Below are 57,671 nucleotides of genomic sequence, written 5' to 3'. Positions count from 1 at the left end.
CGATAAGGCCGCTCGGGTCGTCTGTGGCGTGTATGCGTTTTTCGATATGGCTGAGTTTGTGATGCGCGGCCGTCAGTCTTGCTTCCCAATCCACCCCGCCACTGCGGATCGACATTGCGGTACCTTCGGCCTCCAACAAAACTCGGACATGTGTCAATTCGATAAGCTTCTGCGGCGAACGCATTGGCACGCGGAATCCTTTTTGTTCCTGAAAGTCCACCAACCCTACAGCGGACAATCGAAAAAGGACTTCGCGAACTGCACTCGCAGAACAGCCATACTCTTTACGTAACTCTTCGGCCCGCACCTTTGCTCCATGCTCGAATCCATTCGAGATGAGGCGCATCTTAAGGTCCTGATAAATATCGACTTCTTCTTTCATCCCGGTATGCGCCTTCAATTTTTGCCCAAGTAGGTTCCTAAGCCTATTTTCGAGTTTACGCAAGAATCTCGAAATTTTTAGAAATTTCAAATTCTTCTTGTTGCATTCGATTCGTCGGCTTAACGTTTATCTGCGTGACGGCAAAGGAGGCGGCAAGATCTCCCACTCCGCGCAACGCTCAACGTCTGGGAGGACAATATGAAAATAGTCAAGACAGCGGCCGTGGCGGCCGTAGCCACGACAATGGCAGCTGGTTTCGCGATGGCTGAAACCACGAAGCTTAGAATTCAAACCCATTTTTCGCCCGAAACTCTGTCTGGCCAGATGGCTGCAAAATTCGTTGAAGACATTCAGGAGATGTCCAACGGCGAAATCGAAGTTGAAATGTTCTATTCCTCTTCGGTGGTCAAATCAGTTGAAACCTTCGATGCCGCAGCTACGGGAATTCTAGATTGCGACATGACGGGCGGCGGCTACCAGACCGGTAAAAATCCGGCCTTCCAGTTTGCGGGCGATCTGCTCGGCGGGTATCAGAACCCCTATCAGCAAATGGCCTGGCTTCTTCATGGCGGCGGAAGAGAAGCTGTAAATGATCTGTACAACGGTTACGACATGGAATTCATCGGATGGTGGATTCCCGGGCCAGAGTCGCTGTCTTCGACCAAGCCGATTGCAAAAGTGGAAGACTTCAAAGATTGGAAGTTCCGCTCGCCTCCAGGCCTTGCAACCAAGGTGTTCGCGGAACTTGGTGCTTCTCCGATCGTGATGGACTTCAACGAAATCTTCACGGCGTTGGAAACCGGCATCATTGATGGTGCGGATGCTGCGAACCTGACGAACAACGTGGGTCTGGGTCTGTACGAGATCGCAGGTCACACAAACTATCCCGGTTTCCACTCCATGCCCGCAGATCACCTGGCATGTCGCAAAGACGTTTGGGAAGCGATGCCTGCGCACCATAAGAAGATCATGGAAGTCGCAATGGATAGCCTGGCATTGCACAATGCGACCATCAACGAAGTGCAGAACGCTCAGACAGCAAAAGACCTGAAAGCAAAAGGTGTTCAGTTGTACGAATGGACGCCTGAAGATCTGGCAGCCTATCGCGCGGCCGTTCAGGTCGGTTGGACTGAGTTCGCAACGACCCCTGAAGCACAGGCGCTGCTGGAAAGCCACATCAACTTCCTGCGTGACCTGGGCGCAATGCAGTAGTCAGGCTGCGACCGACTTACGACACACGGAGAGGCCGCACTAGCGGCCTCTCCGGATCGGTGCCGGGATCCAGAACTTCATGAAAATCAACAGAATAATAAGTCACGTACTGCAGTACGACATGCCGGAAGTTCTGGGCTACTCGCAACAGTATTATGACAAACGCACAACCCATCTGGTCGAGGTTCAGACAGATGAAGGGGTAACTGGTTGGGGGGAGTGCTTTGGTCCCGGAAAAGTAGCCATTGCCAACAAATCCATCGTGGAAAAGGTCATCCAGCCAATGGTCCTTGGCATGGACCCTTTGGACAAAGACGTGATCTGGCACAAGGTGTACAACCTTTTGCGAGACCATGGCCAAAGCGGAATGCCAATACAGGCTTTGTCCGGTGTGGACATCGCACTTTGGGACATCACCGGCAAAATTTCTGGCCTCCCCCTCCATAAACTTGTCGGCGGCGCGCATCGTACAAGCGTTCCTTGCTACGGCTACGGCATGATGCTTCGGGATGAACCGATTTCCAATTTGGCCAGCCGTTTTGAGGAGGAAGCCGCAAAGATCAAGGAGATGGGATTTACCGCCACCAAAATGAAAACGGGCTTTGGCCCGAAGCCTGATGTGAAGCTGTGCGAAGCAGTTCGATGCGGAGTTGGTGATAACTTTCCATTTATGGTCGATGCAAACCATGCCTATACGACTTCGGACGCATTTTTTGTCGGTCGGGCGCTGGAAGAATTGGACGCATATTGGTTCGAAGAACCGGTCGCGCCGGAAGACATTGACGGATACCGCGAATTGCGCGCTTCGCTGAAAGTCAACATCTCGGGCGGAGAAGCGGTATTCAATCGTTGGGCTTGGCGCAGTCTTCTTGAAAATCGCGGAATAGACATAGCGCAGCCAGAAGTATGCGCTTTGGGCGGTGTTTCAGAGTATCTCAGGGTACTGGCCCTATGCCACGCCCATTTCACTCCGGTCGTAAATCACGTCTGGGGTAGCGCAATCGCTGTCGCAACTAATCTGCATTTACTGGCGGCCATGCCCCCGATTCCAGGCGGCTTGCATCCATGGGAGCCGATGCTGGAATTCGACACAACGGACAACAAGTTTCGGGACGATCTGCTGACCGTTCCGCTAGAAATTCAAAATCAGGTCAAGGCCAACAACGGCCGTGTCACGATCCCGACTGGCCCCGGACTGGGTGTCGAGCCGGATCGAGACTTTATCGATCACTACAGGATCGAAGGATAGGGACGAGGGTTACGCGATGCACAAGAATTCAGGCGGACCAATTGAATGGCTCATACCGTTAGCCTTCGTCGCGACGGCCAGTTGGCTTGTTTGGCATCTCCCTGCATTCCTATTGGATTGGCTGCCTTACACCTCTGAATCCCTCAAAAGTCAGGTAACGGAAATATATCTGCGCAGCGACATCACGCCCGAATTGTCTGGCGTGTTCGGGGGGTATGTCGACATCATCGACGTAGCCGCGCTCGTCCTTCTCCCGTTTCTTGCAGTGATTGGTACCAAGACCGTGCGCCCAGCGACGATGGAGTTCGAAGGCACGACGGTTATGGATCGTTTCGCCCTGTTCATAGGCCGAGTGACGATGATGATGATCGCAATCATGACTGTCGTCATGCTCTACGAAGTCTTCATGCGCTATATCCTGGAAAAGCCGACCGAGTGGGCCAACGAAATGACACTCTGGTTCGCCAGCTTTGTGTTTTTGATGTCTGGCTACTACGCCATGCAGCAACGCAGTCACATTCGAATATTCCTGCTATACGACGCAGTTCCACGATGGCTTCAACGCGTTTTTGATACGGTTTCGACAATACTGATCGTGCTGTTTGCCTTCTTTTTGGTCTACGGCAGCTACAAGCAGGTGTTCGTCAACAAGCTCTATAAATGGGAGCTTTATGGCTCTGCCTTCAATCCTCCGATCCCGGCGACTTTGCAGCCAATGGTGCTGATCGTCATTACGCTCGTCGCAATGCAAGCAATTTTGAACTTGATCGCGGATTGGAACAAAGAACCGGAAATCCACACAGATGAACCGGACGAAGACGAAATTGAAATGATCAAACGAGCGGTGGGACAAGACTGATGGATATTGGAACAATCTCACTCATCCTGATGGTTGCCCTGATCGTGCTTTTGGCGATCGGGATGCCCTTGGGTCTGGCCTCGGCTTCCCTAGCGGTTCTGGTTCTTGTCCTGAAGTTCGAACCGACACTGCTTTTGAACCCGTTTTCATTTGGCGACGGGGTTCTCACCGGTCGGCCAGGTACTGGACCGCTCTATATCCTGGCGCAGAAGATATACGGGCTCTTAACGGACTACGTGCTCATATCAGTGCCATTGTTTATCTTTATGGCGTCGCTGTTAGAGCGATCCGGGATCGCGCGTGACATGTATTCATCGCTGAATGTCTGGCTGTCCAGAACACGTGGCGGCATCGCAATCGTGACCTCGATCATGGCGGTGATCATGGCGGCCATGTCCGGTATCATCGGCGGTGAGGTTGTCCTTCTGGGCCTGATCGCCCTACCCCAAATGCTGCGCCTTGGCTATGATCAGAATCTCGCCATCGGCGTCATCTGCGCCTCGGGGTCGCTGGGGACCATGATCCCGCCCTCGATCGTTCTGATCATCTATGGGCTGATCACCGAAACCTCGATCAAGTCGCTGTTCACAGCGTCTTTCATACCCGGCTTCATGCTGGCCTCGATGATCATCCTGTACATCATCATCCGCACGCAGTTGAATCCTCATCACGCTCCGCTGCCGGAACCGGATCCGAACGACCCCGAACCGTCCGAAAAACGCAAATTGTTTGGGGCCTTCATGAGCATCGTCGTCGCCGGGTTTTCCACCGTTCTGTTTATCCGGGCCGCGTTCTTCGAGCTCTCAGGCTCGAACGCTGCCAGCCAGGGCGAGCCCGCGAGGCTGGGAACAGCTGACTACCTGCCCTGGTTTGCCGGCATTACAATCGTTGCCCTTCTGCTGATCTTCTTCGTCTTTGGCAGAGAGCGCGCCAAAATCGGGTGGGAAATGGGCAAAGGCCTCGTTGCGCCGCTGGTCGTCATCGGCGTCGTTCTCGGCTCAATCTACGGCGGGATCACAGGCATCACCGAGGCTGCTGGTATGGGCGCCTTCGCCGTCCTGATCATCGCCATCCTACGGGGCGAAGGATCGTTTGAGCTGGTTTGGGACAGCTTGATGCGGACGCTCAAATCCACAGGAACCATCATCTGGGTTACGATCGGGGCCGCCGCGCTGGCGGGTGCCTACACAATTGCTGGCGGACCCCAATACGTGGCCGACCTTATCGTCGGCCAGGAGCTGCCGACCATGCTGGTCATTCTGGTGATGATGCTGATCTTGCTGTTCATGGGCGCATTCATGGATTGGGTCGGCATCGTGCTGTTGATCATTCCGGTCTTTCTGCCGATCGTCCTACGCCTTCCTATCGAAGAAATCGGAGTCTTTGGCCAGCTAGAGCCGAGTCATGTCGCCATCTGGTTTGGCGTCGTGTTCTGTATGAACATGCAGGTCAGCTTCCTTTCGCCCCCTTTTGGCCCGGCCGCGTTCTACCTGAAGTCGGTAGCACCGCCGCATATCAGCCTGACGGATATTTTCCGCGGCTTCCTGCCATTCATCGGGATCCAGTTGCTGGCGCTTTCCGTCCTTCTGATCTGGCCTGGCATCATCGCGCTACTGTTGTGAGGTCGCACCCATGCTGACACAAGATCAGATTGGCAAGTTCCAGACGGACGGATACCTCGTGGTCGAGGATGTAATTCCCAGCGATGTGCTGGATCGGGTACAGACTGAATACTCGGATGTCCTGAACCGGCTCTATGACGGTTGGTACGAAAAAGGACTGGTCAAGGACGAACCGTCAGGAATGACCTTCTGGGACAAACTTCTGTCCGCCTATCAGGCCGGTTGCGACTATTTCCAGCCGCTGGACATCTCGTTGCCTGGCGATCGGATCATGGCGGACACACCGTTCCATATTGGGCCCGCGGTGTTCGACTTGCTGACGGCCCGGCCCATGCTAGACATTGTCGAGCAGTTGATCGGGCCAGAGCTGGTTAGCAATCCGATCCAGCACGTTCGGTTGAAGCCCCCTGCTCTCAAGCTGTCCAAGGACGAGGTTCGCGCACACATCACCGCAACGGACTGGCATCAGGACCGGGCGGTTGCGTTGGAGGATGCGGACCAGACCGACATGGTCACGGTGTGGATTGCCGTCAACGATGCAACGGTCAAAAACGGCTGCCTGCAAGTGTTGCCAAAGGCACAGGACCAATCCATTCTACCACATTGTGCGCGAACGCAGACAGGCATTGCTGACGGCTTCATTGACGAAGGCCGAGCTGTGCCTCTGCCAGTCAAAGCAGGCGGGATCATCCTGTTTCACCCTCTGACGCCACATGCTTCGCTGGTCAATGAAACGGACCGGTTCCGCTGGTCTTTCGACATCCGCTTTAGTGCGGTGGGCCAGCCCACTGGTCGAGACCATTTCCCCAGCTTCGTCGCAAGGTCCAGATCGCGCCCCGAAACCGAGCTACGAGATTGGCGTGTCTGCAAATCCAATTGGGAGGCGGCGCGAGCAAGGCTGTCTGGACAGCCGCATATAGATATTCACCGGTGGACATCGGACTCGCCGTTCTGCGCCTAGCTGCCGCCCCCAGGAAAGCTGACTATGACTTTTGTACGTTTAGATCGAACGGATAGCGTGGTGGTTGCAACTCGGCCCCTGGAGGTCGGCAATATGGTCGAGGATGTCACGACCAATGCGCGCATCCCCTCGGGACACAAGGTCGCCACGCGGGTTCTTGCACCCGGCGATCCGGTCAGAAAGTACTCGCAGATCATCGGTTACGCCACCCAACCGATCGAACCCGGCGACCATGTGCACACCCACAATATCGAGTTCCGCAACACCAGCGTGGACTACGAGTTTGCGACGGATCACAGGCCTACGAAACCCGCCACTTCGGTCGATACTTTCATGGGCTACCACCGGGACAGCGGTCGGGTCGGTACGCGCAATTACATCGCGGTTCTAACCACCGTGAACTGTTCAGCGACTGCGGCCCGGATGATCGCCAACCACTTCACGCCGGATAAGCTGGCCGAGTTTCCGAACGTCGACGGCGTGGTGGCCTTTGTCCACGGAACGGGCTGCGGAATGGCCGATTCCGGCGACGGTTTCGAAGCTCTTCAACGGGTCATGTGGGGCTTTGCGAAACATCCCAACCACGCTGCCGTTCTGATGGTCGGTCTGGGCTGCGAGATGAACCAGATCGACTGGCTACTGGACGCGTATGGGCTGAAGCAGAGCCCCACCTTCCAAACGATGAACATCCAGAACGTCGCGGGATTGCGCCGGACCGTGGAAATGGGCATCAGCAAGATCAACCAGATGCTACCCATTGCCAATGAGGCGCGGCGCAGCGAAGCCCCTGCTTCCGAACTGATGGTTGCGTTGCAATGCGGTGGATCGGACGCTTGGTCCGGTGTGACCGCAAACCCAGCGCTCGGGCATGCCTGCGACCTGTTGGTCGCCCAAGGAGGCACAGGAGTCCTTGCGGAAACGCCCGAAATCTACGGAGCCGAACACCTTTTGACTCGCCGCGCCCTTGGTCGCGCAACTGGGGAGAAACTGATCGGCCTGATCGATTGGTGGCAGGACTATACCGCCCGCAATCACGGTTCGATGGACAACAACCCAAGCCCCGGCAACAAGCAAGGCGGTCTGACGACCATCCTTGAGAAATCGCTGGGGGCAGCGGCGAAGGGCGGAACCACCCCATTGACCGGTGTATTCAAATACGCCGAACCCATCACCGCCAAAGGCTTCACCTTCATGGACAGCCCCGGCTATGACCCGGCCTCGGTGACCGGGCAGATCGCGGCCGGCTGCAACCTAGTGTGCTTCACCACGGGGCGCGGCTCTGCCTTTGGGTCCAAACCGGCGCCGACGCTGAAAATCGCTACCAACTCAGAGTTGGCAGCGCGCATGCCGGAAGACATGGACGTGGATGCGGGCGACATTCTGACCAAAGGTGCCAGCGTCGAAGAGAAAGGACAGGAAATATACCGACGGTTGCTCCAAGTCGCCTCGGGCACACGGACCAAGTCCGAGGCGCAGGGCCTGGGTGACTACGAATTCGTTCCCTGGCAAATCGGAGCGGTGATGTGAAACGGATCCTTGTAGCCGGCGGCGGATTGATCGGTATCCGCCACGTGCGCGCCGTGATCGAGCACCCCGGCTGCGTGTTGGTCGGGTTGGCCGATCCAGATGGCTCGATCCAGATCGACGCGCCGCGTTTTGCCAGTATGGACGAGGTGAAGGGCCCGGTGGATGGCGTCATCATCGCGACGCCGACCCGCCTGCATGCCGAACATGGCATTCTGGCCGCATCCCGCGGTTGGCACATGCTGATCGAAAAGCCGGTTGCCGCATCGGTCGATGATTCCCAGCGCCTTAGGGCGGCCGTTCGCAAGGCCGATGTCCGCAGCCTTGTAGGCCACCATAGGCGGTATCACACAACCTTGCAGCACCTGAAAGAAGTGATCAAGCAAGGTACGATCGGACAAGTCATCAACGTCTCGTTGCTGTGGGCCATGCGTAAACCCGAGAGCTATTTTGAACAGAACTGGCGGACGTCTGATGGTAGTCCAGTCATGATCAATCTGGTGCATGATATCGATGTCTTGCGCTTTGTGATCGGGGAAATCTCAGATGTCGTCGCACTGCCCGGCGCGTCAATCCGCGGATCGGATAGGATAGAAAGCGGGGCTGTTGCGATCGCGTTCGAAAACGGCGCGACGGGGACTATCAGCTTTGCCGACACCGCACCTAGCCCTTGGGGGTTTGAGGCCGGAACCGGCGAAAACCCGAATATCGGCACGACCCACCAGGACATGATGTGGATCACGGGAACCAGCGGCGCTGTCAGTTTTCCCTCCATGACCCTTTGGCGTGGAAAGGATTGGGGCACTGCGGCCCAGAAAGACCAACTTACACGACTGGAACAACAACGCGCACCGCTTGAAGCGCAACTGGATCACTTCCTTGACGTAATCGACGGCGCCCCTCCACTAATCGACGTCGAGGATGCAGCCCGGACGCTTGAGGTCACATCATGGATCGAACAGAGGCTCAAGGCGCGAACAGCTCGAGCGCGGGCACCGGCCTGATGGCCATGCGGTCCGGCAAATTTCCGGACCACTCAAAAATCAATGATTATCCGCCGGGCATTGTGAGCATTCAAACTGCAAAGCCGCCCGCGCCAGACACAAGAATGAAAACCAGACACATTCACGGAAAGGGAAACCAATGAGCAAACCATCAATCGGGTTTATCGGCTTGGGACTAATGGGCGGAGCCATGGTGAGCCGACTGTTGGACCAGGGATACTCGGTCGCTGTATTGGGAAACCGCGACCGCACATACCTGGACGCCGCGATAGACCGGGGCGCCCACGAAATGCGAAACGCCCAAGAGCTGGCTGACGCCAGCGACATCGTGATGTTGTGCATGGGCACCTCGGAACAGGTCGAGGGCCGTATGCGCGGCGCAAATGGAGTGATCGCGGGATTGAAACCCGAGGCAATCGTCATCGACTTTGGCACCTCGCTTCCAGGCAGCACACGCGCCTTGGCCGAGGAGGTTGCCGCAGCTGGCGGAAGCTACCTGGATGCGCCGCTTGGTCGGACGCCTTCGCACGCGCTAGAAGGCAAGCTCAACATTATGACGTCCGGCAACAAGGCTGCCTTTGACAAGGCCGAGCCGACACTGAAGGATTTGGGCGAAAACGTTTTCTACCTTGGTCCCGTTGGATCTGGACACACGATCAAGCTGATCAACAACTTCTTCGGAATGACCGTCGCAAACGCGATGGCCGAAGCCTTCGCTATGGCAGATATCACCGGAGTTGACCGCAAGCAGGTGTATGACGTTATGGCCGCTGGGCCGCTGCATTCCGGAATGATGGATTTCGTCAAAGCCTACGGCGTCGAGAAAGATCCAAACCAGCTGGCCTTTGCCATCAAGAACGCGGCAAAAGACCTCGGGTATTATGACCGTATGGCACGCGATGCAGGCGTCACTAGCGTGATGTCGCAGTGCGCGCTCTCGGCGCTGAATGACGCGCGCGACCACGGTCAGGCGGATGACATGGTCAGCCAGATGGTTGACTACTACGTCAAGCGTTTCAACACCTGATCGATGGCCGTCACCGCCAACCCCAATGCGGACCTGCCGCGCCTTGGCATCGTGCTGATGCTGACGGCGTGGCTGTTCTTTTCGCTGGTTGACCTTGGGGCCAAGTGGTTGGCGTTGGCCGGCGTGCCGGCATTTCAGTTGGCGTTCATGCGCTATGCAGGGCACTTCGTGATCTCTGTGGGCGTGATCGCCAAGGGCGGGATTGAGGCTAGCCGGTTCAAGACCGACCATCCATGGCAGGTCATTAGCCGGGCCTTACTGCTGATCTCAGCAACCGTTTTCAATTTTTATGCCCTGCGGTTTTTGCCTCTGACCGTCGTGTCGGCAATCATGTTCTCAAGCCCGGTCATCGTGTGCTTCCTGTCCGTTTTCGTGTTGAAGGAGAGAGTGGGACCATGGCGTTGGGCGGCTATCATACTGGGCTTTCTGGGGGTGTTGGTTGTCGTGCGGCCGTTTGGTTCGGCCTTTCATCCGACCATGTTACTGATCGTCTACAACGCCACCGCTTTGGCTTTGTACTCGATCATGACGCGCAGGCTGTCCGGGGTTGTTGCCGTGGACACCATGCAATTCTACCTCGGGCTTACCGGGACGGTGGTCCTGCTGCCCTTCGCCATCTGGTTTTGGGTCCAGCCGGAAAACACCTGGAGCCTGATTGTCCTGATCAGTCTTGGCGTCTTTGGCTGGTGCGGGCATCAACTGCTGACGAACGCGCATCGGTTCGGAACGGCGAACCAGTTGATGCCATTCACCTATTCGTTCCTGATCTACGTTGCGATCTGGGGCTATCTGTTCTTTGACACGGTACCGGACGCATTCACGTTGGCGGGGGCTGCGCTGATCATGGTCGCCGGGCTCATCATCTGGAAAAGAGAAAAGAAATGACGCGAATTGCCTGCATCGGCGAAGCAATGATCGAATTGTCCATGCTGGAAACCGGCGCAAAGGTGGGCGTAGCGGGCGATACGCTGAACACGGCCATATACATGCACCGCGCCGCTCCTGATCTCCAGGTGGAGTATGTGACATGTCTGGGCGACGACCCGTTCTCAGGGCGCATCGCGGACTTTATCGCCAGCCATGGCATCGGGACATCCGGCATCCGCATCATTCCGAACGCCTCTCCGGGACTATACGCGATCACAACCTCTGCGGACGGTGAACGCAGCTTTACCTATTGGCGCAGCGAGGCGGCCGCCCGTCAGCTTTTTGCCGATCACGACTTCAGCCTTCTGAACGGTTTCGACGTGCTGTACTTGTCAGGAATTTCCGTGGCAATTCTTCCGCATTCGGTAAGGCTTGCGCTTCTGGATTGGCTCGAAGGCTCTTCAGTCCAGTTGGTCTATGACAGCAACTTTCGTCCGCGTCTTTGGGACAGCGTTGAACACGCCCAGCAGATCAACCAACGGCTTTGGCAGCGTGCGGATGTTGCGCTGCCATCCATTGACGACGAGACGGCACTGTTCGGGGAAAGCGCGGATCAGGTGGCGGCGCGTTTTGCCGATCATCAAGGTGTCGGTGCCTTGAAACGCGGAGAGCAGGGCCCTCTGTCCATAGGCCAGAGCATTGACCAAACCTATGAACCTGCCAAAAACGTAGTCGATACCACCGCCGCGGGCGACAGTTTCAACGGAGGGTACCTCGCGGCCTTGCTGACAGGAAAATCACAGGCCGAGGCCCTGATAGCCGGACACAATCTGGCGTCCACCGTTGTTCAGTTTCGCGGCGCGATCATTCCCGGATAAGTGGCGCGAGATCTTCGGCACCGACAAGACGCAACAGCGGCACTACCGGATCTGGCTGCTTGACAGCCGAGGCGATTTCCAACGCGCAAGGATCGTTCAGCGCCCTACCTTTCGCAGTTTCGGAAATGCAATAGGAGATCCAGGCCCGCATCCCCGCAATCGCCGCCTGAGATCCGGTCTCACGGAGTGTGGGAACAAACCGATACGGCAGCTTCTGGCTGCCATCCATCGCGATTTGGTCCAGACGGTGCGCCAGCTCGGGGTTTTCAAAGCGCTGCAACAGAGCCTCGGCATAATCCGTAGCTTGTGCTTGTAGTGCTGCGGGTAGCGTTGCGCCCGCATCCTTCATCAACTCGGAAACCAGCGGGCGCAGAACCGGGTCTCGAACCGCTTCGTGGACGTAGGTCAGGCCGCGCTCCAACCCGGCATAAGCCAACAGGGAATGGGCCCCGTTCAACATGCGCAGCTTTCGCATCTCGTGCGGGGCTACGTCATCGACCAGTTGCACGCCCGGCCAATCTGGGTGAGGACCGGCGAAATTGTCTTCGATCACCCACTCCGAGAACGCCTCGGTCGGAACAGCCATATGGTCTCCGCTGATTGCCCGAACGGCGTCCGTGGTGGCCGGGGTGATCCGGTCGACCATCGCGTTGGGGAAGCGTACGGCACCCCAATCCATGTCCAGACCAGCTGCTTCCGCAAAATCGGCGACTGCCATTTCGAGCGTATTGCCGTTTTCCATGCGATTGTCGCAGCTTAGCACCGTCACTGGCTTGCGCCGTTCCGCAAGGCCATAAGCCAAAAACCCGATCAGCGTCGCAGGCCCTTGCCCCGCCAAATCGGCGACAATCGCCGGGTCCTGATGGTTCAGATTGCCTGCGGCGTCCAAATGGTAGCCTTTCTCGGTGACGGTCGCCGAAATGATCTCGGCATTCGCCATCACATCGAAAATCGCTGCGCGATCCTTGGGCGCGACCAGAACGTCCCGCAGAGCTTTGATGCGCCGGACGCCCTGCCCCTGCACGCACAAATCGTACTCGAAACCTTGTCGCGCCAATCCATCCCTAACCGAGGATGAACGCAGGCTGACGCCGACAACGTCCCATCCGCCAGCTTGATCGGTGTAGTCCAGCAAATGCGCCCGGGCGAAGTTTCCAAGGCCGAAGTGAAGAATAGTACCCATCTAGCTTTGCAATCCGTAAACCTGTTTCGCCAGATCGACCGACAGCAGCCGCGCCAAATGCTCGGCACTGTCCCGACCGAAGTAACCGCGCGCAACCTGCTCGGCCAGATGAATCGCAACACCCCGTCGCCACAGGTCGTGCCGTGCTGGAATGGACAGAAAAGCCCGCGTGTCGTCATTGAATCCGGCCAGATTGTAGTATCCGGCCGTTTCAACGACCTGATCGAAATACCGCGCAATCCCGGCTGGGCTGTCGTGGAACCACCAAGGCGGCCCGATCCGAAGGCACGGCCAATGTCCCGCCATAGGGGCCAGTTCACGGGCGTAGGTGCCTTCGTCCAATGTAAAGAGTATAATGCGCAGTTCGGGCGAGTTTCCGACCCGGTTCAGCAGCGCCTCAAGGCCCGTAACCCAATCCATCGCGATTGGAATGTCGGCCCCCTTGTCACGTCCGAAGTCCCGCATTACCGCGTCGTTCGTGTTGCGCTTGCTGCCAGAATGTATCTGCATGGTCAGGCCATCATCGACAGACATCTGCGCCATTTCGATCAGCATATGACCGTAGAACCGGCGAGCATCCTGTTCAGTCCCGTCCTGCCGTCTCAGCCGTTGGTACAGCGCATCCGGGTCGTCCAGCCACTCAGTCTGCACGCGTTCGATACCGTGGTCGGTAGCCGTACAGCCGAGCTGGATGAAGTAAGCCCGCCGTATTCGGAGCGCATTGAGGTAGCCATCATAGCTGCCCAGATCGCAGCCTGTCAGCTCGGCCAACTTGTTCAGGTTTTGTACAAACTCCGGGTCCGCCCCATCCAAAACCCCGTCTGGGCGGAACGTCGGAACAACCCGCCCGCCCCAACCGCTTTCACGGATATCCCGATGCTCCGCGAGGCCGTCGAGAGCGGAATCCGTGGTGGCCAGAACCTCGATCCCAAACCTGTCGAACAAAGCCCTCGGACGAAATTCGGGTCGCGCCAGCTTTTCTGAGATCTTATCGTAAATCAGGTCTGCCGTGCGCGAAGACAACGCCTCAGACACACCCAACGTTTCATGCAACACATAGTTCATCCAGATCCGGGATGGCGTTCCCAGAAACAGATGCCAGTGCTCGGCAAAGGTGCAAAAAACGGCGCGAGGATCCTTCTTTCGCCCCTCTTCTCCAACGCCAAGTTCGGACAAGGGAACGCCCTGCGAATAGAGCATACGGAACACGTAATGGTCGGGAACCACCAGCAGCTCTGCCGGGTTGGGAAACGGCGCATCGGCTGCAAACCACCGCGGATCGCAGTGACCATGCGGAGACACGATCGGCAGGTCCTTGATGCCTAGGTACAGGTTTTCTGCCATGCCATTCAAATTGCCAGTCAATTCTGCCTCCGATACTGCTGCCCGCAATTGTTAACACAGTTTTTAATGGTTGCATCTTTCCCGTTCGAACCCGCAGACTGACCGGGTGATCCGGGGGAATGAATGAATATTGCGCTGATTGGTTTGGGGATGGTTTCGGGCACGCATGTCGCTGCCATTCAGGCATCGGAGCAAGGCCTCAATCTTGCCGGCGTCCTCGGGCGCAATCCTGAAAAAGCAGCTGAGTTCGCGCAGCGAAACGACACTCGCGAGTACAACTCGGTCGAGGAAATCGCCAACGACCCAAACGTCGACTTTGCGATCATCGCAACCCCGCCCGATCAGCGCACAGAATTGGTTCGGGTTCTTTCGACCGCTTCGAAACCGATCCTGATGGAAAAGCCTATCGAAAGAACGCTGGACGCCGCGACAGCCATTGTCGAGCAGTGCGAGGTGTCTGGTGTGCCGCTGGGCATCGTCTTTCAGCACCGCGCTCGCGCCGCCTCGCAGGCACTGAAATCCGCCATTGAACAGGGGGAACTGGGCACGATCGCCACGGTGGAAATCCGTGTCCCTTGGTGGCGTGATCAGAGCTACTATGACGAACCGGGTCGCGGCACTTATGCACGCGACGGAGGTGGTGTCATGATCTCGCAGGCGATCCACACGCTTGACCTCACGATGTGGCTGCTGGGGCCGATCTCGGACATTCAGGCCGTGATGAGAAAAACTCCGTTACACGATCTCGAGGCCGAGGATTGGGCAGGTGCAGTCTTTGAAATGGACAGCGGCGCGGTGGGAACTTTGATGGCGACTACTGCCGAATATCCTGGGGTCGCTGAGTCCATCACCATCCAGGGAACGCGCGCCAAAGCGCATCTGGAGTCAGGTGTCCTGACCTTGACTACTTTCGGTGGTCAGAAATCTACTGTTGGCGAAACGTCCGCCACAGGCGGAGGAGCGGATCCCATGGCGTTCACCCATGATTGGCATCAGGCGGTTATCGAGGATTTCGCCGAGGCCATCGCCAGTGGAACGCGGCCTATGGCCACAGGACGCGATGCCCTTTTGACCCACGCCGTCATAGACGCGATGCAGATCGCCGATCGAACCGGCAAGAAAACACGAGTCATCTCATGAGCCTGACCTGCGTCGCCCTTGGCCTTGACCACCGCCATATCTATGGCATGATGGAAAACATGCGCAAAATCGGAGTGGACTGCGTTGGCTATTGGACACAAGGCGATCCCGAAACGCTGGCGGGCTACGTCAAAAGGTTTCCCGATATTCCGCGGCTGGCTCGACTGGAAGACGCCCTAACTTGCGGGGCGGATCTAGCGCTTATTTCCGCAGTTCCGGCAGATAGAGCCGCGTTGACGATCCGCGCCATGCAGAACGGCATGGATGTCATGACCGACAAGCCAGGCTGTACGTCGTTCGAGCAACTCGACCAGATCAAGCGAACAGTCGCGGACACCGATCGAATCTGGTCAGTGAATTTTTCCGAACGATTTGAAACGCCTGTCAGCACCCGGGCGACCGAGTTGGTCGAGGCAGGTGCCATCGGGCGCGTAATCCAGACGGTCGGACTTGGCCCCCACCGATTGAACCGGGCAACCCGGCCGGAGTGGTTTTTTCAGCGTGACCGCTATGGCGGTATTCTGACCGACATCGCCTCGCATCAGATTGACCAATTCCTGCATTACACAGGTTCAAAAACCGCAGAAATCACAAACGCTTATGTGGCGAATTACGCAAACCCCAACGATCCCGGATTGCAGGATTTTGGCGAGGTCAATCTACGAAGCGAGAATGGCACCGGGTACATTCGGGTTGACTGGTATACGCCGGATGCCTTGCCAAACTGGGGGGATGGTCGTCTGACGATCCTTGGCACCGAAGGCTATATCGAATTGCGGAAATACGTTGATGTGGGTGGGGCCAAAGGGACGGACCATCTGATCCTCGTCAACGGTGAAACCTGCCAAAAGATCGACGCAACCAACGCCGGTCTTCCCTATTTTTCGCGCCTCGCCGATGACATCCTCAATCGGACCGAAACCGCAATGACGCAGACCCACTGCTTCACGGTCATGGAACTCGCGCTGCGCGCGCAGGAAATGGCGGAACGCAGATGATCAACGTTGCGATCCTTGGCGCAGGTATCGGTGTGCAACATCTGGACGCACTGGAACGGCTTGACCGCACATTCCGCGTAGCCACCGTGGTGGACCAGAATACGGACCGGATCGAACAGATTCGACAGAACGCGGATTTTCGGACGCTGACCAAAATTCAAGACGCGCTGGATGATCCGGCGATTGATGTCATCGACATCTGCCTGCCGCCGCATCTGCATGTACCAACCACCCTTGCCGCATTGGCCGCAGGAAAACACGTTGTCTGCGAAAAGCCTCTTGCGACCTCGATGCAGGATGTGGATCGGATCACGGCGGCCGCAAGCAGCGCGGGCAAGCATGTGTTTCCGGTCTTTCAATACCGGTGGGGGCCGTCACTGGCCCAATTGCGCCACCTGCAACGCGCAGGCCTGACCGGAGCAGTCCAAACTGCCGCGCTTGAAACCCATTGGTCCCGGGGGGCAGATTATTACGCGGTTCCGTGGCGGGGAACATGGGCCGGTGAACGCGGCGGCGCAGTGCTTGGCCATGCCATCCACAACCATGATCTGCTGACTCATATCGCGGGTGATATCGCCTCGGTCTCTGCAATGGCAACAACGCGGGTCAACCCGATCGAGACCGAAGATTGCGCCGCGATCTGCTTTGGCATGACTTCCGGAGCTTTGTGCACAAGCAATATCACACTAGGCGCCGCCACGGACGAAACCCGCCTGCGGTTCGTCTTTGAAAAGGTGACCGCCACCTCTGGCACGGAACCCTATGCCCCGGGTCAATCGCCCTGGACATTCGTCGCGCGGGATCCGGTGGATCAAGCCGCTATCGACGAGGCTCTTGCGGCCGCCGCCGCCGAGCCAATTGGTTTCGAAGGCTTCTTTGCCGAAGTCGGCAAGGCACTGCGGTCCGAGGCAAATTCGGCCGTTACGCTGCAGGACGGCGCTGCCTCCATCGGCCTTGTGACGGCGATTTATCACGCGGCGCGCACCGGGCAGCGTGTTGCCCTTCCCATCAGGCCCGATCACCTGCTGTATGAAGGATGGCTGCCATGAAACAATGCTGGCGTTGGTTCGGACCCGATGATCCGATCGCCCTGGCCGATCTCCATCAAGTCGGGGTTCAGGGCATCGTCACCGCACTGCATCACATCCCCCCTGGACAGCCCTGGAACGAACCGAGCATCGCCGATCGGCAGGCGGTTCTGGCTGCTGCCGGGTACAGTTGGGACGTTGTCGAAAGCCTGCCTGTATCCGAGGCGATCAAGACGCAGTCCACAGACATGGCCGAGCATCTTGAGTCTTTCAAGTCCAGCCTCAGGGCCCTGTCCGCCCGTGGCGTCAAAGTCGTTTGCTACAACTTCATGCCAATCCTAGATTGGACGCGCACCGCCCTTCGCGCCCCGCAGCCGCATGGCGGAACGGCCATGCTGTTCGACCTGACCGATTTCGCTGCTTTCGACATATATATTCTCGAACGTCCGGGCGCGTCCGAAGACTATTCCAGCGTCGTCCAGCAAACGGCCAAGGATCGCTTCTTGCACATGTCGGATGAATCCAAGGCCCAGTTGCAGCATAACGTCACTGCGGGGCTGCCTGGCGCCAACGATCAGTGGAGCGTGCAGGACGTGCGCTCATTGTTGCAGACCTATGCTCATATAGACCGTGACCGGCTTCGCGCAAACCTGATCGACTTCCTGTCTGAAGTCGCCCCGATCGCCCAAGAACTGGAGTTGCGCTTGTGCTGTCATCCGGATGATCCGCCGTTCTCGTTGCTCGGTCTGCCGCGGATCATGTCCAGCACCGATGACTACGGCGCCGTTCTGGACGCGGTTAATTTGCAGGCGAACGGCGCAACATTTTGCACTGGATCGCTGGGAGTGTCCCCTGAATTTGATGGGCCGAACTTCGTGCGCAGGCATGGCGACCGGATTCACTTTGTCCATCTGCGGAATACCCAACGCATCGCCGGATCAGACAGTCAGAAGCCGGACTTTTTTGAGGCTCCGCATCTGGAGGGCGACACCGACATGGTCGGCACCATTCGCGAGTTGATGAACGAACAGCGCCGCCGCAAATCCCAAGGGCGGGACGATTGGCAAATTCCGATGCGGCCCGACCACGGACAAGAACTGCTGAGCGATCTGGGCGGACACAGCACACCCGGCTATCCGTTGATCGGGCGTATGCGCGGGCTTGCGGAACTGCGCGGCATCATGGCGGCGTTCTCGTAACGCGTCGGATCAGGCGGTTTCTTGTCACCCGCAACACTTCTTTGCTTGCCTGAGCGCCGCATTCTTCGTTTACTTACGGTACGTAAACGGGCAGCGGGGTGTCTTCCGGACTCGCCCGACGTCTGTTCAAGACGCGTGAAACTCCCGCGAAAACCGATGCGATTGGGCATCATTTTTCGAAACGTCTGCCATACGGAAATGGCGGAAAAACGGGAGGACTCCAAATGAAAACAGCAGGCATAATCGGTCTTGGCGACATGGGCAGCGGCCTTGCCAAAAACCTGATTAAGAATGGATTTGAAACATCCGGTTTCGACCTGAGCGAGACACGCATGACGGCATTTACCGACATGGGCGGCATGGCCAAGGACAGCGTGGGACAGGTCGGCCGTCACGCGGCCAGTGTGTTTGTCATGGTGATGAACGGAGATCAGGCCCGCGATGTCATATTGGGTGAAGATGGCCTGATTGTGAACATGGCCAAAGGCGGAACGGTCATCCTGTCGGCGACCATTACCCCGGCCGAAGCAAGCGCTATCGGGCAAGACATGGAAGGTTCGGGCATCCACCTGATTGACACCCCGGTTTCGGGTGGGTTTCCCGGCGCGCAGAACGGCACATTGACGATGATGGCTGCCGGTGCTGCGGATGTGCTGGATCGAAATGCCGAAGTAATGCAGGCAGTGTCAGCTACCATTCATCGGGTCGGAGAAAACGCCGGCGACGGGCAAACCGTGAAAGCCTGCCTGCAATCCCTTATCGGATCGATCTTTTCCGCCACGTTCGAGGCTGCAGCCTTAGCGGCCAAAGCCGGTGTCAGCGGTCAGGCATTGCTTGATGTGTTCTCGTCCTCCAGCGCAGGGTGCGGCGTCGTGAATACCGCCCTTGAAAACATCATTGATCGCAAGTTCGAAGCCACCGGCAGCCATATCGCTACCATGCACAAGGACCTGACGATCTCGCTGGCGCTGGCCGGTGCGTTGGGCGTTCCCATGCACACAGCGTCATCCGCAATGCAGATCTTTCATGCGGGAAAAACCAAATACCCGAATGGCGACAACTGGGTTTGTACTCGCGTAATCGAAGAGATTGTTGGCGCTGAATTGCATCGCTGAAGGGGGCCGAACATGAAACTAGGTGTAATTTGCGATGGCATTTCCCGCGATCTGCGGCATGCCGTGGACGTAATGGACGAATTCGGTCTGGACTATGCAGAGCTTCAATTCGTTGGCGATACAGAGGTCGGAGACCATTCCCCGCAGGAAATTGCCGAGATCAACGCGCTCTTGCGCGACCGGGGCAAACCTGTGTCGTGTCTGTCGCGCCATATCTTTGCAGGGATGACAGCTGCCAACAGACCCGGCGACGACCTGCACACTCGGCACATGGACGCTTTGAAACGCGTGATCGACATGGCTCATGTTGTTGGGTCTCCTCTTGTTCGGATCATGACCCAACGAAAGGAGCAGATACTCTGGGGAAAAAACGGCGCCGAGAAGTGGAACGTGGCGCATGGGGTATGGGACACGATGCCGCCTCTGATCGCGCCGGCAGTTGAACTGGCAAGAGTTGAGGGTGTGACTCTCGTTGTGGAAACCGGAAACGGCACGCTGGTCAATTCCAACTTTACAGCCCGCAGGCTGATTGACGAGTTGGACGCAAAAGACAGTTTGAAAGTGCTGTGGGACCCCGGAAACAACTGCTGGTGCCATGAACTGGCATTCCCGGACGGTTATGAAGAACTGCGTGGCGGCTACTTGGGTCACATTCACATCAAGGACGTAAAGGTCGACACACCGCGGGCAACGCTGGAAGTGCGTCGAATGGGGGAAGGTCAGCTTGCGCCTCTGTTCCAACCCATCGCGGACGCGCTCCGATCCGACGGCTATGATGGCGTGATTTCCTTCGAGAGCGTTTATCACCCCGGCAACGGAAACTTCGAAGATGGTTTTCGTCTGTGTGTGGACAGGTTCAAAAGCCTATTTGCATAAACGTACAGTCAATATGCGTTCAAAATCATATGCTTGAACCCCGCTACTGAACGCCAAGCGGAGTGTAGAAAGCTGGGCGCGTTCGCGTTAAATCAAGGAAAGGGCCAGCTGGATGAAGCAAGAGTTTTTTGAGCTGTCCATTGAAACTCCTGGCAAATCCCTTACCGACATCAGTGGGAAGGTTCAGCGTGCGGTGTCCGAACATGAGTTTGTCTCGGGCCTGCTGACCCTTTGGTGCGTCCACACGGGTGCTGCGCTTTTGGTGCAAGCCAATGCCGATCCCGAGGTGCTCAAGGACATCGAGACGTTCTTTGAGAAACTGGTACCCAAGTCACCAGGCAAGTATCACCACCGCCCGACCGAGGACGACAACGCTCCGTCGCATCTGCGGGCGCTGTTGACGCAAACTCAAATATCCATTCCGGTCGAACAGGGGCAGCTTCCGCTGGGCCGCGTACAAAGCCTGTACCTGTTCGAACATCGAGAGGCGCCAAAAAATCGCCGATTGAAGGCTCACTACATCGGGACTTGAGGTTTCGGGTCAAATAGAGCGTTGGCGGTGCTAACGCCCCATCCAGCCCCCGTCGACGACAAGGATTTCACCGTTGACGAAGTCAGACGCGGCAGAGGCCAGAAAGACCACCGGTCCGGCAAAGTCACCAGGCGTACCCCAACGGCCCTGGGGTGTTCGTTCGAGGATCGACTTTGACCGGACCGGATCATCCCGCAGAGCTTGCGTGTTGTCGGTCGCGATGTAGCCAGGCGCGATCGCATTCACGTTCACGCCTTGCCCGGCCCATTCGTTGGCCAAAGCCTTGGTCAGCTGTCCAATCCCACCTTTCGAGGCTGCATAGCCCGGCACGGTAATGCCGCCCTGAGATGTCAGCAGCGGAGCTGTGAAAATGATCTTACCCGATCCGCGCGCCAGCATGTCCTTGCCGATCTCGCGAGACAGAACGAATTGCGAGGACAGGTTGACCTCAATCACTTCGTCCCACCAGTCGTCCGGGTGTTCGGCGGCGGGTTTGCGCTTGATCGTGCCGGCATTGTTGACAAGGATATCAGGGGTTTGTCCGTCGGCCCTCAACTGATCAATGAACCCATGCAGCGCGGTGCGTTCCGAGAAGTCGCATTGGTAAGCCCGGAAATTGCGCCCCATCGCAGTCACGGCTTTTTCGACATCAGACCCGGACAGCTCGAGCGAGGCGGACACTCCGATGATATCGGCTCCGGCCGATGCCAATGCCTCGGCCATGCCTCGCCCGATACCGCGTTTGCACCCAGTCACAAGGGCCGTCTTTCCGGTCAGGTCGAAACTTTGCAAAACACTCATGAACGCGGTCCTACTTCGATCAGGCTTTTCATTGCGGTTGGACTGCGATCCAGTGCTTCAAACGCGGCCTGAATGTCTGCCAGAGGGCTGACGTCAGTAATCACGACATCCGCGTCCACTCCGCCCGAGGCGACAACTGCAATGGCTTTCTCGTAATCCTCTGGCTCATAGACCCGTGCACCGATCAGTTGCAGCTCTCGCCAGAAGAACTGGAACAGGTCGATCTGGGGCTTTTGAGCATGGATCGCGACCATCACGATCCGAGCCCGCGTCGCGGCAACGGCGGTCATCGCATCAACACCGGGCTGCGTTCCCGACACTTCGAAAACCACATCCGCACCTTTGTCGCCCGTGCGCGCGTTGATTGTGGACACCAGATCGGTTTCGGTTGGGTTGATCGTGTCGAAACCAAGCTTTTCGGCAATCGCCAGACGGTTTTGGTTCACTTCGGAAATCACAACGTTTCCGCCCGCGTCCCGCGCAACCATGGCAACCAGAATGCCGATCGGGCCTCCGCCAATGACGACAACGTCCTCTCCTGTTTGCAGGCCACACAGCCGCACATCGTGGCAGGCAACGGCGACCGGTTCGATCAGCGCCGCGTGATCCATGCGCAAGTCATCCGGCAGAACGTGCAAGGTGTGGGCCGGAACGGTCCAGATCTCTTGCATGGCACCATCGGTATCGAGGCCGAGAAACTTGAGGTTCTGACAGATATGCTGATGCCCCCGTTTGCAGGCCGGGCATTCTCCGCAGTGATCCAGCGGTCGGACAACGACCTTTTGGCCGGGTTTTACTGTATCGACGCCCTCGCCCACCGCTTCTATGACACCTGACATCTCATGCCCAATTACCCGGTTCAGGCCGACACGGGCATCCATGTTGCCGTGGTAGACGTGCATATCCGTCCCGCAAATCCCACAATAGGCAACGCGAATGGCAGCCTCGCCAGGGCCCGGATCTGTCGCTTGGGCTTGCTCTACAGCAAAGCTCTTGTTGCCCCTGTAGTATGCCGCAGAGATCGTCTGGGTCGTCATGTATGCATCTCCTTGTGTTCCGCATTCAATTTGTCCCAGTTGAATTCCACTCCTGTTCCCGGGGTATCCGGGGCCACAGCCAGACAATCTTCCACAACCAGCGGACGGGTCGTGTACTGGTCTATCGGGAATGAGTGTACTTCTAGCCAGCCTGCGTTGGGCTGCGCAGAAACAAGGCTGACGTGTAGCTCCTGCATCCCATGACTGCAAACCGGAATGCCGTGCTGTGCGCTTAGCGCGGCCACGCGCAGCCAGCCGGTGATTCCACCGCAGTTTGAGGCATCGGGCTGGATAAAACTCAGTTTCGCGTCGTCAAAGGCGTATTCAAATTCGTGTATGGTGTGCAGGTTTTCACCCATGGCAAGGGGAACGCCCGTCGCTTCGACAATCCGACCATAACCTTTGTAGTCGTCTGGAATGGTCGGTTCCTCGAACCACAGAATATCGCAGTCGGTAAACCCTCTGGCAGCCACGATGGCCTCTTCGACGCTCATAGAGTAATTCGCGTCAACCATGAAGAACCGGCCCGGGCCCAGCATCTCGCGCACCGCCCGGGCACGTGCAAGATCGTCGGCCAGGTCTGGTTGACCGACTTTGATCTTGACTGCGTTGAACCCACGCGCAAGGTACCCTTCGGTCTGACGCAGTAGTTTCTCCAACGAGAAATTCAGGTCGATCCCGCCGGCGTAGGCCTTGCACCTTTTCGACGCTCCGCCGGCCATCTGCCACAATGGCGCATTCTGCGTTCTGCCGCGAATATCCCACAGTGCAATATCCACGGCCGAGATGGCAAACGAGGCGATGCCGCCCCGTGCGACGTAGTGCACGTGCCACTGCATGGCATCGTAAAGGCTTTCGATCTGTTCGGCGTCTTGTCCAACAAGGAACGGTGCAAGGTCATGCTGGATCATTGCCAAGATGGCATGACCACCCTTGCCCCCGGTATAGGTATACCCGACCCCCTCGACCCCATCCGAGGCTTGAATGGTGACTGTAATCAATTGAAAAAACGTGTGATCCCCATGTTTGGCATCGACCAGGACCTCTGCGAGCGGAACGTTGAACAGCCGCGCCGAAACACTTTCTATGCGATTCATTAACCTAAGACCTTCTGCTGCCTGGCAATAACCCGAGACTGTAAAAGGATGACCGCAAATAGAAAGCCTCCACGTATGACCATTTGCCAATAGGCACTGAAACTGATGGTGCCCTGACCGTTTTCAAAGTTTAGAACGTTGAAGACCAGCCCCAGCAACAGCGCACCGGCGACGGTCGCAGGGATCGATCCCATCCCACCCGTCAACAAAGTGCCGCCTACAACCACGGAGGCGATGGCTGACAATTCCCATCCGATGCCTTCAAGGGGTTGCCCAGCTCCAAAACCCGAGGCCAGAAAGACTCCGGCCAGCCCCGCACAGCCACCCGACAGCAGGTAGACGAAAGCCTTGGCGCGATTGACCTTCAGACCCATGAGGTTTGAGGCATCCTCGCTGCCACCGATCGCCAAGACGGTCCGCCCGATAGTTGTTCTTTCCAACACTAGCCAAAGTGTCAGCGTCAGTCCGGCGACGATGACGATAGCCCATGGAAACAGGCCGAACGCCTGCCCCATGCCAAGCTAGGTGAAGTTCGGCCCCCAATCGACCGAAATTGTCTGGGCGCCCGAAATCGCCAATGCGCCGCCTTTGGCGGCCAACATGGTTGCCAATGTGGCGATGAAAGGCGGGATCCGAAGGATGATTGTGCAAAAGGCGTTGGTCGCCCCGAAACCAACCCCGGCAAGAACGGCCCCTGGCAACGCAACCTGAATCCCGTATGGGCTGAGATAGGCCGCAACAACCGATGTAAAGGCCGCCACAGATCCGACCGACAGATCAATCCCGCCGATCATGATCACGAAACACATGCCCAGTGCGATCGCGATGAACATCGCGTTGTAGTTCAAGAAAGACGAGAAATTGTAGGCGCTGCCAAGAATTTCATAGCTCATCAGCCCGAACAGGATCAAAGCCAGCAGTGCGATCCACACCGTCACCGAAGCCGAATTGCGCCGAAGGTACATTCGCAGGTCAAAAGCCGTTTCATCCAACATTAATCAAGCCCTCCGGAACTGTTGTGCCCAAACGGCAAGGAGAATGATGACGGCTTTGTTAGTTGTTGCAACTTGGCCCTCTAACCCGTTGATCAACAGCGTAAATTCGACCAATTAGATGATAACAGCTCCTAGTATGGCACCAATGATCGGCTCCCGCCCGCCTTACTAGAGAGCCCCGCAAACAACCGCGGCGGCGATGGCATCAAGCTCCACCAGATTGCCGATGCGAGCGGCGTCCGAGGCAGAATTGATTGTAACTACGATCAGACCGGCCATGTCCGCAAGCAATGCGCAAAAAACATAGGCCCCGATCTTGACCAGTCCGACGGGACCACCCAACAGATAGGCCGCGCGTTCATCGCCGCTAGTCGCCAACAGATAGAGGCCCGAAGTGATTCAAGTAGTCACCCACTACAGCACGCAGGCAATGGTCAGCACGAGCCACCCCTGGAACGTCAAACCAAGCACCTTGCCGGTTCCAAGATAACTAAATGAAGGGTTTGAAAACGTCTGCAGGTTCCCGTTCGTCAAAATCTGGGGTGCTTTCAGACAAATTTGAACCAGTTTCAAGTAGGCCAGTTGAGCTGCCTTTTATGTTGCACCAAGTTCGCGTATTCGGCGAGAGCAACGGTGCGTGTCAGCTTGAAGTTGTCTCGGCTGTTGAGAGATATTTCTTGGTGGAAGTGGTTGTATACAGAGGAATGGAAGGCAGCCTACTTCCACAAACTTCGCATCCGCCCAAAACACTGCATTGCGCGTTCTCTTTGTCGAAGCGGGAGGTGTTGGTTCCAAACCCGGTTATTGAATCACCTGCCGGTCTTTTGCTTTTCCGTCATACAGAGTTCTCTGAGGGCCACCCGGTATGATGCGAAGTGATCCGTGACCAACTTTTTCGCTGTGCCGCGCCGCTTCATCAATTTCCTGAGGAATTTCAATACCGCTAGCTTTTTGTGACGTATGGTGTCCATGGCTTCCAGCACCACGCCTTCATGATCTACTACGCGTAACGGAAAATGCAGCTTGCCGTTTACCTTTACGAAGATTTCATCCAAATATCATTTCAAATTTGAGTTTGTATTCGGCTGTTGGACTCGTTTTGTCCGGATTTCCGATGCGGATAAACGGCCGAAACGGTTCCACCAATACCGCTCGGTCACGTGGCTAACTGCGATACCACGCTCATGCAGAAGGTCTTCCACATTGCGAAACGATAACGGGAACCTGACGCAAAGCATCACTTCCAAATGAATGACCTGTGGACTGGTATTGAATTACATGAATGGCGATTGCTTGGTCATGCTCGAAGGCAAAAATGGCTCCCTGCCTGCCTCGACCCAAGCTCTTCTGACAAGACCTCTGTGGTATAGACTGCGCGTCGGCGAGATTGAATACTAAGGGATGTCCAGTAGCACTATTTGGGTATCGTATATACGCATTCGCATTGACTTTCTTAGCATGCGATAATCGTAAACTGAAAACAGAGGAGAGACCGAGTGCAAGCTGAGGGTTTCATCAAAGGTCGACCAATGAGCCTTGCAGTGTTGGACTATGGTTTGTTCCAGGTGCATTCCAACGGTCGCATTATCGGCATCGCGGGCTTTGCTATCCAAACAGATAAAAATGAAACGATCCTCATCGACACTGGTCTTCCGGAAAAATACACAATAGATGCTGAAACTGCCTCTATGGAAGACCAATTGGACGAATTTGGCGAAGTGCTTGAATGCACACTCGACAACTTACCCGCAGCACAGCTGGCAAAGCTGGGATTAACTTCAGAGAATGTCGCACTTCATATTTGCACACATACTCATATCGACCACGTGGGCGGGCTACACACGTTTCCAGAGGCACCAATCCTGATTTCTGCCAACGAACGCAAACTCGCCAAGCCGCTGTATTGGGGTAGCGCGCAACCATTGGACTGGCCTGAGTGCGATTATCTTCGGGTTGAGGGCGATGTGCGCGTCGGCCCAGGGTTGACCGTTTTGGAAGCGCCGGGTCATTCGCCCGGGCAGATCGCACTATTGGTCGAACTTCCATCGCAAGTGCTGATGTTAACCAGCGACGCAATTTCGCGACTGGAAGAATTTGACGAGAAATTCGTGGGTGCTTGGGACGAAGCCACGGCACATACCAGCGCAGAGCGATTAATGAAACTGGCCGCAGAGAAAGACGCGTATGTGATTTACGGTCATTGCCCAAAACAATGGCCTAGCCTGAGAAAAGCTCCGGAGACCTATAGCTGAGCTTCACCCATTGATGGTGTAAAGAAAGAAGCGGTTGTACTAAGCCCCGACACATTTACCTGATCGTGCTTTCACGCCCAACACCGACCTGTACGCCACAAGCCAAGTCGCTCCGACAAACCTTTGAAGCACGGATCAGATCAAACAAACCTTTTCTGCCAATTCGTCAATCAGAACGCGTTGGTTTTCACTGTAATCAACAGGAAGATCGATCAGGTGTACGCCACCTGCTGCGAACGCTTGCTCAAACGTGGGTACCAAGTCGTCAGTTCGCTCCACCCGGTGGCCGATCGCGCCGTAGCTTCTGGCATATTGCACAAAATCAGGGTTGTTGAACTCCAATCCCCAATCTTCAAACCCGGCATGAGACTGCTTCCAACGGATCATCCCGTACGAGCTGTCATTTAGAATGGTCACAACCAAATTTAGGCCCAGGCGTACGGCCGTTTCAACTTCCTGACTATTCATCATAAAGCCACCGTCTCCACATATCGCCATGACCCGGCGGTCGGGATAGAGCTTGGCTGCCATCATGGCTGAGGGTAAGCCGGCTCCCATCGTAGCCAACGCGTTATCCAGCAAAACGGTATTGGGTTGATAGGCCTGATAATTGCGGGCGTACCAGATTTTATAAATGCCATTGTCCAACGCAATGATATCGCAGTCGCGCATAACCGTACGTGTGTCAGCCACAAATCGCTGTGGGATCACCGGAAAGCGCGGATCACCGGCTCCTGCGGAGATATGTACATCCGTTTCCTGTTTCACCCGCTCGAAATAGCTGCGGTCAAACTCCAAAGGGCCATCAAGCTTTTGCCCCAACCGTGCGATGGATTGCGCCAGATCGCCGACAACCTCGACCTGCGGAAAATAAACTTGGTCGACCTGCGCAGCTTTGTAGTTCACATGGATCACGTTGGTTCCACCTTCTTTCATAAAGAAAGGAGGTTTCTCCACCACGTCATGGCCCACATTTATGATCAGGTCGGCCCTTTCGATGGCGCAGTGCAGGTAGTCCCCATCAGACAAAGCTGCAGTTCCTAAAAAAAGATCGGACCGCTCATCTACCACGCCTTTGCCCATCTGTGTGTCAAAGAAAGGAATCTGCGTGTCGTTCACAAATTCACTGAGCGCACTGCGGGCGTGTTTTCGATTGGCACCTGCTCCCAACAGTAGCAAAGGCATTTTGGCCGAGCGGATCATCTCGGCGGCCTCATTCAGAACCGTGTCACCAGCGACGGCGTAGTAACGTGGGTGAGGTTGCAGAACGGGTTCGGTCGTGTCTTCGGCCGCTATATCCTCGGGAAGTTCCAACAAAACGGCACCGGGACGCTCTTCTTGCGCCACGCGAAACGCTTCGCGGATTAACGAGGGGATAGTGTTCCCGTGCACAATCTGCTTGGACATTTTGCAAATCGGGTCGAACAGACCCACCACATCGACGATCTGAAACTGGCCCTGTTTCGATTTCTTGATCGGTTTTTGGCCCGTGATCATGACCAACGGCATCCCCCCCAGATGCGCGTAAGCGGCAGGTGTCGCAAAGTTCGTGGCTCCGGGCCCCAGTGTCGCCATGCATACCCCAGCTTTGCCCGTCAAACGCCCATAGGTCGCCGCCATGAATGCGGCTCCTTGTTCGTGACGGGTCAGAACAAGTTCAATCTTGGAGGTTCTCAGAGACTCCAACACATCAAGGTTTTCCTCGCCTGGGACAGCGAAAACATACTCAACACCTTCAGATTCGAGCGCTGCGACCAGCAAATCCGAAGCTTTTGTAGAGGAGGTTGCAGTTTGGTTAAAAGCAGACATGTGCTCTCCAGAAATCTCAGTGGATCGGTTGGTCTAGCCCGACAGGCAGGTGGAAGTCCAACCCTTCCAAATTAGGGGCGGTTCGTCCGGTTTTCAGAGGCTTGCGGCTATTAGAATTCAAAAAAACAACGCATCCACCGATACACTTCGGCCGTGTTTTAATACAGCACGCGCGAGGTAAAGCTTCAACAGCCGTAATAGCCGACAGTGTAGCGTTGCAAGCAGGACAACCGCCCCCCCGCGTTAAGCCAAATACTACTGAAAAGACCTTCGTAATTGCCGAACAATCTTTCTTCGAACCTTTAACGCGAACATGGGGCCAAACCGATTCTGCCAATATCTGACGAACTCCTCGCTCACTTCGATCTTTCTTCGTGCAAAAAAGCGTTTCACATTTCGGAGCGACAATGGGAACCGAACAAATAGCATCACCGCCAAACGAGCGGCCCAGAAACTGGTTGTGAACTATTTTTCTGGAATCGAATATGCAGGGAAAAAGGCTACAGATGCCCCTGCCCGCCTCAAGAAGGTTTTTTCTGGCGAGACACTACCAGTTATTCATCTTTTTCATAAACTATAAATGGCGTTCTTTTAGCGACTTTGTCGTACAGAACTCGACCGGGATAGTTAAATTCTTGAGTTGTCCAGTAGGTGGTTGGAACACCGTGCTGCTTAGCGATCTGAAAAACAGATTCGATCAGGGCTCGTCCAACACCTTTTCCCCTAACCTGCGGATCAGCGAAAAGATCCATAAGATAACACGTATCCTCCACCGACCACATGAACCTATGGTAAAGGTAGTGCGCTAGTCCAACCGGTTTCCCTTCTAACTCAGCGATGAGGCAATTGTATTCACCTGCATCCGTTGACAACAATCTCTTGAACGAAACCTCGTAGACTTCTTCTGAAACAGAGGTCTCGTAGAAATCCAAATATGCCGTCCATAAGCGGCGCCAATCTTCGTTGTCTTTCAATTCAAGCGGACGGATAATTAAGCCTTCCGGCATGGGTGATTTCTCCTGCTTTCCCTTGAGTGCGTACAACCGAGATCGCCCAGCGAAGTCAAATCGGCTGCTGCTCAACATCCAGACGATCATGTCTAAGTGGAATGTCCTCATCCACTGCTTCGTCCAATTCCTGGGCGTATCGATGACCTGAATAAACCGCTGCTGCAATAATCGCCGGCGCGTCGCAATCTCCTATGCGACGCAGGCTGAACGACAAATCCTCGGAACTCGCCCGCCCCAGCAATCCCCTGTAGAGACCATCATTTGGCTTCCGAGCAGTAACCATCACTATGTTGCCAACCGGAACTTTCACATTTGGACCGCAATAGACGCACTCCAACTCTGCGATTTCGCCATCAAATTGTTGAAGCGACTTTGACGGCAGGATCTTGACCCCTAAGCGAAGCAAATGCGTTCGGATGCGCCAACGTTCGGACGTATTTCCTGCCCAGTCGGAAACACTGTCAGACGGTGTGACCAGCGTGACGGCATGTCCATGCGCTCTGATTTTTTCAGCAATAACACTAGCCATGTAGTAGCCATCACCATCAAAAACGAGGGTTGGTCCATCGGGAATTTTCCCATCCATGATGTCATCGGGAGTAAAGACCCGACCTAAGGCAGACCCATTTGCGACCGGGGCGAAACGTTCTTCGTTAAAATACTCCTTTCGCCAAGTCGCGCCGGTTGCGATCGCAACGTGGTCAGCATCGACGGCCAAGATATCGTCAACTGTCAGCGGGCTTTCACGGTAGATTTCAACGTTGGGCATCTCCATCAATTGCTGCTCGCGATAATCTTTGACGCGAATGTACTCGCTCATTCCAGGCAGAGCCGCTTCGCGCGAGACCCTGCCACCCAACTCACGAGAAGCTTCTGCCAATTGGACATCGTACCCTCGCACACCAAGTGCCCTTGCTGCTTCTAGCCCGGCAGCCCCGGCCCCGACGATCAGAACACGCGCATCTGAAGATTTCTTACGAATGACTTCGGGGTGCCAGCCTTTGCGCCACTCCTCTCCCATTGTTGGGTTCTGAGTGCATCGAATAGGCACCCCGATCGAGTCGCTGGCGTAACAAATATTGCATCCGATACATTCGCGGATCGCGGACAAGCGTCCTTCCTCAATCTTCTTTGGAAGGTAAGGATCAGCAATCGACGGGCGTGCAGCCCCAATGAAATCCGTAATCCCCCGCCTGACTTGCGAGACCATGGTATCCGGTGACGTGAAGCGACCAACGGTCACGACAGGCTTATCCGTTACCGACTTGACCCAATGCATGTAGGGTTCAAGTGCTGCTTCTTTGGTAAAACGGGAGACACCCATCTCAACCGAATAATCTGCGATGTTGATATCCCACAAATCCGGCAGGTCAGAGAGCATCTCAAACATCTCTCGTCGTTCACCATAGATTGGCTGGCCATCCTCGCCGATCTCTTCGTCAGCCGAGAACCGAACGGCCACGGCGCACCGGTCGCCAACGGCGTCCTTGGTTTCCTGAATCAATTCTCGGGTGAGACGCACCCTATTTTCTAAGTTGCCACCATATTCGTCACCGCGCGTGTTCACGCGCGGATGCAAAAAATTCGAGATCAGGTATCCGTGCGTCGCATAAACATAGACAACGTCAAACCCGGCTTCTCGCGCCCGCAAAGCGGCCTTTCGATGCCAGCGGCGTAGATCCCGGATGTCCTGCTTGTCCATGGCGCGGGTCTGAAAAGGGTGCCCTTTCGTATTGGGACGGCTGTCGACGTCCATGCTCGGCAACCGGGAAAACAAGTTGTTCGAGTTGGCGCCTCCGTACCAAAGCTCAGCACCTGCCAGGCTACCGTATTCGTGTACGGCATCGGTCATAAGTGTGTGCGCCCGAACATCACTGTCATCCCAAAGCGAAGCATAAGGATGCGGTAGGTCGTCGGAAGACGGGTGGATGGAGTTGTATTCCGTGCATATGACGCCCCATCCCCCTTGCGCCTTCACTTTTCGCATTGCAGCAAGCGTACGCGGATATTGCCATCCCATACCTGTACAGTGCGGCACCTGATAGAAACGGTTTGGCGCAGTAACTGGCCCGATTTGGACTGGTTCGAAAAGGATGTCGTAGCGAGAGTCCCTGCCCATTTTTTATCCTTGGTTGGCTGCGCTGTGCGCTGGCTGATCTTGTCTGTAATGTCCGGTTTGAAAGCCGCTTTTTTTCAACCACCGTTGTTGAACTCAGGCATTCGAAAGTGATCCGGGTAGACCTTGGAAAGGAAGGCGGCGATGTGATCGCGGGCAACCGAACGTTGAAAGTTCTCGGGATAGGTCAAAAGCTCCAACCAGATTCCGTCGTAGAGAGATTCCAGAATATTGGCGACTTGCCTTGGCGGCATGTCCTTGTATCCACCGTCTTCAGCAATCTCTGAACACAGTCTCAGTGCTACGTCGTACCGCTCCTGATCGATGTCATTGATCAGACTGCGATAGACTTCGCGCCGTCCTGCCTCTCCAAAAAACGCAAACCAAACAGCTAGCTTTTTTGGCGTGCAAATCTGAGGGTGAAAGTGCGCATCGACGATCGCCAACAATTTTTCAGGCGCTGACAATCCTGCAGTGTCAAAGGCTTCCAACCACTGTTCGTGGTGTTCCTTTGCTAGAAACAGCAACGTTTCTTCCAGCAAGTTCTGCTTACTTTTGAAGTGGAAGTTGACGATGCCCAGTGACAAACCTGCAATCTCGGTCACTGTGGACATGGTCGTTCCACCAATCCCGTTTTCGGCAATCGAGTCGATTGTCGCGTCGATGAGTTGTTGTCTCCTCACCTCCTTGGACTCGGTACGCCGCCGTCCCTCAGGGTTTGTTTTTTCGATTGGCGATTGTCTCACCCGAATGCATCCCATCTACTAAAGCACTTCTTTTGTCGTGCCTGCCCCCAACCGCCGTTCTCACTCAGTGTGCGGACAATTGACATCCAAGCGATAAATGCCATTGATTGAATAATCATTCAATGAAGAAGGAGAAATTAATTGAAAACATCCGGACGTACTCAATCGTAGATCTAGAGTTCCGACCAAAAAGTGAAAACCGGATCGTGCACCAAAGAAATAACCCTGCGATGCAAAGCCCCCAAAGGCTCAACGCGGCCTTCAATGGCGGCCCAAGCCGCGTCTGCCTGCGATTGATCCCTGAACTCTATGACAGCCATAAGCGTATGGTTGCGCAGCTCGTCGGTATCGTAACCACTTGCGGTGATGCGCCTGCACAAAGGCGTACTTTCGGCGGCAAGGTCCGTCTTGATCAAGTGTTCGACAAACGCGTTCCACGCCTGCTCGAACGCGTCGAGCTCGACGGTTGGTTTCAATTCGAATTGGTTCAAAAGTCTAGGCATTCGTCACATACTATCCGGCAAGTATCACGAGCCAAACCTACGTAGTTCCCCCCACAAGGCAAGCGCGAGGCCACTAGATGATCCGAAACGAAAACCCAGTCATTGCAAATAGCCTGTGGTCAGCAACAGCAGGCTATTCGTCAGAATGTCCACAATTGGTTGGCGAACAGCACTCTGACGTGACCGTGATTGGCGCTGGGTTTACCGGGCTTTCGGCAGCACTTCACCTGGCCGAGAAAGGCGTCAAAGCTGTTGTCATAGATGCGCATCAACCGGGCTGGGGAGCTTCAGGACGTAATGGCGGTCAAATCAATGTAGGCCTAAAGGACGGGCCGACGGGCATCAAAACCAAATTTGGTGACATCTGGGGAACCAGAATGATCCGAATGGCCGGTGATGCCGCCGATCTTGTGTTTGACTTAATAATTCGGCACGGGATTGAGTGCGACGCAGAACGTCCTGGCTGGCTGCGTGCAGCGCATACTCACAAAACACTCAGTGAACTACACAAACTAGCCGAGGATTGGGACAACCACGGCGGCGGCATGATGCGGCTTGATCAAAGCGAAATGCAGCGACTGACCGGGACCGAAGCTTACCTTGGCGGCGTTCTGGATCGCCGCGGCGGTGTTTTGCACCCGCTAAACTATGCACTTGGGCTGGCCGAAGCAGGTCGCCGCAATGGCGTGCAAATCTTCGGCGGATCGCCCGCCAAACAGATTTTGTCAGAGGCCGGCCGCTTTCGGATTGAAACTCCCAAAGGAGCGGTCATCTCAGAAAAAGTGCTGATCTGCACGAACGCCTATTCTGGAGATCTGCATCTGCGCTTGGCTAAATCCGTTTTGCCCGTTCGCTCGGTTCAGGTCGCTACGGCACCCCTGTCCGACAACGTCCGGCAGACAATTCTGCCAGAAGGTAACGCTTTGTCAGACGCACGACGCCTACTTCTCTATTTCAGGCAAGATGCCGACGGTCGCTTTCTGATGGGAGGACGCGGTACATACAACGACAAGTCCACTCTCAAACAAATTGAGCGGTTGAAACGCATTTCTGTTGAACTTTTCCCCCAATTATCTGGAGTTCAGTGGGAATACGAGTGGGGCGGCTTCGTTGCTTTGACTAAAGATCACTATCCTCATCTGCATGAGCTCGCACCGGGGATTATGACAGGTTTGGGATACAATGGGCGCGGCGTTGCTATAGCTACAACAATGGGGCGCGTCCTCGCTAAATGGGCGACTGGAACCAAATCAGACGAGCTGGAATTTCCTGTCACCCCCCTCAGACCACTGCCTTTCTCCTTTGCGAAAGAGACTCTGGTCGAAGCAGAAATCCTGCGCCTGAAACTCTTAGACAAGTTGGGCCTTTAGAAGGCCAGCAAACAGCGCCGCCTAGCGGTTTTGGGAGAAGAAGCGATAGGTCAACGCGATAGCGGCCAATGAGAGACCTGAGCCGTATCCGATCCAAACTCCGTTGGGACCGAACCCAAGCCAAAAGCCCAGCGCATATCCAAGCGGCAAAGCAAAGACCCAATAGGCAATCAGGGTAATGGCGACAGGAATATGATTGTCCATCATGCCCCGAAATGCGCCTAGCATTGTCCCTTGCACACCATCTGCAATCTGCATTGCTGCAATCACAAGGAACATAGATATCGCGAGAGAAACGACCTCTGGGTCATCTGACAGGCTATTTGCCAAAGGGGCACGGCCAAACAAAATACCAGTGACGACCACGGTCATCCAACCAACGACGACCAACAGCGACGCTAAAACGATCGGCTTCAACCTTTCTCTTTCATCGGCACCAATTGCTTGAGCTACGCGTATAGAAATCGCAATCGAAACGCCTAATGGCACCATGTAAATGACGTCGCTGACTGCCGAAACGATTTGATGGGCGGCGAGCGCAGCGGCGCTGAACCAACCAAGCATAAGGCCGGCAACTGCGTAAGCGGCCCCCTCCCCCAAATAGCCAACGGAGATAATGAACCCTTCTTTGAGCTGCGCTTTGACCTCGGACCTGTCGAAACTCGAGGCTCTCAGAAGGCCTCTCTTTCTTCTCCACACTCGCAAAATAAAAAGTGCCACAAGCAACGGCACCATCTGAGACAACAGACTCGCAATCCCCGCGCCAACAAGACCCAGACCTGGCCAGCCACTAACTCCGTGGATCAAAACATAGTTTGAAGGGATGTTGAAACCGACCGCAAGAAACGCAAGACCAACGCCAATCCACGGATGGTTCATGGCGTCAAAGAGAGCCTTAAGCGTGTAGAAAACCGTGAAGGGCACCAAAAGAAGGCTCATCGCGATCCAGTACCCGCCTATTAGACTGACCACTTCAGGCGGCTGCCCAATCCAAGAAAGAGCAGGCTTAAGGCAGATCATTGCAACAGCGCCAACTGCCCCCACGACTAAGGAAACAAAAATTCCGGCGCTTGTTGCTGCTGCCAGCCCTTGGTCACTTGTTTTCCCAAAAGCTTCTGCCATGCGCACACCAATTGCGGACACAAAGCCGTAGAGCGCTGAATAGAAAATGATCAGCACCGAGGCCGTAATTGAGACCGCCGCCAGAGGAAGTGTTCCCAACGGGGCCACCATCACGGTATCAATGACACCAATCAAAGCAGCAGCGGCAAGAGAAATGACTATCGGGAGAGCAAGCCGCGCAAGGTAGCGCGCCTCTTTTAAGATGGCGCCCCAAGATGGCCGAGGCCGCTGCGATATCCGCACTCGCGTCATATTGTGGGGCCTTTCAGTCGAAATTGACTAAGCCGTATCTCCAACTAATTCTGGAACCAAACGAACAAGGCATCCCCAGGCAGCGTGCTCCGCCTGCTTTCGGCTCAGGCCTTCCGGAGCGAGATGCAATCGTTGCCAATAGCCATCCGTCAATGTCTCCATCCATTCAGCCATTTGGTCTGCTGAAGCAACGTCGTCAGCCGAGAGCATTTCATTCCAGATAAATCTCAAGGTCTCTCTTCGACGTGTCTCGAAATGCTCGGCAACTTCATCATACTGCAATTGAAATCGAAGCTCGCCCCAAAATGCATACCAAAGGGGTAAGACATCCGGACCACAGGCATCCGGGTGGAAGTCAGCCTTTATCAAAGCCCTTATCTTTTCGGCGGGCTTGTCCCCTGCTCGCTCTAAAGAAGCTGTCCAGTGCTCTTCGTAACGCTGGTACAGGTCACGCAAAGTTTCGGTTAGAAGACCTAGCTTTGACTTGAAGTAAAACGCTGCGACACCCTGAGAAAGCTCCGCCTCAGACGCGACTGTTGCAAGCGTCGTTTTTGCCAATCCATGGGTCAATATTGAGCGGCAAGCTGCGTCCAGCAGCTGCCGGCGACGACGATCTGCGTTCTCCTTCCGCTCTTTGCGAGGACGTTTCCGCTCAGCTTCGACCAATTGCCGCTCCTCCTACGAATGCAGCCATCTACAGCGCGCAAAAAAGATGCGTCAATAGCTTGAAATTTATTTGAGCGCTCAAATAAACTTTACGAGTGCGCACGCGATCTGTAAACGGGAGAGAAGGGGATGGAAAAATTTGACGGTTGAGAACAGATACGACGTGATTGTGGCTGGCGCTGGTCACAACGGATTAACCGCCGCAGCCTACTTGGCGCGCGCTGGCATGCGTGTTTTGGTGGTCGAAAAAAACGACTGGATCGGTGGCGCGGCAGTTAGCCGGTCGCTACACGAGGGTTGGACATACTCGAACTGCTCATACGTATGCTCTCTTCTGCGGCGCGAGATTGCTCGGGACCTTGAGCTACCAAAATACGGGCTTCAGGTTATTCCGTATGAAGGCGGCGCGAGCTTTACGCGCGATGGGGATTACTTCGCCTACTATTCCGATCACAACGCACTGAAGCGCGAGATGGCACGTCATTCTGAAAAAGATGCCGACGCCTATCGCCGCTATTCGCAAGCCATTATGCGGCAATGCCGTTTTATCCGTCCGTTTCTACTTCGGGACGCACCGGACCCCGCTTCTCTACACCCACGTGATCTCGGTGAACTGGCATACCTCGTAAAAAAAGCACATGGGTTGGGTAGTCGGGAGCTCGGTGAAACGCTGAAATTCTGGACAATGTCCATTGGTGACTTCCTGGATGAACACTTCGAAAACGACCTGATTAAGGCCCATTTGGCAGGCTCAGGTATAATCGGAACCGGCCTTGGAGTGTACTCGCCCGGAACGGCCTACGTACTTCTTCATCACTACATGGGTGATATTGATGGTGGCATCGGTGCCTGGGGTTTCGCGCGCGGTGGGATGGGCGCGATTTCGAATGCGATTGCTGCCTCATTCAAAGAGCACGGGGGTACGATTCACACAGGTTCAGGGGTTGAGAAAATCCTCAGCAAAGATGGACGCGTTGAAGGCGTAGCTCTCGAGGACGGCAAGGTTTTTTACGCCCCTGTCGTTGCCTCCAATATGGATATCAAACGCACTGTTCTGCACCATATTGACGCGGCCGAGTTACCGGATGACTTCACCAAGGCGGTGCAGAACTTCAAAATTCGGGGGTCTTCGGCAAAGCTCAACATAGCCCTTGATCGCTTTCCAAATTTCCCGGCAGCACCCGAGCACACCAGCTTCCTCAGGGGTGATTTGCATGTGTCGCAGAGCCTCTTTGAACTTGAAAGGGCATATGACGATTGGAAAGTCGGGCGCTGGTCGGAAAAGCCTTATATCGACATGCTCATCCCTAGCCAGATTGATCCAACTATGGCGCCGACAGGTGCCCACATGATGACGGTTTTCGTCCAATATGCGCCTTATGATCTAGAAGTCGACGGCGTTAGAGCGGCCGAGAATTGGGACGAAAAGCAGCGCAATGCGATGGCAGAAACTGTACTCAAACAGATGTCTGTGGCGTGTCCCGAAATACGCGAGCGCGTTGTTCATATGGAAGTTCGTTCACCCTTGGAAATTGAGCGCGAGGTCGGTCTGACAGAGGGCAACATTTTCCAAGGCGAACTAACTTTTGATCAGCTTTTCTTCAATCGACCGGTCCCGGGTTGGTCGCAGTACAATTTACCTATCAAGGGACTTTATTTGTGCGGGTCGTCCGCCCATCCCGGCGGTGGGGTTATGGGGGCCCCAGGTGCAAACGCTGCCCGCGCTATTCTCAGGAAAGAAACACGGCATGGCCGAATGAAGGGGTATGCCGCATGAGCCAATTTGATGCAATTGTCATTGGCGGCGGTGTAAACGGCCTGATTGCCGGAACACTCCTTGGTCGACGCGGCAAGAATGTCTGTATCATAGAGAAATCCGACAGGTTCGGCGGCATGGCGTCTTATTCTGTGGACGGCGGTCCGACCCTTGCACATTCGCTATTTAACCTGAGCCCGCGGGCATTGGGTGACATCGGCATAGATATTCAACACCCTGTCCTGTCCGGCAAACCCGTCTCCACGGTCTCTCTGTCTGAGGATGGGCGGCACATCGTCTTCAAGAACGACGGCGTGTATTGGAGCGACGGGACAAAACACCGGGAATCAGATGCCTGGTCTGATCTGACACGCCAATTGATTACGTATGGAAACCTTTTGCGCCAACTCGCTGAGGCTCCACCTCCCGGGGGGCAAAAGGCCATCCTTTCCCGGGGTGCGCGCAACGAGTTTTTGCGTCTGGCAAAACTGGGCATAGGCCTGAAAAAGCTGGGCAAATATGAAATGCGGCGTTTCTTACAGGTCGTCTTGTCTAATGTCCACGACATTATCTTCGATGACCTGTCGGAAGGACCGGTGGCTGGAATGCTTGCTGCTGATGCAATCTGGGGGACAGCCACCGGTCCAAGATCTCCGGGCACTGTGTTCAATCTGATCTATCGTTTGGGTCACGGAGGGACCATCACTCAACCAGCAGGCGGGATGTGCGCGTTAACCGACTTGATGGTGGAAGCTGCGCAAAAGGCAGGTTGCCTGCTGATGCCGGACACTGAAGTATCCCGCATTCTGTTGGACAACGATGCCGTCTCAGGAGTGGAAACTGCCGATGGGCGAACCATTGCCGCACCTAATGTGCTCAGCAACCTTGCCCCAAAACTAACAAGCCGAATGACCGGTCCGTCTGCCTTTGACATCGAAACGATGCGGCGAGTGCGAAATATACGGGCGCGTGGAACAACGGCTAAGGTCAATCTACGGCTCAAGGATAGCTCCGCCCTGCCCAGTCTGAGTGACGAATTGGCACACGAACGTCTGATCTATGCTCCTTCTGTGGAATACGTCGAAGCTGCGTTCAATCCCGCTAAGTATGGCCAAATGTCCAAAGCACCTGTGATTGAAGCTTTCAAAATGCAGACAGCCGACGGAGCAAGCTGGCTATCAACCATAGTGCAATATGCGCCATCTGACCTTGAAGGCGGGTGGACTGAGACTGCAAAGGAACAGCTTGCGGAAATTGCAGTCGAAACTCTTAGCCGCGCCCTGCCCGGCTTGGGTGATCAAATTGCAGGCAAGCAGGTCATAACACCGGATCAAATCGAAGGCGCAACCGGCGCGCCCGGCGGGCACTGGCACCATGCAGAAATGTCTTTGGACCAGCTCCTGACACTTCGGCCCGCGAACGGGATGTCCAGATACTCCATGGGGCCGAAAGGGCTGTTCCAATGCGGTGCAGCAACGCATCCCGGTGGCGATGTCATGGGGCTCGCTGGTCGTAATGCGGCCTTGGCGGCGCTGGAGGCTCAGCCATGAGCATCTTTACCGATCCAAAACTTGGTTTGATACCCGGGCCGTTTCACAAAAAACTCGAAGAGCAAAATCGCGCACAAAATTGGTACGATTGGGCCGGCTATGCTGCCCCGGGTCTGCTGGACAGCGTCGAGTTCGAGTACTTCGCGCTGCGAAATCAGGCATCCCTTTTCGACATATCACCAATGCAAAAATACCGATTGACCGGGCCGGATGCGACCGCGATGCTCAATCGCCTACTGACACGGGACGTCCGAAAAATCAGCGTTGGTCGCGTGGGGTACGCGGTCTGGTGTGATGAAGAGGGTATGGTCATCGATGACGGGACTCTTTTCCATCTTGGCGACAACGATTGGCGCCTTTGTTGTCAGGAACAAATGCTGACATGGTTACTCGACGCTGCATGGGGTTTTGACGTTTCAGTCGTCGACGAAACTCATAGTGTTGCTGGACTTTCGCTGCAGGGGCCGACCTCTTATGCGGTTTTGGAAGCCGCTGGTTTAGATGTCAGCAAGCTGAAGCCGTTCGATCTCGCTCAAATTGACCACAGTCTCATGATCTCGCGGACGGGTTTTACCGGTGACTTAGGTTACGAGCTCTGGTGCGACTGGGACAAGGCAGAAGCGCTGTGGGACAGAGTTTGGAAAGGTGGCGCACATCAGGGACTACGCGCGATTGGATACGAAGCTGTAAATTTGGCCCGCATCGAAGCGGGGTTTCTGACCGCAGGTGCGGATTTTCAGCCGGTTCATTCGACCGAACGGTTGCACCGAGGCCAAACACCCTTCGAACTTGGTCTGGGTCGGCTAGTCGATTTCAACAAAGGACATTTCAATGGCCGGCGCGACCTGCTGTTAAAGCGAGAGAGTCCAAGAAGCCTCCTCCTACGTTTCGATGTCGAAGGATTCAAACCCTCGGACGGGTCGTTGATCTACAATCGACGCAAAAAAGAAGTTGGGCACATAACATCCGGAATTTGGTCGCCGACCGCCAAACGCAACATCGCGTTGGCACATGTCCGTATGCCGGATGCTGGCCGGTCATCTGGCCTAAAGGCCGAGATCTATACTCTGCAAGAAGGCAAATGGCGCACCAGGATGGCGCGCCTCACTCCTGTCACCAAAGCCTTTTTCGCACCGCCCCGCGCACGAGCTACGCCACCGGCCCGCACCTAAAGGAGAAGCAGACGTGAACGCCCTAGGCAATACACCAACCGACGACGACCTTGTCACTTGGGATCGCGACCATCACCTACATCCTTGGGCTGGAACCGACGGCTTTGGGTCCGACGAGTACATGCGGATAAATACAGCGGATGGTATCTATCTCTGGGATGCTGCCGGGAAGCGATATATTGATGGCCCTGGCGGAATGTGGTGCACGCAGATCGGATACGGGCGTCAAGAGATGGCCGATACCATTTCCCAACAGGTTATGAAGATGCCCTACGCGTCGCCGTGGTCGTTTACGACCGAACCCGCGGCCGTTTTGGCGCGAATGATCGCGGAACGTACGCCAGGCGATCTGAACACTGTGCACTTCACGACCGGTGGATCTACGGCCGTTGACACCGCACTGCGGACCGCACTTTTCATGAACAAACGGCTTGGCCGACCGGAGAAGAGGATCGTGATCGGGCGGGAGAAAGGCTACCATGGATCTACCTTTCTCGCTGCGACTGTCACTGGAAAAGAACGCTTCGAAACGAGCTTTGAGAAAGCTCAGGATCTGGTGCGTTTCCTTCCAGACGTGAATCCCTACCACAGGCCAGAAGGCATGAGTATTAATGCCTGGTGCGACGCCAAAATTGCTGACCTTGAGAACCTGATTGCTGAGGTAGGCGCTGACCGTATTGCCGCCTTTATCGCGGAACCGATCCTGTGTTCCGGTGGCGTGATCGTTCCACCTCCGGGCTATCACAAGCGCACGCTCGAAATTTGCCGGGCAAACGACATTCTGTACATTTCGGATGAAGTCGTAACCGGCTTTGGCAGGCTGGGCCATTGGTTCGCCTCAGAAGAGGTCTTTGGCATCGTCCCCGACATTATCACTTGCGCAAAAGGTTTAACCTCGGGCTATCTGCCGCTAGGTGCCTGCATAATCTCGGACGCAGTAGTGAAACGCATTTCAGACGCACCGGGAGACGATGTTTTCTACAACGGCTACACATACTCCGGGCACCCTGTGAGCTGCGCTGCTGCCATTAAAAATATTGAAATCATGGAGCGCGAGGACATTATAGGACACGTTCAAAGCGTCACACCGCATTTCCAGGACCGCCTAAATCAAATAAAGGAAAAGTTTCCGATAGTTGGGGATGTGCGCGGTGACGGGCTCCTCGGGTGCATAGAATGTCGCCCTGGACTGAACGTCGAGAGTTACGAAGCGCATGTGAAGTTTGGACAGAAACTGGACGATGCGTGCGAGGAGATGGGACTCCTCTTGCGGCCATTTGGAAACATGGCCGTGTTCTCGCCCCCTCTGATCATATCTCCGTCGCAGATAGACGAAATGTTCGACATCATGGAATCTGGTATGGCGCAGGTCAGCAAGGATTACGACGCATAACGGTCATCGCGCCCATTTAAAGTTTCGGTCAGATCAGGCAGGTTTCCGACCACGGATGTGATGCGGGCAATGCTCTCCGGTTTTCAACACCGGCTGCATAGCGTCCCAGATCTCGATCTGATGTTCAATAAACTCCGCACCATGACGAGCTTCCCAGTCGGCTCGGTTTGGCCCGGTCAATTCCTCAAGCTCAGCAGCTGATACCTGAGCATACCAAGGGTTGCGGTTGACTAACTCTACGTCTTCAAAGCCAGCCAGCTCCATAGCAGCGCGGTACTTAGAGGGCGACGCCATCTGAAACTCCAAGGCTTCCATCTTTACGTAGTGCGCCATTTCCGGTGACATCTCACCATCATGATTGGTCAGCCAGTCAGAAGCAGCGAAATTGCCACCAGGTTTGAGCACACGATAAGCTTCCGACGCCATCGCTACTTTGTCGGGTATATGGATGATCGAGTCCTTCGAAAACACTACGTCAAAAGTACCATCTTCGAATGGCATTGGGCCTGGAGTGACCTCTATGATTTCGACCTTTTCCTCCAAGCCAACCTGCTTAGCTCGCTCTTTCGCAGCCGCGCAAACCGGGGCCTCTACATCAATCCCCGTAACTCTAGCGGCGCCGAACTCCTGTGCCATCAACACTGCAATGGCCCCAGATCCGCATCCGATATCAAGTATATGCTTATCTTTCAGATCAATCCCTTTAACAACACGCGCAACTTCTTCAGGGCCTCCCGGTGAAAGAAACCCCTCTCCCCAAAGCTCCTCCAGAAAGCTGATTGCCTGTTGGTCATATAGGATCTCGTCTGACATAGGATTCCCCCGCATCTGATTGTCAGTCAGTCACTGCAGTGAAACCTTTTCTCTCATCTCAGACAAGCTTTATCGCGAAATCGCAGGTCATAGATTCAGCTATAATTGAATGATCATTCAGTCAGTAGACAGCAAGTGATTTGACTGGTATTCGGAAAAAAGAACGCCTAAAAGGATTTTCTCGCAATGGCTGACACCCTACCGACGCATGCCCAAACCGTGATCATTGGTGGGGGATCAATCGGCGCGAACACGGCATATCACTTGACCAAGCTCGGCCATACCGATGTTGTCGTTCTGGAACAGGGGCAACTGACATCAGGGACCACTTGGCATGCCGCCGGCCTGATCGTAGCCGGCCTTCTCAAATCCGAAGCTGAGTGCGCCATCTACACGCACGGCCGAGACCTTTATGCGAACCTAGAGAAGGAAACCGGTATATCCACAGGTTTCCGCGATGTTGGATATCTGCAAATTGCAACCAATGAAGAACGCCTGCATGAGATGCGCCGCGTCGCCGCCTTCATGCGGCGTTTTGGGATAAACAATCACGAAGTCTCGGTAAAAGAAGCGCAGGATATGTTCCCTATTGGGGACCTTTCAGACGTCGTTGGAGCATTCCTAATTCCGGAGGACGGGCGGGCTAACCCAGTGGACGTGACAATGTCTCTGTCCAAGGGAGCCAAAAACAGAGGCGCACGTTTCTACGAAGGCGTGCGGGTTGAAGAGATTTTGGCCAGGAACGGCACCGCGACAGGGGTCCGCACCGCAAGTGGTCACACCATAACAGCGGAAAACGTTGTGATCTGTGGCGGCATGTGGTCTCGCCAGCTGGGTGCCAAACACGGTGTAAATCTACCCCTCCAGGCGGCTGAACACTACTACCTGATAACGGAAAGTATCCCGGGCCTACCTCGCGATCTACCCGTTCTCGAAGACCCTTCCACCTACACTTATTACCGTGAAGAAGTCGGCGGGATGATGTTAGGGCTTTTTGAGCCCGGCGCTGCGGCTTGGAAGCTCGATGGTATCCCGGATGAATGGCAATTCGGAGAGATTGAACCAGATTGGGAACGTGTTGGGCCCGACCTGGAGAAAGCCTATTCGCGCGTGCCTGACACCATGAACTATGGTGTCAAGAAACTGTTCTGCGGACCAGAGAGCTTTACGCCTGATCTTGCGCCGCTTGTTGGGCCGACGCCTGAACTGCGTAATCTTTGGGTTGCGTGCGGAATGAACTCACTTGGCATCCTGAACGGCGCGGGTACGGGAATGGTTTTGGCCCATTGGATGGTGGACGGCTTGCCGCCCATCGATGTTACCGGCATCAACGTCAATCGCTTTTCCCGTGAAATGGCGACACCGGCCTTTCGACGCGACAGAACACCTGAGTTGCTGGGAAAGCTCTTTGGTCAGCACTACCACAATGAGAACTACAAAACGGCCAGGAACGTTAAGCGTTCAGTACTCTATGACCGTCTCAATGCGGCCGGAGCCTTTTTCGGAGAAGGAAATGGTTGGGAACAACCTGATTGGTTTGCTCCGACGCCCGAAGAGGCCAAGGTCGAGAAATACAGTTGGTATCGCCAAAATTGGTTTGAATGGCACGCTGAAGAACACCGGGCAGCACGCGAGGATGTCATCGTAATGGACATGACATCAATGGCGTGTTTCAGCGTCGAAGGACCGGATGCCTGCGCCCTCCTGTCTCGCCTTTCTTGCAATGACGTTGATGTTGAACCCGGTCGTGTCGTCTACACGGCCTGGGTAAATGAACGAGGTGGGTTTGAGGCTGACCTTACGGTTACCCGGCTATCCGATCAGAAATACTGGGTCATCGTGGGAGAAAACTCGGCGGGTCATACCGAGATGCGCATGCGACAGCACATCCTGGACAATGAAAACGTAGTTATAACAGACATCACCGCAGGGCGCTGCCAAATCAACGTTCACGGCCCAAAGTCGCGTGAACTATTGAGCAGAATATCCGGAGCTGATTTGTCGGACGAAGGTTTTCCCTTCATGACGGCGCGAGAAATTGACATCGGGTACGCAGTAGTTATGGCCTATCGCGTGACGTTTATTGGCGAACTCGGCTGGGAACTTCACGTACCGGCCACTCAGGCCATTCAGACCTACGATCTGATTATGGAAGCAGGTCGAGATCTGGGTGTTCGCAATGCTGGAATGCAAACTCTCAACTCCCTACGGCTAGAGAAGGCTTATCGTGATTTCGGAATTGACGTGGACAACACGGACAACCCAATTGAGGCCGGGCTTGGTTTTGCCGTCAAATTGGACAAACCCGGTGGCTTCATCGGCAGGGAAGCACTCGCCACGATCAAGGCGAAAGGCACGCCCAACAACCGGATGTTGCAGTTCCTGCTAAAAGACCCAGAGCCTCTCATGTACGGCAATGAGATGATTTATCTAAACGGCAATGAAGTCGGATATATTCAAGTTGGCGGATATGGGCACACGCTCGGCGCTGCCGTCGGTATTGGTTTTGCCGAGATTGACGAACCGTTGACCGCGGACATAGTCGCAACTGGGCATTGGCAGATCGAAATCGCAGACGAGAAATACGACGCGGCAGCCTCGTTAAAGCCGCTCTATGACCCCGGCATGCACAAGATAAAGTGCTGAAGTACCCGTTCGTTGCTTTCCCTCAGACTGGAAAGTGTTTTGGGAAGAACCGCGACAGCGAAAGCATGCAAACATCCCTGAATTCCCGACGATCAGCCACCTTTGGATACAGCATCAAACTTAGCCAGGCCCCGTCTGACATTGCCTCTACAGCACGGGCTGTTTTTTCTGGATCAAGATCGTCGTAGCCGCCGTCGGCAATCAATTCACCACATAGGTGCAAAATTCGATCATATCTTTCGTTGTCGTATTTATTGTGAATCTTCAGATAATTCGGCCGGTATTTTGCTTGCCCCCAAAAGGCAAACCAGACAGCTAAGCGCTTGTGAGTACAGATGCTCTTGTCAAAGTCCGCTTGAATAATCGCAGCCAGCCGATGTGCGGCTGTAGGTTCAGCAGCCTCATAGTATTTGAGCCAATTCTCATAATGTTCTTGCGCAAGGAAACCCAGCGCGGCGTCATATAAAGCTTCTTTGCTGTCGAAGTGATAATTCACCACGCCATGGGACAGATTGGCTGTTTCAGTTACATGTTTAAGCGTCGTGTCAGAAAACCCGCGTTTCGAGATCGAGTCTATGGCTGCCATGATCAACTGCAAGCGACGAACTTCAGGAGGTTCGGTGCGTCGTTTTTTCTGAAGCTCATGCGTCTCCAATTTAACTCTCCTCTCGTTCAGCCATTTGCCTGTCCAACAAATCCGCTCTCTGTTGCCGGAACATAATTATTGCTGCGATCGCAACACAAATAGCGATCACAAGAATCATGATAGTCGCTAGTGCGTTAATGTCCGGTCTGAGGCCCAGTCGAATGCGCGAAAAGATCAAAATTGGCAAGGTATTTGCACCTGGGCCGGTAACAAAACTTGCTATGACCAAGTCATCGAGAGACAGCGTGAAGGCCAGCAACCATCCCGAAATTAGTGCCGGCGTCAGCTGTGGGATCGTTATGGCCGTCAGAACTTTGAACGGTTTTGCGCCAAGATCGGCGGCGGCTTCTTCCAGTGTTTGCCCCACACCGGTTAAGCGTGCCTGAATTGTTACCGCCACATAGGCCATGGAAAAGGTAATATGCGCGATCGTAATCGTCGCAAAACCGCGCTCAGCAGGCCATCCGATCAGCTGGTTCAGCGAGATGAAGAAAACCAGCAAGGACAATCCGGTTATCACCTCGGGCATCACCAAGGGCGCGACCAACATGCCACCAAACAAGGTCCGCCCCTTGAACCGTCCAAAGCGCACCATAGCCAGACCTGCCAAGGTGCCAAGCGCCGTAGCAAAAGTAGCGTTCACAACGGCAATCTGAAGACTGAGTGAAACAGCACTCCAAACTTCGGCAGATTGAAAAAGCTCCTTGTACCAGCGCAACGACCATCCACCCCAAACCGGTACCAGCTTTGAGTAGTTGAATGAGTAAATGACCAACAGGATCATTGGGATGTAAAAGAATGCCAGTCCCACGGTCAGCATGATGGTTAAGAAACGGGAGCGTTTGGCGTACATCTATTGCTCCTCCGCTGCTTTGCCTTGGTAGTGCTGGAAAACCATGATTGGCAGCACCAGTATGAACAGCAGAACAATCGCAACTGCGGCGGCCACTGGCCAATCGCTGTTTCTAGAGAACTCATTGTAGAGAACCCGCCCAATCATCTGCACGTTGCCGCCACCTAGCAGATCGGGGATAACGTACTCGCCGGTCGCAGGGATAAAAACCAGCAGTGAACCAGCGACAATTCCAGGCATCGTCAGAGGCAATGTGATTTTGAAGAAAGTGTTCGTTGGTTTGGAACCAAGGTCGGCGGCCGCCTCGTTCAGGCTGTTGTCCAGCTTCTCCATATTCGCGTACAGCGGCAGGATCATGAACGGCATATAGGTGTAGACGATCCCGATATAGACGGCGAATTCCGTGTAAAGCATGCGGATCGGCTCATCGATCACCCCCAGCGCTATCAGAAGGTTGTTGATCGTGCCTTGATCCGCAAGCAGGCCCATCCACGAATAGACCCGCAACAAGAAAGACGTCCAAAACGGAAGAATGATTGCAAACAACAAGAGCGGCTTCGCGACCGGCCCCGATCGTACAATTGCATAGGCAATAGGGTAGCCAAACAAGAGGCACAAGAACGTACACGTTACTGAAATCTTGAGTGAATTTACGTAAGTGTCAAAGTAAAGGCTGTCTTCCCAGATGTAGACAAAATTGTCGAAGACCAGGCGGATTGTCATGATCCCGTCGCCTGTCCACTCAATTAAACTTGTGAATGGCGGGCTCGCAATCGCCAGCTCAGCTAAGCTTATCTTTGCGACAATGAAGAACGGTGCCAGAAAGAATACAAGCAACCAGAAGAACGGTATGACGGTGACGATCTGACGCCATCTGCTCTGGATACGCCGCATCACTAAACGGATCATGGGTTGTCGTTCAACCTGCGGCGGTTCGGATATATCCTCGGTGAAATCCGTCATGAGTGGAGCAACATGGCGCTGGACGGATCCCAGCTGATATTCACCTTGTCTTCCCAGGTTAATCGCTGCGCAGCATGCGTCGGACGAGAATGGTTGGGCTGAGTGACGTCGAAGATTTCGCCATTGGGAAGCCTTACCTTATAGATCGATGTCTCTCCCAAATACCCAACATCGTCGATAACGGCCGCTGTCTGGTTCGCGCCCTCAGCAATTGTATCAGATTTCTCAAGTCGAATTTTCTCGGGCCTCAGCGCAACCCAAATCTTGCTGCCAGCCTTAACAGAATGACCGTGATCAATATAAACTTCGCAGAACTCAGTTTCGACCCGAACATGGTCGGCCCCATCCTCGGTCACCCTGCCCTCAAAAATATTTGCTGATCCGATAAAGTCAGCCACAAAGCGGGATTCTGGAAACTCATAGATCTCTGTCGGAGTTCCAATCTGTTTGAAGCGACCCGCGTCCATAACGGCCATTCGCGAAGACAGGGTCATTGCTTCTTCCTGATCGTGAGTCACGACGATGAACGTGACGCCGACCTTGTCCTGAATGTTGGCAAGCTCAAACTGCGTTTGCTTACGCAGTTTTTTGTCCAGAGCAGCCAAAGGTTCATCCAAGAGCAGCAACTTGGGACGTTTGACCAAGGCCCGCGCCAATGCAACACGCTGGCGTTGCCCACCGGACAATTGTTTAGGTTTTCTCTTTTTGAAATCTTCCAACTCAACAAGCTTGAGGATGTCGTGAACTCTGTCCGCAATGTCTAGCTTAGGGACATGGTCTTGCTCCAACCCGAAAGCCACGTTTTTTTCGACGGTCATATGCGGAAACAGCGCATAGCTTTGGAACATCATATTGGTCGGACGTTCGTAAGCTGGCACATCGGCCATATCGACTCCGTCGATAGTGATTGTACCACTGTTCAAATCCTCAAACCCAGCAAGCATTCGAAGTAGTGTCGACTTTCCACATCCAGATCCGCCTAAAAGGCAGAATAACTCTCCTTTGTAGATATCCAGATCAACGTTATCGACAGCAGTCACTGCACCGTATTTTTTGGTTACGCCTCTGATTTTGACCAGAGGTTCCTGTTCTTTTTGATCGAGCCATGGTTCTGGGCTGACAGCCGTGGAAACAGTCAATTTGGGCCTCTTAGTCTGCCAGTCGGGATCTGGGGATGCAGTAGCGAACCGGTCTGGTCCGCTACTCCATTTGCCAGTGTGAGTGGATTTAGTTTCCGGCCTTAAAGTCAGTCCAGGTACGTGTCTGCAAGCGCTCGACCTTGGGAGGAAGAACGGCAGTCGTGTACATCTTGGCAACCTGATCCGATGTTGGGAACGCGGCTGGGCTGGAGGTTACAGCCTCATCAACCATGGGCTTGGCCGTCAGGTTGGCGGTCGCATACCAGGTGAAGTTACTATCATTGGCCGCAACCTCGGGGCGCATCATATAGTTCAGGAAAAGATGAGCGTCTTCTTTGTTCGCGGCGTCTTCCGGGATCAGCCAACCATCAATCCACAGCTGCGCTGTACGATCACCTTCGGGCAGGAAGAAGTCTAGCACTACACCAGTGTCGGCTTCCGCTGCGCCAGACATGGCAAGGAGACCGTCAGGGCCCCATGTGGTTGAGACACAGAACTCTTTCTGAGGCATCCGTTGATAAGCATAGTTATCGAAGGTTTTGATGTATGGCCTGATTTCCGCCAACATCTCCCCAACCTTCTCATAGTCTTCCTTGTTTGTGGAGTTCGCATCCAGGCCCATATGCGCTAAAGCCATCGGAATGATGTCGCCCGGGGAATCCAGGAATGAAACTCCACACTTGGACAGCTCTTTCATGTGAACAGGATCGAAAACCATATCCATCGAGCCTATGGGGGCATCTGGATACGTCTCTTTCACCAATTCTTCGTTGTATGTGACGCCGTGCGTTCCCCACATATAAGGAATGAAGTGTTGGTTGCCTGGATCCCATTCACTTGACAACTGCTCCATGATTGCCGGGTCGATGTGCTTGATATTGTCCAGCTTCGACATATCCAACGGTGCAACAATTCCCGCCTTAATCAGACGAGCCGTATCACTGCCGGCATGACTAACCACATCATATCCGCTGTTTCCCGCGAGTAGCTTGGCATCAATTGCTTCGGCAGAGTCATACGGATCATAGATCACCCTGATACCGTATTCTTTTTCGAAGTTCTCGATTGTGTCTTCAGCGATGTATTCTCCCCAATTCGTAACCTTCAACACACGCTCTTGCGCGTAAGCCGATCCCGAAACTGCAGTAGTAGTTGCTGCTATAACTGTAATTCCGGCGATTTTCCTGATTGAGTTCATAACTTCGCTTCCTCTCCCTGAGTGGTGGCTGAATTTGTCTTGCCTTGTTTGCTAGTCTGTCTTCTCGAATGATCGCGCCTGCGTTGCGGGCGCGATCACCAAGCACCCCATTCCCCCAAGTCGCTATGTTTTTATCTGACTGGTCATTCAGAACGGTAGTCCGCTGAAATCTGCACTGTCAAGCTTGGCTGAATGAATTTTGATCATATCTCTACGTATCACTGGTTTTGCACCTGATTTGAGCAGGTAAATCGAAAACCATCGACCAAGGAAACCTCACAGGCGTGACTAGCAGCACATTTCTGAATGATCATTCAGTCAGAATAAGTTGACGAGCAAGTCAATTTAAGCGACACCTACACTCAGTCGAAGAGTGGCGGATCCAGCAAGGCCAAATTTTCACTCCTGGATACTGTCCCCATCTGAGACCCAAACTGACCAAACCAAAACTATGCGGGTTGTTCCGATGCGCGACGAAGTAAGAAACACAGAAATTCCTACCAATTGGGACCGTCGCGGGTTGCCCGGTTGGTGCTATCACAGCAATGCCCTTCTTGAACTTGAGAAGAGCGAACTTTTCAAAACGCATTGGCAAATCGCGTGCCATGTTTCGGATGTTCCGGAACCCGGTAATTTTCTATGTTTTGACATGTGCGGTGAGCGCGCCCTGATCTTGAAGGACAGCAACTCGGACATCCGCGCGTTTCTAAACGTTTGTCGTCACCGCGGTTCTCGGCTGGTCTCGAAAGAGCAAGGAAAATGTGCAAACGCTCTAGTCTGCCCATTTCACGGCTGGGTTTACAATCTTGATGGAACGCTACGCGGCGCCGCCCGTCCGGAGTCGTTCCCCGATCTAGACAAGCACGAGTTTGGCCTGAAAGAGATTGAAATGGAAATCTGGCAGGGTTTTGTCTTCGTCCGATTCAAACCTGGACCCCAGCCATCAGTAGCCGAACTGCTAGCCCCGATTGAACAGGAAGTCTCTGCCTACAAAATGGCCGAACATGTCCCGACGGACGGAATCTGGACCGAGGAGACTCCTGTAAACTGGAAATCGATCAGAGATGTCGACAACGAAGGGTATCATGTCCCGCTCGCGCACCCTGCCCTTCAGGATCTGTATGGCTCGACCTATTCAGACGAACCATATGTCGATGGTATCTCACGTTCTGACGGAAAATTCACTCCGACAAAGGGCCGGAGGTGGGCCGTTCGCAACTACAAGAAATTCACTAAACCACAGCCTCACCTGCCAGAACACTTGCACAAAACTTGGCTTTACTACGGCATTTTTCCAAATGCGGTCATAGCCGTCACACCTGAGACGACCCTCTTTTATCAAGAGTTTCCGATCACGACGGATAAATCCATTCTACGGAGCGCGACATACCGAAACCCGAACGAAGACCGCCAACAAAGAGCGGCACGCTACCTTGCCGCCCGGATTGATCGAGAGACAGTGGAAGAAGATATTCAGCTCACGATATGGTCCAACGAAGCCATGGCTTCGGAGGCGTTTGAAGGCTTCTATCTTTCTGATCTCGAGTACGGCGTGCGCTCTCATCATGACCATCTCAGGAACATTCTGCCAATCTACAACTCTGAATCAGCGCCTGGAGAAGATGAAGTTGCCGCGTTGAATGATGCGATGTCCGCTGAGCCGAAATCGTGACTAAAGGTATATTCAAAGTGGAGGAAGCAGAAGCTCAAACGCAGTTCCTGGTAACAGCCATCGGAAAACCTGGCTCTGGCGCCACAAGATATGCTGCCGCGATGTATTTTTTTAAGAGCGGCGAGCTTTCTGCCGAGATGCTGGAAATCTACCGAAGATGCAGCAAGTTGGACGCAGAAGATCCGCTCGATCTGGCTAGATACGAAGGCGTTTCAATTCCAGAGTTCGTTTGCAATTTTAGCTCAAGCGCCGACGTATGACATCTTTAGAACACACGCCCAAATCTCTAAGGAGTCATGATTTTTACAGATTCTCTTGCGTGCGAGTAAGCGAATATCCACTCCGGAAACTACCATTTAGACCACTCGATTCCCTGGAGCAAAAAAGTGAAAGGTCATGACTTTGACGTCGTTGTCGTTGGCGCTGGAGCAGCGGGAATCGCAGCTACTCGTGCTCTCAAATCGGCTGGACTATCAGTTGTCTGCATCGAGGCATCCAACCGCGTCGGGGGGCGCACACACACGGACACGGAGATCTTTGGCGTCCCGTTCGACATGGGCGCGCACTGGATGCACACCGAACATGTAAACGCTCTGAAAGCTCCAGGTCTCGCACTTGGCCTTGATCTCTATGCAGCCCCAGACAACGCGGTGACATATGGCTTGGAGGACGACGCTGTTCTCTGGGACGAAGTCGACGAGCTTCATAGCGCGATCAATGAAGCGGCGCGCATCGATGCAGAAATTGAAGCAAGTACCGGAATTCCAACAGACCGGACCTTGGCAGACATTTGGCAGAACAAGGGGCATTGGTCGTTCACGGCAGCGATGACATTTGCCTTGTCGATTGCCAGAGATTTGCCGGATACATCTCTGCGAGACATCAGTGCCTGGGAGGGCGGAGACGATTGGTTTTGTCGCGAAGGCTTCGGACACCTCATTGCATGCACCGCAAAGGGGCTGCCAATTAAATTGGCCACTCCGGTCACAGAAATAAAATCTCTCACTGAAGGCGTGCAGATAACTACTGCTACTGGCAAGATCAAAGCTCGAACCGTAGTTGTTACAGTTTCTGTCGGCGTCCTAGCCGAAGACATCATCCTTTTTGATCCCCCGCTAGAATCCGACCGACGCTCAGCGCTCGAGCTTATCACCATGGGGGACTACAATCACGCAGGCCTCCTTTTCCGCCCCGGAGCTTTGCCAGTGCAACCCGATACTTGGCTGACATACCACTTAGAACCCGACGCCAACGGGGTAGCCCGCGGAGGCGGTTTTCTTTGCAACATCTCAAGCACTGGCCTTACCAGCTTTGAAAGTTCTGGAAGCTTTTCCAGACTTTTGCAGGAAGCGGGACCTGAAAGCGCCATAGAACACGCGCTCGAAACATTGGTTAGCTTCTTCGGCACGACCGTCAGAAAAGCCTTTATCAAGGGCCACGCTACCGCTTGGCGAAATGAACCTTACGTGCGTGGTTCTTACGCTGGAGCCAGACCAGGAGGCCACGACAAACGCGCTGTCTTGCGCCAGTCTCATGCTGAGCGGGTGCACTTCGCTGGTGAAGCGACGCACCCTAGCCAACAATGCTCGGTCAGCGGAGCCCACCTAGAAGGAGTACGGGCCGCGGAAGATGTGTTGGCGCAGCTACGCTGAACACCTGGCGATTAACTTGCTCCAGCAAGTGGAAAAACCATAGAATTTCGAATGAACCTATCACTATAAGTTGCAAGTCCAAGTTCATCTTTCGCGTGCTCAGCGGCCAATTCAGGGTAAGCCAGCTGCCCTTTGGCCGGGCCACCTGATGCGGCTGTGCGGCCCTTCAGAGGAGACATTCGCCGCGAGCGCTATATCCAATTCAACTCGAACTCTTGGATTGCGGAACTTTTGCCTGTCGTCGTATTGAGAACAGACACGCATTTGGCGACATCTCTAAATAAATCGATGACCTCTGCTGGACCAATACCTCAATCTCCGGATCGCACCCTTGTTGGCGTTGCGCTGATGCTAGGGTTTTGCCTAACCGCTCCTTTGCTGGATGTGTCTGCGAAACTCGCGTCGACCAGTGTGCCGGTTGGGCAGATTACGGCTGCGCGGTTTGTGGTGCAATGCGCGCTAATGGCGCCCTTCATCTGGATAATGGGACAGTCGCTGCACGTGGCGAAAGGTCAGTTGATGGTGCTGGTTTTCCGCTCATTGCTGCTGGTGTTCGCAACATTTTGCTTCATTGCCGCAATCCGGGTGATGCCCCTTGCCGATGCACTGGCAATCGTTTTCGTGGCCCCGTTTATCGTCTTGTTGGTCGGCAAGTTCTATTTTGGTGAAGATGTCGGCCCGCGTCGCGTTGGCGCGGCGCTCGTGGGGTTTGTCGGGGTGTTGTTCGTTATCCAGCCCAGTTTCGCAGCTTTCGGCGCGGTTGCCATTATTCCGCTTGGCACGGCAGTTGCCTTCGCTTTCTACATTCTTTTGACCCGGGGGTTGTCGCGTCGGGTGCACCCAGTGACCCTGCAATTCCACACCGGCCTGATCGCCAGCCTGTTTTGCATTCCAGCTCTAATTGTTGCGCAAGGTTCCGGTTCTGATTTGTTTGATCCCGTTTGGCCGACCGACATCGCGTTGTTGTGGCTTTTGGGCGCCGGCTTTTTCGCGACGGTGAGTCACATGATGATGACCTATGCGCTGTCTTTTGCGCCTTCCGTCACGCTGGCGCCGCTGCAGTATTTTGAGCTGCCGGTCGCAACCTTGTTCGGCTATCTTGTCTTCAGTGATTTCCCGAACACGCTTAGCCTGCTTGGCATTGCGATCATCATCAGTGCAGGGCTGTATATGATACATCGCGAAAGGGTGGCGGCCAGACAGTTGGCCGCCGTGCGTGCCGTGCCTCCAATCTAAGGCTACAGGTGCTGTCAGACGAATTCGAACCTGTCTCAGTTTACCGCGGAAACCGTGAACCTATCCGGAACAAAGTTGACGCCACTCGCTAAAAGCGGCGGCGCGGATCAGCTTGAAGGTGTCCCTGCTGGTGAGCGATCGTTCCTGGTTGAAGTGGTTGTAGACGGAGAAATGGACGGACGCGAATGTCTGTAAACTTTGCACGCGCCTGAAACGCTATTTCGCGCGTTCGCATCGTCGAAATGGCGGGTACGAAACTCGACGCTTTTGTTTAGCCACCTTCCCGTTGGCTGTTGTTACGAAGCGCGAGGCTCTCTGAGAGCGGCCCGATACGATGCGAAGCGGTCCGTGACTACTTCTTCAACTTAATCGTGCCGCTTCATCAATTTCTTGAGGAACTTAGGCGCGGCAGTTTTTTTTCGGCTTTTGGTTACGAATACTTGCAGCACCTCGCCTTCGCGATCTGCGACCCGCCAGAGGTAGTGCCTCTTGCCATTCACCTTCACGAGTACTTCATCCACGTGCCACTTCCGTTTTGAAAATGGCTCGGAGTTGCTGGACCCGTTTTCTTCGGATCTTCGCAATAAAAAACCGGCACTAACCGATCACACCAGTAGCGGACGATTCCATGGCTTACGTCGATGCCGCGTTCGTGCAGTATTTCTTCGACATTCCGAAGCGAGAGAGGGAAACGGATGTACAGCATCACCGCAAGGCGGATGACTTCGGGACTGGTTTTGAAGTATTTGAAAGAGACAGGTCCGGTCATGGGCAAATGCTACGAAAGCCCGCTGCCCGCCTTAAACCAAGTTCTTCTGGCAGGACCATCTTAAATAAGAGCGTGCCGCAGCAGGATGATGACGTCACTCAAAACGGTTGGCTGACCACCCGCACCCTGAACCTTTGGCATGTATATGTGGTCGCGCGTGGTACACAAACCACTCGAGGTTTGCTGACCAGACAAAAAACGTGCCCGCTTTGATCCAAACGGGCACATTTTCAGTTCGTTTGGGCTTTTAGGCGATTGTGTCGTACGCGCTTGGGGCGAAAACGAAGTCGGTTTCATCCAGGTCCAGGTTGAAGGCCTGCACGTAGATGCTCTGTTCTTCTTCAAGGTGAATTGTAGCACCGAACAGGGATGTTTCGATCATATCGGATAGCTCGTCGAAGCCCGAGATCCCGGCACCGGACAGATCGATTGTGTCCTGTCCTTGCTGGAACCTTAGAATTTTGTCATGCCCATCGCCTGCGTTGAAGATGAACGTGTCTGCACCAAGACCGCCAACCAACAGGTCATTGTCGGCTCCGCCGGTGATCATGTCATCGCCCCTGCCGCCGCTTAGGTAGTCGGCTCCCTCGTCGCCGTAGAGGCTGTCATCGCCGCGCCCTCCAAAGACCTTGTCTTTCCCAAGACCCCCAAAGCCGACATCGTCGCCGCGGCCCAGCAGGATTTTGTCATTTCCGCCATTTCCGTCGACGAAATCATTGTCACGTCCGGTCCGAACGTAGTCTGACTGATCGCCTTTGATCAGGAAATCAACGTCATTTGAGCCGTCGGATTGCAGCAAATCTGCCGGTAGAAGAACCCCGTCCAGCACATGCACAACGCCATTGCTGGCCGGTACGTCCGTTGCGATCAGATTCGGATCCGCGATGTCGGGTTCCGCATCCACCAGCGTCGTGCCATCGACGCCAAGCGTGGCGCCATCCAGCAAGGTCTGGATCGAGGTTGCGTTCAGCACCTCATCTGAGCCCAATTCGCCGGGGGCCACGTGGTATTGCAGAACACTCTGCAAGAGTCCGATGGGATCGCCTCCATTCAGAAGTGCAAGAGCTTCTACCAGGTAGTCGAACGCGCCTGCTTCATCCCCTCCCTCAAAGCCCAACGCCTGACTTAGCGCGACGAAGGCGGCATCGTTCGGAGCGAAAACGGTGAGGCTGGCATCAGGATCGTCAAGGGCTTCGACTAGGCCTGCAGCCTGAACCGCATTGAATAGGATGTCGAAATCTGTCGCATCGTCGTCGAAGACCCCCCCGCTTGCCGCGACGATTCCCGCAAGGGTCGGATCGGTGGGCTCGACAGGCTCATTGCCTGGGATGTCGATGGGCAGCAGAACGCGGTCGATGACCTGAATGGTGCCGTTGGAGGCCGCAATGTCCGGTCCAACGATGTTGGGGTTGTCGATATCGGGTTCATTGTCGACCA

At 54.7% G+C, this 57,671-nt stretch carries 49 protein-coding genes and 5 pseudogenes (1 of these 54 running past the window's edge); 29 read left to right on the top strand and 25 right to left on the bottom strand.

Annotated features, from left to right (window positions below):
- On the bottom strand, positions 1-382 hold the 5' portion of the coding sequence (locus tag ACR0AI_RS00270) for a GntR family transcriptional regulator (RefSeq protein WP_170551840.1). Its footprint begins 269 nt before the window's first position; only the first 382 of its 651 coding nucleotides appear in the window; it begins with the start codon at positions 380-382; its stop codon lies beyond the left edge, outside the window.
- A 198-nt stretch (positions 383-580) separates the two neighbouring features.
- On the opposite strand from ACR0AI_RS00270, the gene ACR0AI_RS00265 reads away from it, so the two are divergent.
- The 10 genes and pseudogenes from ACR0AI_RS00265 (at position 581) to ACR0AI_RS00220 (ending at position 11,585) form a co-directional block, all read left to right on the top strand.
- Entirely contained in the window at positions 581-1,594 is a 1,014-nt protein-coding gene (locus tag ACR0AI_RS00265) for a TRAP transporter substrate-binding protein (protein WP_170376099.1), read from the top strand.
- 79 nt (positions 1,595-1,673) lie between these two features.
- Positions 1,674-2,843, top strand: a complete 1,170-nt coding sequence (locus ACR0AI_RS00260; protein ID WP_480671547.1) for a mandelate racemase/muconate lactonizing enzyme family protein — start codon at positions 1,674-1,676, stop codon at positions 2,841-2,843.
- Entirely contained in the window at positions 2,794-3,702 is a 909-nt protein-coding gene (locus ACR0AI_RS00255) for a TRAP transporter small permease subunit (protein WP_480610741.1), read from the top strand. The genes ACR0AI_RS00260 and ACR0AI_RS00255 overlap by 50 nt, the downstream gene beginning before the upstream one ends.
- Positions 3,702-5,324 (top strand): TRAP transporter large permease, encoded by a 1,623-nt coding sequence (locus ACR0AI_RS00250; protein WP_480671550.1) that lies wholly within the window; start codon positions 3,702-3,704, stop codon positions 5,322-5,324. Before ACR0AI_RS00255 ends, ACR0AI_RS00250 begins: the two co-directional genes overlap by 1 nt.
- Positions 5,325-5,334: 10 nt before the next feature.
- Positions 5,335-6,285: a phytanoyl-CoA dioxygenase family protein gene (locus ACR0AI_RS00245; protein WP_480671552.1), complete on the top strand. Its 951-nt coding sequence runs from the start codon at positions 5,335-5,337 to the stop codon at positions 6,283-6,285.
- A 24-nt stretch (positions 6,286-6,309) separates the two neighbouring features.
- Positions 6,310-7,812, top strand: coding sequence for a UxaA family hydrolase (locus ACR0AI_RS00240; protein ID WP_480671554.1), 1,503 nt, complete (start codon positions 6,310-6,312; stop codon positions 7,810-7,812).
- A complete protein-coding gene (locus ACR0AI_RS00235; protein ID WP_480671556.1) occupies positions 7,809-8,813 on the top strand; it encodes a Gfo/Idh/MocA family protein in 1,005 nt (334 codons plus the stop codon). Before ACR0AI_RS00240 ends, ACR0AI_RS00235 begins: the two co-directional genes overlap by 4 nt.
- A gap of 100 nt (positions 8,814-8,913) precedes the next feature.
- Positions 8,914-9,840, top strand: a pseudogene (locus ACR0AI_RS00230) (NAD(P)-dependent oxidoreductase); the annotation flags it as partial.
- A 3-nt stretch (positions 9,841-9,843) separates the two neighbouring features.
- Complete coding sequence (locus tag ACR0AI_RS00225; RefSeq protein ID WP_480671558.1) at positions 9,844-10,725, top strand: DMT family transporter; 882 nt, start codon at positions 9,844-9,846, stop codon at positions 10,723-10,725.
- Positions 10,722-11,585: a sugar kinase gene (locus ACR0AI_RS00220; RefSeq protein WP_480671560.1), complete on the top strand. Its 864-nt coding sequence runs from the start codon at positions 10,722-10,724 to the stop codon at positions 11,583-11,585. Before ACR0AI_RS00225 ends, ACR0AI_RS00220 begins: the two co-directional genes overlap by 4 nt.
- On the opposite strand, the gene ACR0AI_RS00215 is transcribed toward ACR0AI_RS00220, so the two are convergent.
- On the bottom strand, positions 11,572-12,768 hold the full coding sequence (locus ACR0AI_RS00215) for a mannitol dehydrogenase family protein (RefSeq protein WP_480671562.1): 1,197 nt from the start codon (positions 12,766-12,768) through the stop codon (positions 11,572-11,574). The genes ACR0AI_RS00220 and ACR0AI_RS00215 overlap by 14 nt on opposite strands.
- Positions 12,769-14,112 carry a glucuronate isomerase gene (gene uxaC / locus ACR0AI_RS00210; RefSeq protein ID WP_480671654.1) on the bottom strand — a complete coding sequence of 448 codons (1,344 nt, stop codon included), beginning with the start codon at positions 14,110-14,112 and terminating at the stop codon, positions 12,769-12,771.
- Between the two features lie 123 nt (positions 14,113-14,235).
- Here uxaC and ACR0AI_RS00205 point away from each other — a divergent pair, with 123 nt between their 5' ends.
- The 7 genes from ACR0AI_RS00205 (at position 14,236) to ACR0AI_RS00175 (ending at position 21,000) form a co-directional block, all read left to right on the top strand.
- Entirely contained in the window at positions 14,236-15,252 is a 1,017-nt protein-coding gene (locus ACR0AI_RS00205; protein WP_480671564.1) for a Gfo/Idh/MocA family protein, read from the top strand.
- Positions 15,249-16,250 carry a Gfo/Idh/MocA family protein gene (locus ACR0AI_RS00200; protein ID WP_480671566.1) on the top strand — a complete coding sequence of 334 codons (1,002 nt, stop codon included), beginning with the start codon at positions 15,249-15,251 and terminating at the stop codon, positions 16,248-16,250. Before ACR0AI_RS00205 ends, ACR0AI_RS00200 begins: the two co-directional genes overlap by 4 nt.
- Positions 16,247-17,299 carry a Gfo/Idh/MocA family protein gene (locus ACR0AI_RS00195; protein ID WP_480671568.1) on the top strand — a complete coding sequence of 351 codons (1,053 nt, stop codon included), beginning with the start codon at positions 16,247-16,249 and terminating at the stop codon, positions 17,297-17,299. The genes ACR0AI_RS00200 and ACR0AI_RS00195 overlap by 4 nt, the downstream gene beginning before the upstream one ends.
- Positions 17,296-18,477, top strand: a complete 1,182-nt coding sequence (gene uxuA / locus ACR0AI_RS00190) for a mannonate dehydratase (RefSeq protein ID WP_480671570.1) — start codon at positions 17,296-17,298, stop codon at positions 18,475-18,477. Before ACR0AI_RS00195 ends, uxuA begins: the two co-directional genes overlap by 4 nt.
- A 224-nt stretch (positions 18,478-18,701) precedes the next feature.
- The gene (locus ACR0AI_RS00185; RefSeq protein ID WP_480671572.1) at positions 18,702-19,592 is read left to right on the top strand and encodes an NAD(P)-dependent oxidoreductase; all 891 of its coding nucleotides are present in this window, start codon (positions 18,702-18,704) and stop codon (positions 19,590-19,592) included.
- Positions 19,593-19,604: 12 nt separating this feature from the next.
- On the top strand, positions 19,605-20,468 hold the full coding sequence (locus tag ACR0AI_RS00180) for a sugar phosphate isomerase/epimerase family protein (RefSeq protein WP_480671574.1): 864 nt from the start codon (positions 19,605-19,607) through the stop codon (positions 20,466-20,468).
- A 112-nt stretch (positions 20,469-20,580) separates the two neighbouring features.
- Positions 20,581-21,000 carry a secondary thiamine-phosphate synthase enzyme YjbQ gene (locus ACR0AI_RS00175; RefSeq protein WP_170473555.1) on the top strand — a complete coding sequence of 140 codons (420 nt, stop codon included), beginning with the start codon at positions 20,581-20,583 and terminating at the stop codon, positions 20,998-21,000.
- Positions 21,001-21,030: 30 nt separating this feature from the next.
- Here ACR0AI_RS00175 and ACR0AI_RS00170 read toward each other — a convergent pair whose 3' ends face one another.
- The 6 genes and pseudogenes from ACR0AI_RS00170 to ACR0AI_RS00145 form a co-directional block, all read right to left on the bottom strand.
- Complete coding sequence (locus tag ACR0AI_RS00170; protein ID WP_480671576.1) at positions 21,031-21,801, bottom strand: SDR family oxidoreductase; 771 nt, start codon at positions 21,799-21,801, stop codon at positions 21,031-21,033.
- Entirely contained in the window at positions 21,798-22,838 is a 1,041-nt protein-coding gene (locus ACR0AI_RS00165) for a zinc-dependent alcohol dehydrogenase (protein WP_480671578.1), read from the bottom strand. Before ACR0AI_RS00165 ends, ACR0AI_RS00170 begins: the two co-directional genes overlap by 4 nt.
- Positions 22,835-23,935 (bottom strand): mandelate racemase/muconate lactonizing enzyme family protein, encoded by a 1,101-nt coding sequence (locus tag ACR0AI_RS00160; RefSeq protein WP_480671580.1) that lies wholly within the window; start codon positions 23,933-23,935, stop codon positions 22,835-22,837. The genes ACR0AI_RS00165 and ACR0AI_RS00160 overlap by 4 nt, the downstream gene beginning before the upstream one ends.
- Positions 23,935-24,828: pseudogene (locus tag ACR0AI_RS00155) on the bottom strand (ABC transporter permease). Before ACR0AI_RS00155 ends, ACR0AI_RS00160 begins: the two are co-directional and overlap by 1 nt.
- Positions 24,829-25,098: 270 nt before the next feature.
- A complete protein-coding gene (locus tag ACR0AI_RS00150) occupies positions 25,099-25,308 on the bottom strand; it encodes a hypothetical protein (protein ID WP_480671582.1) in 210 nt (69 codons plus the stop codon).
- 191 nt (positions 25,309-25,499) lie between these two features.
- Positions 25,500-26,183: pseudogene (locus ACR0AI_RS00145) on the bottom strand (IS6 family transposase).
- A 243-nt stretch (positions 26,184-26,426) separates the two neighbouring features.
- Between ACR0AI_RS00145 and ACR0AI_RS00140 the strand changes: the two are divergent.
- A complete protein-coding gene (locus ACR0AI_RS00140; RefSeq protein WP_480671584.1) occupies positions 26,427-27,182 on the top strand; it encodes an N-acyl homoserine lactonase family protein in 756 nt (251 codons plus the stop codon).
- 135 nt (positions 27,183-27,317) lie between these two features.
- Here ACR0AI_RS00140 and ACR0AI_RS00135 read toward each other — a convergent pair whose 3' ends face one another.
- The 6 genes and pseudogenes from ACR0AI_RS00135 to ACR0AI_RS00110 form a co-directional block, all read right to left on the bottom strand.
- Positions 27,318-28,991, bottom strand: a complete 1,674-nt coding sequence (locus ACR0AI_RS00135) for an acetolactate synthase large subunit (RefSeq protein ID WP_480671586.1) — start codon at positions 28,989-28,991, stop codon at positions 27,318-27,320.
- Between the two features lie 270 nt (positions 28,992-29,261).
- Positions 29,262-29,429, bottom strand: a pseudogene (locus tag ACR0AI_RS00130) (IS6 family transposase); the annotation flags it as partial.
- 116 nt (positions 29,430-29,545) lie between these two features.
- Positions 29,546-30,088 carry an N-acetyltransferase family protein gene (locus ACR0AI_RS00125; protein WP_480671588.1) on the bottom strand — a complete coding sequence of 181 codons (543 nt, stop codon included), beginning with the start codon at positions 30,086-30,088 and terminating at the stop codon, positions 29,546-29,548.
- Positions 30,054-32,120 (bottom strand): oxidoreductase, encoded by a 2,067-nt coding sequence (locus tag ACR0AI_RS00120; protein ID WP_480671590.1) that lies wholly within the window; start codon positions 32,118-32,120, stop codon positions 30,054-30,056. Before ACR0AI_RS00120 ends, ACR0AI_RS00125 begins: the two co-directional genes overlap by 35 nt.
- Before the next feature lie 74 nt (positions 32,121-32,194).
- Complete coding sequence (locus ACR0AI_RS00115; RefSeq protein ID WP_480701224.1) at positions 32,195-32,800, bottom strand: TetR/AcrR family transcriptional regulator; 606 nt, start codon at positions 32,798-32,800, stop codon at positions 32,195-32,197.
- Positions 32,801-33,036: 236 nt separating this feature from the next.
- Positions 33,037-33,366, bottom strand: coding sequence for a DUF6614 family protein (locus tag ACR0AI_RS00110; protein ID WP_480671594.1), 330 nt, complete (start codon positions 33,364-33,366; stop codon positions 33,037-33,039).
- A 77-nt stretch (positions 33,367-33,443) separates the two neighbouring features.
- On the opposite strand from ACR0AI_RS00110, the gene ACR0AI_RS00105 reads away from it, so the two are divergent.
- On the top strand, positions 33,444-34,736 hold the full coding sequence (locus ACR0AI_RS00105; protein WP_480671596.1) for an NAD(P)/FAD-dependent oxidoreductase: 1,293 nt from the start codon (positions 33,444-33,446) through the stop codon (positions 34,734-34,736).
- 21 nt (positions 34,737-34,757) lie between these two features.
- On the opposite strand, the gene ACR0AI_RS00100 is transcribed toward ACR0AI_RS00105, so the two are convergent.
- Both ACR0AI_RS00100 and ACR0AI_RS00095 read right to left on the bottom strand, forming a co-directional pair.
- Complete coding sequence (locus ACR0AI_RS00100; RefSeq protein ID WP_480671598.1) at positions 34,758-36,110, bottom strand: MATE family efflux transporter; 1,353 nt, start codon at positions 36,108-36,110, stop codon at positions 34,758-34,760.
- Between the two features lie 27 nt (positions 36,111-36,137).
- Positions 36,138-36,776, bottom strand: coding sequence for a TetR family transcriptional regulator C-terminal domain-containing protein (locus ACR0AI_RS00095; RefSeq protein WP_480671600.1), 639 nt, complete (start codon positions 36,774-36,776; stop codon positions 36,138-36,140).
- 139 nt (positions 36,777-36,915) lie between these two features.
- On the opposite strand from ACR0AI_RS00095, the gene ACR0AI_RS00090 reads away from it, so the two are divergent.
- The 4 genes from ACR0AI_RS00090 to ACR0AI_RS00075 are packed head-to-tail and all read left to right on the top strand — an operon-like array spanning position 36,916 to position 42,647.
- Positions 36,916-38,553 carry a phytoene desaturase family protein gene (locus tag ACR0AI_RS00090; protein ID WP_480671602.1) on the top strand — a complete coding sequence of 546 codons (1,638 nt, stop codon included), beginning with the start codon at positions 36,916-36,918 and terminating at the stop codon, positions 38,551-38,553.
- On the top strand, positions 38,550-40,082 hold the full coding sequence (locus ACR0AI_RS00085; RefSeq protein ID WP_480671604.1) for a phytoene desaturase family protein: 1,533 nt from the start codon (positions 38,550-38,552) through the stop codon (positions 40,080-40,082). Before ACR0AI_RS00090 ends, ACR0AI_RS00085 begins: the two co-directional genes overlap by 4 nt.
- Entirely contained in the window at positions 40,079-41,254 is a 1,176-nt protein-coding gene (locus ACR0AI_RS00080; protein WP_480671606.1) for an aminomethyl transferase family protein, read from the top strand. Before ACR0AI_RS00085 ends, ACR0AI_RS00080 begins: the two co-directional genes overlap by 4 nt.
- Before the next feature lie 13 nt (positions 41,255-41,267).
- Positions 41,268-42,647: an aminotransferase gene (locus tag ACR0AI_RS00075; protein ID WP_480671608.1), complete on the top strand. Its 1,380-nt coding sequence runs from the start codon at positions 41,268-41,270 to the stop codon at positions 42,645-42,647.
- Between the two features lie 33 nt (positions 42,648-42,680).
- On the opposite strand, the gene ACR0AI_RS00070 is transcribed toward ACR0AI_RS00075, so the two are convergent.
- Entirely contained in the window at positions 42,681-43,460 is a 780-nt protein-coding gene (locus ACR0AI_RS00070) for a methyltransferase domain-containing protein (RefSeq protein ID WP_480671610.1), read from the bottom strand.
- Between the two features lie 186 nt (positions 43,461-43,646).
- On the opposite strand from ACR0AI_RS00070, the gene ACR0AI_RS00065 reads away from it, so the two are divergent.
- A complete protein-coding gene (locus tag ACR0AI_RS00065; RefSeq protein WP_480671612.1) occupies positions 43,647-46,106 on the top strand; it encodes a GcvT family protein in 2,460 nt (819 codons plus the stop codon).
- Between the two features lie 22 nt (positions 46,107-46,128).
- Here ACR0AI_RS00065 and ACR0AI_RS00060 read toward each other — a convergent pair whose 3' ends face one another.
- From ACR0AI_RS00060 to ACR0AI_RS00040, 5 genes are all read right to left on the bottom strand, one after another.
- Positions 46,129-46,761, bottom strand: coding sequence for a TetR/AcrR family transcriptional regulator (locus tag ACR0AI_RS00060; RefSeq protein WP_170464490.1), 633 nt, complete (start codon positions 46,759-46,761; stop codon positions 46,129-46,131).
- A gap of 1 nt (position 46,762) precedes the next feature.
- On the bottom strand, positions 46,763-47,605 hold the full coding sequence (locus ACR0AI_RS00055) for an ABC transporter permease subunit (protein WP_480671614.1): 843 nt from the start codon (positions 47,603-47,605) through the stop codon (positions 46,763-46,765).
- Positions 47,606-48,514 carry an ABC transporter permease subunit gene (locus tag ACR0AI_RS00050; protein WP_480671656.1) on the bottom strand — a complete coding sequence of 303 codons (909 nt, stop codon included), beginning with the start codon at positions 48,512-48,514 and terminating at the stop codon, positions 47,606-47,608.
- 50 nt (positions 48,515-48,564) lie between these two features.
- The gene (locus tag ACR0AI_RS00045; protein WP_480671616.1) at positions 48,565-49,707 is read right to left on the bottom strand and encodes an ABC transporter ATP-binding protein; all 1,143 of its coding nucleotides are present in this window, start codon (positions 49,705-49,707) and stop codon (positions 48,565-48,567) included.
- An 88-nt stretch (positions 49,708-49,795) separates the two neighbouring features.
- Complete coding sequence (locus ACR0AI_RS00040; RefSeq protein WP_480671618.1) at positions 49,796-50,905, bottom strand: extracellular solute-binding protein; 1,110 nt, start codon at positions 50,903-50,905, stop codon at positions 49,796-49,798.
- Between the two features lie 466 nt (positions 50,906-51,371).
- On the opposite strand from ACR0AI_RS00040, the gene ACR0AI_RS00035 reads away from it, so the two are divergent.
- The 4 genes from ACR0AI_RS00035 to ACR0AI_RS00020 all read left to right on the top strand — a co-directional run bounded on the left by ACR0AI_RS00035 (position 51,372) and on the right by ACR0AI_RS00020 (position 55,465).
- Positions 51,372-52,577 carry an aromatic ring-hydroxylating oxygenase subunit alpha gene (locus ACR0AI_RS00035; RefSeq protein ID WP_170352661.1) on the top strand — a complete coding sequence of 402 codons (1,206 nt, stop codon included), beginning with the start codon at positions 51,372-51,374 and terminating at the stop codon, positions 52,575-52,577.
- On the top strand, positions 52,574-52,837 hold the full coding sequence (locus ACR0AI_RS00030) for a hypothetical protein (protein WP_480671620.1): 264 nt from the start codon (positions 52,574-52,576) through the stop codon (positions 52,835-52,837). Before ACR0AI_RS00035 ends, ACR0AI_RS00030 begins: the two co-directional genes overlap by 4 nt.
- Positions 52,838-52,963: 126 nt before the next feature.
- Positions 52,964-54,229: a flavin monoamine oxidase family protein gene (locus ACR0AI_RS00025; RefSeq protein WP_480671622.1), complete on the top strand. Its 1,266-nt coding sequence runs from the start codon at positions 52,964-52,966 to the stop codon at positions 54,227-54,229.
- A 288-nt stretch (positions 54,230-54,517) separates the two neighbouring features.
- Complete coding sequence (locus tag ACR0AI_RS00020) at positions 54,518-55,465, top strand: DMT family transporter (RefSeq protein ID WP_480671624.1); 948 nt, start codon at positions 54,518-54,520, stop codon at positions 55,463-55,465.
- A gap of 60 nt (positions 55,466-55,525) precedes the next feature.
- On the opposite strand, the pseudogene ACR0AI_RS00015 reads toward ACR0AI_RS00020, so the two are convergent.
- Positions 55,526-56,174: pseudogene (locus ACR0AI_RS00015) on the bottom strand (IS6 family transposase).
- On the opposite strand from ACR0AI_RS00015, the gene ACR0AI_RS00010 reads away from it, so the two are divergent.
- Positions 56,094-56,447 (top strand): hypothetical protein, encoded by a 354-nt coding sequence (locus ACR0AI_RS00010; RefSeq protein ID WP_480671658.1) that lies wholly within the window; start codon positions 56,094-56,096, stop codon positions 56,445-56,447. The pseudogene ACR0AI_RS00015 and the gene ACR0AI_RS00010 overlap by 81 nt on opposite strands.
- A gap of 34 nt (positions 56,448-56,481) precedes the next feature.
- Here the strand turns inward: ACR0AI_RS00010 and ACR0AI_RS00005 are convergent.
- Positions 56,482-57,671, bottom strand: a 1,190-nt coding sequence (locus ACR0AI_RS00005) for a fasciclin domain-containing protein (RefSeq protein WP_480701222.1), incomplete at its 5' end; no start/stop codon positions are given.

This window comes from Ruegeria sp. BG3 (assembly GCF_056538485.1).
This window is presented reverse-complemented; position numbering and strand designations above follow the sequence as displayed.

Coding starts and splice junctions, on each gene's coding strand:
- ACR0AI_RS00180 (WP_480671574.1), top strand. CDS start 19,605: ATGAAACTAGGTGTAATTTGCGATGGCATTTCCCGCGATCTGCGGCAT.
- ACR0AI_RS00110 (WP_480671594.1), bottom strand. CDS start 33,366: ATGCCTAGACTTTTGAACCAATTCGAATTGAAACCAACCGTCGAGCTC.
- ACR0AI_RS00070 (WP_480671610.1), bottom strand. CDS start 43,460: ATGTCAGACGAGATCCTATATGACCAACAGGCAATCAGCTTTCTGGAG.
- ACR0AI_RS00225 (WP_480671558.1), top strand. CDS start 9,844: ATGGCCGTCACCGCCAACCCCAATGCGGACCTGCCGCGCCTTGGCATC.
- ACR0AI_RS00135 (WP_480671586.1), bottom strand. CDS start 28,991: ATGTCTGCTTTTAACCAAACTGCAACCTCCTCTACAAAAGCTTCGGAT.
- ACR0AI_RS00195 (WP_480671568.1), top strand. CDS start 16,247: ATGATCAACGTTGCGATCCTTGGCGCAGGTATCGGTGTGCAACATCTG.
- uxuA (WP_480671570.1), top strand. CDS start 17,296: ATGAAACAATGCTGGCGTTGGTTCGGACCCGATGATCCGATCGCCCTG.
- ACR0AI_RS00040 (WP_480671618.1), bottom strand. CDS start 50,905: ATGAACTCAATCAGGAAAATCGCCGGAATTACAGTTATAGCAGCAACT.
- ACR0AI_RS00260 (WP_480671547.1), top strand. CDS start 1,674: ATGAAAATCAACAGAATAATAAGTCACGTACTGCAGTACGACATGCCG.
- uxaC (WP_480671654.1), bottom strand. CDS start 14,112: ATGGCAGAAAACCTGTACCTAGGCATCAAGGACCTGCCGATCGTGTCT.
- ACR0AI_RS00265 (WP_170376099.1), top strand. CDS start 581: ATGAAAATAGTCAAGACAGCGGCCGTGGCGGCCGTAGCCACGACAATG.
- ACR0AI_RS00120 (WP_480671590.1), bottom strand. CDS start 32,120: ATGGGCAGGGACTCTCGCTACGACATCCTTTTCGAACCAGTCCAAATC.
- ACR0AI_RS00185 (WP_480671572.1), top strand. CDS start 18,702: ATGAAAACAGCAGGCATAATCGGTCTTGGCGACATGGGCAGCGGCCTT.
- ACR0AI_RS00010 (WP_480671658.1), top strand. CDS start 56,094: ATGGCTTACGTCGATGCCGCGTTCGTGCAGTATTTCTTCGACATTCCG.
- ACR0AI_RS00165 (WP_480671578.1), bottom strand. CDS start 22,838: ATGACGACCCAGACGATCTCTGCGGCATACTACAGGGGCAACAAGAGC.
- ACR0AI_RS00050 (WP_480671656.1), bottom strand. CDS start 48,514: ATGATCCGTTTAGTGATGCGGCGTATCCAGAGCAGATGGCGTCAGATC.
- ACR0AI_RS00205 (WP_480671564.1), top strand. CDS start 14,236: ATGAATATTGCGCTGATTGGTTTGGGGATGGTTTCGGGCACGCATGTC.
- ACR0AI_RS00035 (WP_170352661.1), top strand. CDS start 51,372: ATGCGCGACGAAGTAAGAAACACAGAAATTCCTACCAATTGGGACCGT.
- ACR0AI_RS00245 (WP_480671552.1), top strand. CDS start 5,335: ATGCTGACACAAGATCAGATTGGCAAGTTCCAGACGGACGGATACCTC.
- ACR0AI_RS00020 (WP_480671624.1), top strand. CDS start 54,518: ATGACCTCTGCTGGACCAATACCTCAATCTCCGGATCGCACCCTTGTT.
- ACR0AI_RS00085 (WP_480671604.1), top strand. CDS start 38,550: ATGAGCCAATTTGATGCAATTGTCATTGGCGGCGGTGTAAACGGCCTG.
- ACR0AI_RS00175 (WP_170473555.1), top strand. CDS start 20,581: ATGAAGCAAGAGTTTTTTGAGCTGTCCATTGAAACTCCTGGCAAATCC.
- ACR0AI_RS00080 (WP_480671606.1), top strand. CDS start 40,079: ATGAGCATCTTTACCGATCCAAAACTTGGTTTGATACCCGGGCCGTTT.
- ACR0AI_RS00065 (WP_480671612.1), top strand. CDS start 43,647: ATGGCTGACACCCTACCGACGCATGCCCAAACCGTGATCATTGGTGGG.
- ACR0AI_RS00200 (WP_480671566.1), top strand. CDS start 15,249: ATGAGCCTGACCTGCGTCGCCCTTGGCCTTGACCACCGCCATATCTAT.
- ACR0AI_RS00215 (WP_480671562.1), bottom strand. CDS start 12,768: ATGGGTACTATTCTTCACTTCGGCCTTGGAAACTTCGCCCGGGCGCAT.
- ACR0AI_RS00170 (WP_480671576.1), bottom strand. CDS start 21,801: ATGAGTGTTTTGCAAAGTTTCGACCTGACCGGAAAGACGGCCCTTGTG.
- ACR0AI_RS00240 (WP_480671554.1), top strand. CDS start 6,310: ATGACTTTTGTACGTTTAGATCGAACGGATAGCGTGGTGGTTGCAACT.
- ACR0AI_RS00055 (WP_480671614.1), bottom strand. CDS start 47,605: ATGTACGCCAAACGCTCCCGTTTCTTAACCATCATGCTGACCGTGGGA.
- ACR0AI_RS00100 (WP_480671598.1), bottom strand. CDS start 36,110: ATGACGCGAGTGCGGATATCGCAGCGGCCTCGGCCATCTTGGGGCGCC.
- ACR0AI_RS00105 (WP_480671596.1), top strand. CDS start 33,444: ATGATCCGAAACGAAAACCCAGTCATTGCAAATAGCCTGTGGTCAGCA.
- ACR0AI_RS00220 (WP_480671560.1), top strand. CDS start 10,722: ATGACGCGAATTGCCTGCATCGGCGAAGCAATGATCGAATTGTCCATG.
- ACR0AI_RS00160 (WP_480671580.1), bottom strand. CDS start 23,935: ATGAATCGCATAGAAAGTGTTTCGGCGCGGCTGTTCAACGTTCCGCTC.
- ACR0AI_RS00250 (WP_480671550.1), top strand. CDS start 3,702: ATGGATATTGGAACAATCTCACTCATCCTGATGGTTGCCCTGATCGTG.
- ACR0AI_RS00125 (WP_480671588.1), bottom strand. CDS start 30,088: ATGATCGTCTGGATGTTGAGCAGCAGCCGATTTGACTTCGCTGGGCGA.